Below are 55,171 nucleotides of genomic sequence, written 5' to 3'. Positions count from 1 at the left end.
CTCATGATGATGGTGCGCATGCTCATGCCCCACCTCGGCCCCCACCACGCATCCGTCGTCGTGATGCTCATGGTCGTGGTGATGTTCGTAAATCGCCAGTGCCGACGCCGCGCGTGCCCCGAAGAGCCGCAGATAGGCCGGATCCCGCTTGACCGTGCTGGGGGTTCCCCGGCAGCACACATGGCCATTGAGGCAGATCACAGTGTCGGTTTCCGCCATCACCACATGCAGATCATGGCTGATCATCAATATCCCCGCGCCCGTCGTGTCGCGGATTTCGCGGATCAGCTGATAGAGCGCCACTTCACCGGAAAAATCGACGCCCTGCACCGGCTCGTCCAGCACCAGCAAATCCGGCTTGCGGATCATCGCCCGGGCGAAGAGGACGCGCTGGAATTCTCCTCCCGAAAGCTCCTGCACCGCCGCCTTGCGCAGCCGCCTTGCCCCGACCGCCTCGAGCGCCGCCTCGATGGCGTCCTGGCCGAATGTCCCGGTCAGCGTCATCAGCCGCTCGACGGTCAGCGGAAGCGTCCAGTCGATGGCCAGCTTTTGCGGCACATATCCGATGGTGAGCCCGGCCTTGCGCTCGACCTTGCCCATGCTCGGCCGCAGCACACCCGTCACCATCTTGGCGGTCGTCGACTTCCCCGAGCCGTTGGGCCCGATCAGCGTCACGATCTCGCCACGCGCGATGGAAAGATCAACCCCTTCCACGAGCACGCGCCCGCCGCTGCGCACGCCGGCACCGCGGAGGGAGATCAGGGTTTCGCGCTGCGCAACTGCGTTCATCTTGCCTCGGTCGGTCTGCGTTGCCATCCGCGTCCGCGCTCCGGTGAGAGCGCAAGGGGCAGGGGGCAGCCGCCAGAATTGGTGAGGATCCAGGCAAATGCAGCACGCGCATTTTTTGCCGGAGCCTCTCTTGACGCTCGTAAATACGTTATAGCATAACACCGCGGCAAGCGTAATAACATAACATATCACATCATCCTTAAGAGGCCAGACGATGCACAAGACCGCCTTTCCCCTCGCCGCCGCCGCGATTCTGCTGCTGAGCAGCACGACATTGGCGGCTCCCAGCGTGGTCGCATCGACCAAGCCGGTCCATTCCCTCGTCGCCTCCGTCATGGGGGACGCGGGCACCCCCACCCTGCTGGTCAAAGGCTCGGCTTCTCCCCACGACTATGCCCTGCGCCCCTCCGATGCCGCCGCGCTGGAGAGTGCCGATCTTGTGTTCTGGACCGGGCCTGGCTTCGAGATGTTCCTGTCTGACGCGCTCAAGACCCTTTCCACCGGGGCCGAGATCGTGACGCTCTCTGAAACCGAGGGCCTGTCGCTCTTGCCCATGCGTGAAGGCGGAGCCTTCGAAGCGCACGCCCATGATCACGAGGCCCACGATCACAGCGATGATCATCGCCACGAGGGGGCCCACGACCATGAAGATCATGAAGATCATGATCACGCCCACGAGCACGAGCACGCCCACGAGCACCATGCTCCAGAGGGCCAAGCCGATATGCATTTCTGGCTTGATCCGGAAAATGCGGTCCTCATGGTCTCCCGCATCGAGCAAGTCCTGGTCGCAGCCGACCCCGAAAACGCTGCTGCCTACGCCGCCAATGCCGAGACGACGCGCGCCGACCTCTCAGCCCTCGAGGCCGAGATCGCTGCAATCCTCGATCCGGTAGGTACCAAACCCTTCATCGTCTTCCACGACGCCTACCAATATTTCGAGGCGCGCTTCGGCCTGAGCCTGGCCGGCACGGTCACCGTCTCACCTGAGGCCATGCCCGGCGCCAGCCGCATCGACGAATTGCGCGCCAAGGTTTCCGAACTCGGCGCCACCTGCGTCTTTGCCGAGCCAAATTTCCAGCCGGCCATCGTCAACACCATCGTCGAGGGGACTGACGCACGGGTCGGCACGCTCGACCCCGAGGCGAGCGCCCTCAGCGAAGGTCCCGGCCTCTACGCCGAGCTCCTCCGCGGCCTCGCCACCAGCATAGCCGAGTGCCTCAACTAATCAGGCCGGGGAACGGGGTCGCTACTTCAGCGGCCCCTTGAAAATGAAGAAGGCGCCAAGCGCGATCAGCCCGAACCCGATCCCGTGGTTCCACGTCAGTTTTTCGCCGAGATAGAACACCGCAAAGAGCACGAAGACCGAGAGGGAAATCACCTCCTGGATGGTCTTGAGCTCTGCCCCCGAATAGACGCCATAGCCGATCCGGTTGGCCGGCACCGCCAGCCAATATTCGAAAAACGCAATGCCCCAGCTGATCAGCACCACCACCCACAGCGTCGCGCCGGGGAATTTGAGGTGCCCATACCAGGCAAAGGTCATGAACAGATTGGACGCAATCAGCAGCCCGATCGGGGCCAGCGTGGCAATATTGAAGCCCAAGGCTTCCTCCTCAAGACGAGACAGCCTGCTTTAGCTGCGAAGTTCAATCGGCGGAAGTGGGTGCTTTCTGCTCAGCGCGCCTTGGTTGGCTGCTCGAGCGAAAAGATATCGTCGCTGACGTCGTCGATCTTCTTGCGCACCAGTGCCTGCGCGTCGTGCAGGCCGCGATTGTAGTAATAAGCGCCCATCTTGTCGGCGAAGAACTGCATCAGCATCTCGGCGGGAATGGCGCCGATCGACTGGTCGAGCTCGACACGAAAATAGTCCTGGATTTCGGCGACGATGGCCTTGGTTTCGTCGCGGTCGAATTTGATCGGCTTCATCGCAAAATCCTTCTTTTCAGCCAGCCTTTCATACGCTGAGTCGGAGATTGCGGGCCGTCTTTGCTTGCGACACAATGGCCGCATCCAGGGGGAGATTGATCATTATGCCTGTCCGCATCGGACTTTTGGCGCTGAGCGCCGTTCTCATTGCCGTCCTGCCCTCTGCCGCCAAGGACAAGGTAGAATCCGCTCCGGCCGAGCAATTCCTCTGCGAAGGCCTTTTTGGTGCCGACACCACCGAGGCGCGTCTCCGCGCGCATTTTGGCGCCGACAATGTGGTCACCGGCACCATCTATGGCCCGGAAGGCATTGAGATGCTCGGCACGACCATTTATCCCGACGACCCCGCGCGCAAGATGGAAATCCTATGGGCCGATGAGGAAAACCTCGCTTTTCCCAACAACATCGACCTTTCGCCCAGCCACATCGCTCCGGGCGGGGTTCAGGTGGGCATGAGCATAGACGACGTGGAAGCTCTCAATGGCCAGTCGTTCAAGCTGGGCGGCTTCTGGTGGGATTATGGCGGCTATGCCTGGATCGAAGCCGGCAATCTCCTTGAGCGGGATCCCCTTTGCCATGTCAGCTATCGCTTCTCGCCCGCCGATGACTATCCCGAAACCATCGACACCACTTCGGTTGCAGGTGACACCACCCTTGATTCCGACCTGCCGCTGCTCGACGAGATCGGCACGCGCGTCACCAATGTCAGCGTCGGTTATCCCTGGCCCGATCACATAGCCCTGCCTGAATATTGACCCCGCGCCCTCCAAGGGCGTACAGGTGATCCCGTGACGGTTCCCCGCGTGCAAGGGCACAAGGGGATCAAAAGGGAACACGGTGCGGCGTACCCATAAGGGACCAATTCCGTGGCTGCCCCCGCAACTGTAAGCGGTGCGCCCCCTCATTTCGCCACTGGTGCCCGCGGGCACCGGGAAGGCGAGGGGGCTTTATCCACCGCCAGCCAGGAGACCTGCCGACACACGCCGATCAATCCTGCGCACGGAGGGTGCCTGCATGACCACGACCACTGTTTCCTCTTCCCCGTCTTCTCTCTCGCTGTCCCAGCGCCTCATGGCCGGGCTTCTCGCCCTGTTCCTGGGTATGACGCTCCTGGTTGGCACCGGCTTTGCCGGCGATTATCGCCTGCACAATGGTGCTCACGACACGCGTCACGCCATGGGCTTCCCCTGCCACTAAGGCGGGCGCTACCAAGCTTCAGAGAGAAAAAATGTTCCGCAATCTGTTTTTCGCTGCGCTTGTCGCAGCGCTTTGTGCTGGCCTCGTCACGTCCGCATTCCAGGCCTGGCGCGTCACCCCGCTGATCTTTGCCGCCGAGGCGTTCGAGGGCGGCGAAGTAGATCATCATCACGAGGAAGAGGCCGGCGACGCGACCGCAGCAGCTGTTCCGGCCCATTCACACGACGAAGATGAGTGGATGCCCCAGGACGGCTTCGAGCGCACCGCCTATACTGTCCTCGCCAATTTCCTCATGGCCGCCGGCTATGCGCTGATCATCGGCGCGGTTTCGGTCGTCTTCAACCTGCCCATCACATTCGCCAATGGCGTCCTCTGGGGGCTGGGTGGCTTTGCCGCCTTTACCCTCGCGCCCGCTCTCGGCCTGCCGCCCGGCATGCCGGGCATGCCCGTTGCCGACACGCTTGCCCGTCAGCTCTGGTGGGCCGGCGCGGCCATCTCGACCGGCGCGGCGCTGGTGCTTGCGGCAAAAATCCGCGCGCCCTGGGCGCTGGCCGTCGCAGTCGCGCTGATCATCCTGCCCCATCTCATTCAGGCGCCGGTCGCGCCCGATGAGCCCACGAGCGTTCCCCCGCGCATGACGGCCGAATTCGTCTCCGCCGTCATCTTCAACGGCGCCCTGTTCTGGGTGGCCCTCGGCCTCGCCTTCGGCCGCATCAATGATTATCTCGCCGCTCGCGTCGGCGTTCGCACTGGAGCCCTCGCATGACCACCAAGATCCCCACCACTGTCATTACCGGCTTTCTCGGTGCCGGCAAGACCACGCTTGTGCGCCACATGCTGGCCCATGCCCCCAAGGGCAAGCGCATCGCGCTGATCATCAATGAGTTCGGCGATCTCGGTGTCGACAAGGATATCCTCGCCGGTTGCGGCGACGAGACCTGCCGCGAAGAGGATATGGTCGAGCTTTCCAACGGCTGCATCTGCTGCACCGTGGCCGATGAGTTCATTCCCACCATGCAGGCCCTCCTGGCCCGCCCCGACAAGTTCGATCACATCATCATCGAAACCTCGGGCCTCGCTCTGCCGCAGCCGCTGATCCGCGCCTTCAACTGGCCCGAGATCAAGGCCCAGGTCACCATTGATGGCGTCGTCACCGTCGCCGACGCGGCCGCGCTTGCCGAGGGCCGTTTCGCCTCCGACGAAGCCGCCGTCGATGCCCAGCGCCGCCAGGACGAAATGCTCGATCACGAAACCCCGCTGGGCGAACTCTTCGAAGATCAGCTCTCGGCCGCCGACATGATCATCATCAACAAGACTGATCTTGTTGATCCCGCAATGCTCGAAAAGGTGGAAGCCAATATCCGCGCCGAGCTGCGCCCCGGCGTCGGTATCGTCCGCGCCGCCAATGGCCATGTCGACATCACCGCGCTGCTCGGCATGGGCATGGGCTCGGAAGACGACATCGCCAACCGCCCCAGCCATCACGAGCTTGAGCACGGCGGGGAGACCCACGAGCACGACGATTTCGACAGCTTCTCGATCCACCTGCCCGCCATCGAGGGCAAGGACCAGCTGCTCGCCATCATCGCCGACACGATCAAGGCCCACGATGTGCTGCGCCTCAAAGGCTTTGCCGCTGTTCCCGGCGCCGCCGCGCGTCTGGCCATCCAGGCCGTCGGCCCCCGCGTTACGGCCTATTTCGACCGCCCGTGGAAGGCTGACGAAACCCGCCAGACCAGCCTCGTCGTCATCGGCGAAAGCCCGCTCGATCGCGCCGCGATCACCCAGAGCCTCCAGCGCGCCGCCGCTCTCGCGGCCTAGTCACGGACGCTCATGTTCATCGTCTCCCTCCCCCTAGTGGGGAGGGATCAAGGGTGGGGGTCTTTGGGACTTTCACCAAACCTGCAGTCTACGCGCTCGGTTGAAGGACCAAAAAATGACCGAAATCACCCGTGATTCCAACGGCAACGAGCTCAATGATGGCGATGCGGTCACCCTCATCAAGGATCTCAAAGTCAAGGGCACCTCTGTCGTTCTCAAGCGCGGCACATTGGTCAAGAACATCCGCCTCACCGGCGACACCGCCGAAATCGAGTGCAATGCCGAAAAGGTAAAGGGACTGGTCCTGCGCACCGAGTTCCTCAAGAAGGCCTGATGCACCTCCTCTCCGCCCAGGCCGGCGCCATCCAGCAGGAAGGCGAGGCCATCGACCTCGCCCAGCGCCCCGGCGCGCTGATCTTCGCCAGCGCTGCCGACAGCGAGTTGGCCATGCTCGCCGCCGCCGCCGACCGGGCAGGGGAAGACCAACTCCGCCTCGCCAACACGCTGCGCCTCGCCAATAATCTCTCCGTCGACATGTGGCTGGACAAGACAGTCGCCCATGCCCGCCTCGTCGTCCTCCGCCTCATCGGCGGCGTCGCCTATTTCCAATATGGCGTCGACGAAATCACCGCCCTCTGCGCCAACCGCAAAATCCCGCTCGTCCTCCTGCCGGGCGATGCCAATCCCGACCCCATTCTGCAGTCCCGCTCGACCATTCCCCCCGACGACTGGCTGGCCCTCCACCACCTCTTCGTCGCCGGCGGCCCCGACAATTCCGACGCAATCCTTGCGGCGCTTTCGTTTCTGTCGGAGCAGCCTCGATCTCACTCCCTCCCCCTCGAGGGGAGGGTTGGGGTGGGGGGCGGTGCTGACACAGGGCTGGCGGCGCCGCAACCCTTCCCCCGCTTCGGCCTCTGGCACCCCAAAACCGGCATGACCGACGAAGTGGGCCTGCGCTCCATCCACGTCCACCGGCCGCACTCCCTCCCCCCCGCGGGGAGGGCTGGGGTGGGGGGCGTTCTCGCGGAGCACATCGGCCCGAGTTACACCCCCATCCTTTTCTACCGCGCCGCCCTCGAAGGTGCCGGCACCGCCACGCTCGAAGCCCTGATCGCCGAGCTTGAAGCCCAGGGTCTCGCCCCCGTGCCGCTACTGGTCTCCTCACTCAAGGAAGCCGCCTGCGTCCGCTTCGTCCAGAATGCTCTGGCTGCCTTTCCGCCGTCCGTCATCCTCAACCTCACCGCCTTCGCGTTGGGCATCGCTGATCTCGACGACAAATCAAACCCCTTCGCCGGCACCGATGCCCCTGTCATCCAGCTCATCCAGTCCGGCCGCTCCGAGGCGCAATGGCAGGCCGATAATCTCGGCCTCTCGTCAAAGGACATGGCGATGTATCTCGTCATGCCCGAAGTCGATGGCCGCATCGGTGGCTTGCTCGTCGGCCATAAGGCCGACGCTGTCTGGCACGAGCGCACCCAGTGCCCGCTTACCGCCTACGCCCCTGATCATTCGGGCATCGCCCGCGCCGTCACCCTCGCGAAAAACTGGGCCATCCTCCGCGCCACCAGCCGCGAAAACCGCCGCATCGCCATCGTCCTCGCCAACTACCCCATCCGCGACGGGCGCCTCGCCAACGGCGTCGGCTACGACGCCCCCGAAAGCACCGTGCGTATGCTCGCCGAACTCGAGCGCGCCGGCTACGATCTCTCGGCTCCGTCCCCTTCTCCCCTCGAGGGAGAAGGTGCCCGAAGGGTCACCGAATTCGCATCCGAATTCGGTTGGGATGAGGGGGCCTTCCCCTCCACCTCAGCCGACCTCATAAATCTCCTCCAGTCCGGCCCCACCAACGCCAGTCCCCAGCGCGGCACTTCCGCCGCCATCCTCCCGCTCGCGCGCTATGCCGAACTCTTCGCCGCGCTCCCCGAAGAAACCCGCGAGGCCGTCACCACCCGTTGGGGCGATCCCGCGACCGATCCCTTCATTCGCGAAAATGCCTTCCATCTTCCGGCGCACCGTTTCGGCAATATCGTGCTCCTGCTCCAGCCTGCGCGCGGCTACCAGCTCGACGAGACCGAGAGCTATCACGATCCGGCGCTGGTCCCGCCCCACGCCTATATCGCCGCCTATCTTTGGCTCCGCCACGAATTCGGCGCCCATGCCCTGGTGCACAATGGCAAACATGGCACGCTCGAATGGCTGCCCGGCAAGGCCACGGCGCTCGACGCCGATTGCTATCCCGACGCGCTCTGGGGCCAGCTGCCCCATCTTTATCCCTTCATCGTCAACGATCCCGGCGAGGGCACCCAGGCCAAGCGCCGCACCGGTGCGGTCATCATCGACCACCTCGTACCCCCGCTCACCCGCGCCGAAACCTATGGTCCCTTAAAAGACCTCGAAGCGCTGCTCGATGAATATTACGCCGCCTCCGGCATGGATCGCCGCCGTCTGGCCGATCTCAAAAGCCGCATTCTCGACTTCACCCGCGACAGCCGCCTCGACACCGATATCGGACTGCCCGAGGACGAGACCGAGGCCCTGATCAAGATCGACAACTTCCTCTGCGACCTCAAGGAAGCCCAGATCCGCGATGGCCTGCACATCTTTGGCCAGTCGCCAGCGGGCGATCTCCAGCGCGATCTCGCCGTCGCCCTTGCCCGCATTCCCCGCGGCGAAAGCCCCTCCGAAAACTCCCTCATCCGCGCCCTCGCCGACGACCTCAAACTCGGCGTCGATCCACTGACGGCTGAACTCGGTGCGCCCTGGACGGGCCCCCAGCTGCCTCCACGAACACCGCTCGGCACCTCCCCCCTTGAGGAGGAGGCTGGGAGGGGGGTAAATCCCCGCACCATCGGTGACATCCTCGAGTACCTCGAAGCCCTCGCCGCCGAGCTCATTACCGGCACCCGAACCTGTCCCCCCGAGTGGACCGCCACCAACGCCGTCCTCGACACGGTGAAAACTCTCATCCTGCCGCGACTTGCCGCATCCGGCCCCTCTGAAATGGCCGCTTTCCTCGCCGGCCTCGACGGCAAATTCATCGCCCCCGGTCCCTCCGGCGCACCGTCCCGTGGCCGGCTCGATGTCCTGCCCACCGGGCGCAATTTCTATTCCGTCGATGCCCGCGCCGTCCCCACGCCGAGCGCCTGGGAACTCGGCCGGAAATCCGCCGAAAGCCTCGTGCTCCGCCACCTCCAGGATCACGGGCATTATCTCAAATCCGTTGCCCTCTCCGTCTGGGGCACGGCCAATATGCGCACCGGCGGCGACGATATCGCCCAGGCCCTCGCGCTCATCGGCGCCAAACCCACCTGGGACCCCGGTTCCCTCCGCGTCTCCGGCTATGAAATCGTGCCGCTGGCCAAGCTCGGCCGCCCGCGCGTCGATGTCACCCTGCGCATTTCCGGCTTCTTCCGCGACGCCTTCCCGGCCCAGATCGCCCTGTTCGATCGTGCCATCCGCGCCGTCGGGGCGCTTGATGAGCCCGAAGAAGATAACCCCATCGCCGCTCGCATGCGCGCCGAAGCCCTTGGCCTCATGGCGGCTGGCAAGACCGAAGCCGAGGCCTCCCTCGAAGCCGGCGCCCGCATTTTCGGTTCAAAGCCGGGCACCTATGGCGCCGGTCTCGGCCAACTCATCGACAATGGCAAATGGTCCGAGAAGGCCGATCTCGCCGACCAGTTCCTGCGCTGGGGCCAATACGCCTATGGCGCAAAGGCCGACGGCATTGCCCTCCACGACCGCTTCGCCGCCCGCCTCGGCCAGATCGACGCCGTCCTCCACAATCAGGACAATCGCGAGCACGATCTGCTCGACAGTGACAATTACTACCAGTTCGAGGGTGGCCTCTCCGCCGCCGCCGAAACCCTCTCCGGCCACAAACCGGCGGCTTATCACAACGACCATTCCCGCCCCGAAACCCCAAAGATCCGGACGCTGGAACAGGAAATCTCCCATGTCATGCGCTCGCGCGTCGTCAATCCCAAATGGATTGCCGGCATGCAGCGCCATGGCTATCGCGGCGCCTTCGAAATCATCGCCACAGTCGATTTCATGTTCGCCTACGCCGCCACCACCGGCGCGGTGAAAACCCACCATTTCGATCTGGCCTTCGAAGCCTTCGTCGAAAACGACGCCATCCGTGACTGGTTGAAATCGGTCAATCGCTATGGCTATGACGAGCTCATCGAAAAATTCCGGGACGCCCGCCAGCGCGGTCTCTGGTCGCCCCGTTCCAACTCCGTCTATGCTTTCCTCGAGGGGGAGGCATGAACAACACCATCATCTATCTCATCGGCCACTACGGGGTCGGCAAGCTGACGATCGCGAGGCAGATCTGCGCGCTTACCAATGCGCGCCTCTTCGACAATCACCTCGCCAACAACATCGTCTTCTCGCTGATCCGGGAGGATGGATCGACCCCGATCCCCGACAGCGCCTGGGATATCATCATGACCATCCGCCGCGAGGCGCTACGGGCCATGACCGAGATCGCCCGGCCCGAAGCCAGCTTCGTGCTCACCAATGCGCTGATGGAAGACGATCCGCTCGACCACGAGGCTTTTGCCGAGGTGGTTGAAGTGTCGCGAAAACGCGGCGCCACCTTCGCCCCCGTCATCCTCACTGCGTCTGACGCGGCTCACGACGAACGCATTCCCAGCCCCGAGCGTGAGGATCGTCTCAAGATGACCGATGCCGCCGGCGCGGCCCTCGTGCGCCAGCGTCGTCCCCTGTTGCGGATCGACCACCCGAACCGGTTCGATCTCGACACCACCATTCTGCCGCCCGAGCGCGCGGCCCAATTGATCATCGAACACGCGGAGCGCCTTCAGTGACCGAAAAGCCCCTCAAGAAAACCGATCTTATGTCCGAGGCCGAACGCGACGCCTATCACGCCGAAAAAATGAAGAAGAAGAAGGCGGCCCGCGACAAGATCCTCTCCACCAAGACCGAGGAAAAGGGTCTTCTTGTCGTCCACACCGGCAAGGGCAAGGGCAAGTCCACCGCCGCCTTCGGCATGGTCTTCCGGGCCCTGGGCAATGGCATGCGTGTGGGCGTGGTGCAATTCGTCAAGGGTGTCTGGAACACCGGCGAACGCACCGTGCTCGACAAATTCCCCGATCAGGTGACCATCAACGCCATGGGCGAAGGCTTTACCTGGGACGTCGCCGACCGCCAGCGCGACCTCGCCGCCGCCCGCAAGGCCTGGGACCAGGCCAAGGCGCTGATCATGGACCCGAGCTACGACATGGTCCTGCTCGACGAGCTCAACATCTGCCTGCGCTACGACTATCTCCCCATCGAGGAAGTCGTCGAAACCCTCGCCAACAAGCCTGCTGAAAAGCACGTCATCGTCACCGGCCGCAACGCCAAGGACGAACTGATCGAAATCGCCGACCTCGTCACCGAAATGACCGAGATCAAGCACCATTTCCGCGCCGGCGTAAAAGCCCAAAAGGGCATCGAGTTTTAAGGCTGGGAGGCAACCCCCACCCAACCTCCCCCTGAATAAGGGGGAGGGGCGCATCGTGGCTGACGGCCGACCGCGCCCCGAACGCGATCTGTCCCTCCCCCTTCTTTAGGGGGAGGTTAGGAGGGGGTATGCGAGAGCAGCTTCAACAATCGCCCCGCAGCGAGCCCACCAGCCGCTCCACCACCGGGTCCATGCTCGGCCGGTCAATCTGCCCATATTTCATCTCGAACGCCGCATAGGCGCTGCCATCGCAGAGCAGAACCATCCGCCGATAAAGGATGTTTCCGCCCTTCGTGCCGCTCCAACTGGCCCATTTCGGCGTCGTCGCCCGATAGGTGATATTCCAGCCCTCGTCGATATCGTGCCCGATACTGGCCTCGGCCTGCACCTCAAACCCGTTATTGACGACGCCCGTCAGCCCACCCCACACGGTGAGGCTGGTGACCCGCCCGGGCAGCACGAAAACCTGCCCGTCGCCATTGTCGCTCTCGCCTTGGCCGACAAAGCCGGGCGGTACGGCAATCGAATAGCCAAACCGCCCATTGTCATAGCGCCCCCATTCCTGCGCCGAAGCGGGCACGGAAAGAGCGAACAGGGCGAGAAAAATGAAAATGAGACGCATAGCGGCGATTCTGCCTGCGTCGCGCCGCGTGGGCAAGAGGGGGGCGCGCTAGCCCGTCGGCTCTACCGCCCCCTCGCCCCTCAGGGTGAAGACCATCGGGTGTGTCGAATTAAACCACCACAATGCCGGAGTGCTTGGCCTTGTTTTCCGGCTCCACATGGATGGTGATCTGCACATCTTTCACCGCTTCGCGCAGCTTCGCCTCGATGCAGTCGCAGATCGTGTGCGCCTCATCCACGCTCATCGTTCCCGGCACCACCAGGTGAAAATCGATAAAGGTCAGCTTGCCGGCCTGCCGCGTGCGAATATCGTGCGCCTCGATGGCACCATCGGCATTGGTGGCAATAACCTCGCGGATCAGCTTCCGCGTTTCGGGATCCACCGCCACATCCATCAGCCCGCCGACACTATCCTTGATCACGCCCCAGCCCGACCACAGGATGTTGAGCGCAACCAGCGCCGCCAGCAGGGGATCGAGCAGCGCAAAGCCTGTCAGGTAAACCAGCCCCAGTCCGATCACGACGCCAATCGTGGACACCACATCGGTCATCAGATGCTTGCCATCGGCCTCGAGCGCGGGTGAACGGGCCTTTTGTCCCTGGCGGATCAGCACACGCGCCCAGGCCAGATTGATCAACGTCGCCACGAGGCTGAGGGCAATACCCTCCATCGGCGCTTCGGGCAGGCTCGGCGCGAGAAACCCCAGATAGGCTTCGCGACCGACAAGTATGGCCGCAATGATGATCATCACCCCCACCACGACGGCCGAAAAATACTCGGCCTTGTGATAGCCATAGGGCAGGGCGGCATCCGCCGGCTTTTGTGCGAACCGCACCGCGACCAGCGCCACGAGGGCCGTCACCACATTGACGATGGATTCCAGCGCATCGGAATAAAGCGCGATCGAGCCGGTCAGCCGCCAGGCAAAAAACTTGATTCCCAAGACGATGAGGCCGACAGCCAGGCTGGCCGCGGCCACGGCCAGGGTCTTGTTCGTGATGGCCATTGCTGGCTCCGCTCGCTGTTGATCTCTGGCCATAGACCCTCGTCCGGGTTCCATCAACCCCTTGAATTTGCGAACGATTTTCAGAAGCATTCCCATCGGGGCGATCTGCCGCGCAAGCCATTGATTGACCACATGCTTTCCCCGTCCTAGAAAGAAAACTGTGCAGCGTTCCCGCGACGGAATGAAACAGACTCCGGTGCGGTCGACCCAAGAGCGGGACCAATCCCGGAAGCTGCTCCGGTTTTGAGCGAACCTGCCTCGTAGCAGCGAGGCGATGATGAGAATTTGGACTTCCGGGCTCGCGCCCACTCTAGAGCACCAGGATAGGCCCGTTATTGTTGTCGGGCTCGGTGCGCGCCGCGATACGGGAGCCGATGAAATCCTGGCGCTTATCGAGACGGCACTCGCGCGTCAGGGGCTTGCCGCCCGCTCCATAGCCTTCTGCGTCACGCATCCCGACAAGCTCGATCATCCCGGCCTCTTTGCCGCCGCTGTCAGGCTGGGCGTTGAGCTGCGCGCCGCCGACCCCGTCGAGTTTTCACGCCCCGTCCCCAATCCCTCGACCAGGGTCACGCGCCTCTTCGGCGTTCCCGCCATTGCCGAGGCCGCCGCCCAGTCATTCGGCCCGCTACTTCTCGAGAAAATCGCCTCCGCCGGCGCCACCTGCGCCCTTTCGCGTCTCGCCTACAGCCCCAGCGCCGCCACCACCGCGTCCACGCTCGCCACTTCCAGCGCAGGCCCGTAATGCGGTCTCCCGATCATGATCACCGTCACGCCCAGTCTGTGGGCGGCTTCGAGCTTGCCAGCCGTCTGCCGCCCGCCCGAATTCTTGCTGACCAGATGCGTCACCCCATGGCGCTGCATCAGTTGGATTTCGCTGTCGACGTCATAGGGCGGCCGGGAGAGCAGGATTTCCGCATGGCCGGGCACCTTGAATTCCGGCGGCTCGATCAGCCGCACGATAAAGTGGCAATCGTCGCGCTCAAGAAAGATCTCCAGCCCGCTATGGCCCGTCGTCAGCAGCACATCGGCGCCGGTGGGAATGCTGCGCGCGGCCTCCGCCATGGTGTCGACTATGGTCCAGCGCTGGCCGGGCAGGGGCTCCCAGGCCGGCCGCATCACCCGCACCAGCTTCACGCCACCGGCCCCCGCCGCCGCAACCGCATTGACCGAGATTTGCCCGGCATAAGGATGCGTAGCGTCCACAAGGGCCTCGATCCCCGCCGCGTTGAGATAGGCCGCAAGGCCTGGAATGCCGCCGAACCGGCCCATGCGAATGCCGCCCTGCGGCAGTTTGGGGTCGCGCGTCCTGCCGGCCAGGGATGTAGTAATGTCGTGCCCCTCCGCCACGAGGCGGTTGGCAAGTTCCCGGGCTTCGGTCGTTCCGCCCAGAATGAGGATTTTCATGGCTTCCGCATTCCCTGATTTGCGCCAATGTGCCTGCAGATCGGCTTTCTCTCAAGGCGTGCGCGCATGAGCCTGCCACTCTCCCATTTTTCGCGTCTCGACGGCGCCGATTTTCCTGTGTTTGAACCCGGCAGTGTGTGGCTCGTCGGTGCGGGCCCCGGCGGGCCGGGCCTCCTCACGCTTCTGGCCTATCATGCGCTGGGGCAAGCCGATGTCATCGTCCACGATGCCCTGGTGTCTCCGCAAACCCTCGCGCTCGCGCCAGCCCATATCGAGCGCATCCATGCCGGCAAGCGCGGTGGAAAACCTTCGCCGCTGCAGTCCGACATTTCCCTCCAGCTCATCGCCCTTGCCAGGGCCGGCAAGCGCGTCCTGCGCCTCAAAGGCGGCGATCCCTTCATGTTTGGCCGCGGCGGCGAAGAAGCCGGCGCGCTGGCCCGTGAGAACATTGCTTTCCGCATCGTGCCCGGCATTTCTTCGGGGCTTGGGGGCCTGGCCTATGCGGGCCTCCCCATCACCCATCGCGATACCAACCACGCCGTCATCTTCCTCACCGGCCACGACGAAAGCGGCGCCGTCCCCGGCGGCGTCGATTGGCCTGCCGTGGCCCAGGCCGCGCCGGTCATCGTCATGTTCATGGCGGTAAAACATCTCCCCGCCATCACCGAGCGCCTGCTCGCTGCCGGCCGCCGCGCCGACGAGCGCCTCACCATCGTCTCCCACGCCGCCAATCCCGACCAGTCGGTCCTCGAAACCACCCTCGGCGAAGCCGGCACCCTCACCGACATCCCCACCCCCGCCATCGTCGTCCTCGGCGCCGTAGCCAACTACCGACAAAGCCTCGACTGGTACGTCGAAGAAGTGCGCAGACATGTGTTTGGCTAGGCTTGCGCAATCACCCCCTCCCAACCTCCCCCTGTCAGGGGGAGGGGCCCTCCGGTGGCGCTCAAATGTCTCCACAAACTCGGACCAGTCCCCTCGCCCCTCAGGGGACTTTCGAGCGTCCCGAAGGGCGAACTGCTCCAGTGGAGCAGTTCGAGTAAGAAAGGCCGTGAGAGCTATGCTCGAACGGCTAGCTAGGGTGAGGGGTGAATGCTATCAATGGCGCTCAGACCTCTCCACAACCACGATGTGTCCCTCCCCCTACCAGGGGGAGGCTAGGTGGGGGTTTCCAAGCACGCCATGAACCCTAACCCCACCGGCCTCCTCATCACCGCCCCACGTTCGGGCTCGGGCAAAACCCTCATCACTCTCGGCCTCCTCGCCGCCCTTCGGCAGCAGGGCAAAATCGTCGCGCCCGCCAAAACCGGCCCGGACTATATCGATCCCATCTATCTCTCCCGCGCCGCCGGCCGCGAAGCCATAAACCTCGACCCCTGGGCCATGGACGCCACCCAGCTGCGCGCCCTTGCCGCTCAGCAGGCCACTGGCGCCGATCTCCTCCTCGTCGAGGGTGTCATGGGCCTTTTCGATGGCGCCGCCGATGGCAAGGGCTCCACCGGCGATCTCGCCGAAACCCTAAAACTCCCCGTCATTCTCGTCGCCGATGCCGATCGCCAGAGCCAGTCCATCGCCCCGCTTGTTGCCGGCTTTGCCCATTGGCGCCCCGGCGTGCGCGTCGCGGGGATCATCATCAATCGCGTTGCCTCTGCGCGCCACGAGCGCATGCTGACCACGGCGCTCAATGCCCTCGATATCCCGGTCCTCGGCGCCATTCCCCGCCGCACCGATCTCACCGTCCCCGAGCGCCATCTCGGCCTCGTTCTTCCCGGCGAAATCGACGGCTTTGATGGCTTTCTAACCGCCGCCGCGACCGCCATGGCCGACTATATTGATCTCGCCACACTGGCCCATCTCGCCGCGCCTCTCCCCCCGGCGAACGCCGCGCCGCGTGCCCTGGCTCCCCTCGGCCAACGCATCGCCATCGCCCGCGATGCTGCTTTCGCCTTCCTTTATCCCCATCTCCTCGATGGCTGGCGCGCCGCCGGGGCCGAGCTCTCCTTCTTCTCCCCGCTTGCCGATGAAGCGCCCTCAACGGATTCCGACGCCATATTCCTCCCCGGCGGCTATCCCGAACTCCACGGCCCAGCTCTCGCCGCCGCGCAAAATTTTAGATCCGGCCTCATCGCCGCCCGCGACCGCAATGCGCTCATTTACGGCGAGTGCGGTGGCTTTATGGTCTTGGGCGAGGCCCTGGTCGACAAATCCGGCACCAGCCACGCCATGACCGGCCTTCTGCCCACCACCACCCGCATCGACCGCCCCAAGCGCGTCCTCGGCTATCGCCGTCTCCTCCACGACAGCCCCTTGCCTTGGCCCGCTGGACTCAATGGCCACGAATTCCACTATTCCTCCGCCAAGGGAGCGAGCCTGCCCCCCCTGTTCGAAGCCCTCGACGCCGAAGCCATCCGCCAGCCCCCCATGGGTGCCCAACTCAACCGCGTCATGGGCTCTTACGCTCACGTCATCTCTGCGCCATAAGACCGCCTATGACACGCGCACTCATGTTCATGGGAACCGGCTCCGACGTCGGCAAATCGCTGATCGTGGCGGGGCTTTGCCGCGCCCTGGCCAATCGCGGTCTGCGCGTTGCCCCGTTCAAGCCGCAGAACATGAGCAACAATGCCGCCGTCACCGCCGATGGTGGCGAGATCGGTCGCGCCCAGGCGCTGCAGGCCCGCGCGTCCCGTCGCGACCCCATCACCGCCATGAACCCGGTGCTCCTAAAACCCGAAGGCGAAACCGGCTCGCAGGTTGTGGTGCGCGGAAAACGTCGCGCCAGCCTCTCCGCCCGCCAATATTGGGCCGACCGCGGCCAGCTTCTGCCAGAAGTCCTCGCCGCTTTCACCGAGCTTGCCGCCGACAGCGATTACATCCTCGTCGAAGGCGCCGGCAGCGCCTCCGAGGTCAATCTCCGCGCCAATGACATTGCCAATTTCGGCTTTGCCCGCGCCGCCAATATTCCCGTCGTGCTGATCGGCGATATCCATCGCGGTGGCGTCATCGCCTCTCTTGTCGGCACGCTCGCCGTCATCGACCCGGAAGATGCCGCGCTCGTCCGCGCCAGCCTCGTCAACCGCTTCTTCGGCGATCCGGCCCTCTTCGACAGCGGCAAAGCCTTCCTCGCCGACAAGATGGGCGTGCCCAGCCTCGGCCCCGTCCCGAATTTTGCTGATGCGGCAAAACTCCCCGCCGAAGACGCGCTCGCGCTCGATGATATCGCGCGCACAGGGCAGGGCGGTTCCTTCCACATCGCCGTGCCCCGCCTGCCGCGCATTGCCAATTTCGACGATCTCGATCCGCTTCGCGCCGAGCCCGGCGTCACCGTCACGCTCGTTCAACCGGGCGATCCGATCCCGCGCAAAGCCGATCTCATCCTCCTGCCGGGCTCCAAATCCACCCGCGCCGATCTCGATGCCCTCCGTCAAAATGGCTGGGACATCGACATCCTCGCCCACCACCGCGCCGGGGGCTCTGTCCTCGGCATTTGCGGCGGCTATCAGATGCTCGGCCACACCATTGCCGATCCAGATGGCCTAGAAGGGCCCCCCGGCACCAGCCCGGGCCTCGGTCTTCTCGCCGTCGACACCATCCTCACGCCCACCAAAATGCTGCGCACCGAAAATGCCGTCCACGCGGCCACCGGCGCCAGCATTTCCGGCTACCACATGCATATGGGCGTAACCTCCGGCCCCGACTGCGGTCGCCCCTTCGCCAATGTCGACACCGCCCCCGAAGGCGCCGTCTCCGCCGATGGCCGCGTGATGGGCACCTATCTCCACGGCCTTTTTGCCGCCGATCCCTTCCGCCGCGCCTTTCTCGGCAATGCCGCCAGCCCCGATCTTTCCTACGAGGCCGGCATCGAACAAGCGCTCGATGCCTTGGCCGCACACCTCGAAACCCACCTCGACATAGACGGCCTGCTCAGGCTCGCCGGCCCCGTGGAGCTCCCCTGATGGACCCCTTCATCGCCTCGCTCGCGCTCTTCATCGAGCGCCGCATCGGCTATCCCGCCTCGCTCCTTGCCCGCATCGGCCACCCGGTCATGTGGTTTGGCGCGCTCATTACCTTCTTTGAAACCCGCCTCAACACGCCCGAGCGCACGCCGCAACAGCGCAAGCTGGCCGGCATTGTCGCGCTGGCCTTGCTACTCCTTGCCGTGCTGATCGTGACGGTGGGCATCCGCACCATGCTCTCCTGGTTGCCCTTCGGCTGGGTGCTCGAAATGCTCATCGCCACGGCCTTCCTTGCCCAGAAGGAACTCGGCCGCGCCGTCGCCGCCGTTTCCGATGCCCTGCGCGTCTCTCTCTCAGAAGGCCGCGAAGCCGTCAGTCAGATCGTCGGCCGCGATCCCCAGGCGCTCGACGAAGCCGGCGTCGCGCGCGCCGCGGTGGAAACCCTGGCCGAGAGCACCTCGGACGGCGTCATCGCGCCCTGGTTCTTCCTTGTGCTTTTCGGCCTCCCCGGCATTGCCGCTTACAAGGCCATCAACACCGCCGACAGCATGATCGGCCACCTCAACGACCGCTACCGCGATTATGGCTGGGCCGCCGCCAAGCTCGATGATGTCGTCAACTGGATCCCGGCGCGCCTCTCGGCCGTGCTCGTCACTGCCGGCTGCTTCTTCGTCCCCGGCGCCAGCCCCAGTGCCGCCTGGGCCACGGCCCGGCTCGACGCGAAAAAGCACGAATCCCCCAATGCCGGCTGGCCCGAAGCCGCCTTTGCCGGCGCGCTCGGTTTCCAGCTCGGCGGCCCGCGCTCCTATGATGGTGAACTGGTCGATCTCCCCGCTTTCGGCACAGGCAAATCCGCGCTCGGCGCCCGCGACATCCTCCGCGCCGTCTCGCTCTACGGCGCCACCCTCAGCGTCCTCTTCTGGCTCAGCGCCTGCATCGCCATCATGGTCTGGGCCGCCTGACGGCGAGAGCCCCGATCTCCTCCTCCCCCTCACCAGGGGGAGGCCGGGTGGGGGCCTTTTATTGCGCTGACGGCTCTTCACTGGCCTCTCGGCTCTTGCGCCCCCTCGCCCCTCAGGGGAGAGGGCTGGGGTGAGGGGTGCAGACCTATCGGGTCCATTGCAAATCTGAACCCCTCATCCGTCGCTGCGCGACACCTTCTCCCCTCAGGGGGGAAGGGAAGTATACCCCTAAATAACCCTAAATCCCCGGCGCCTCACCCTTCATCGTCATCGGCAGCCCGGCGGCGACGAAATAAACGTCGTCGCAGATTTCGGCCAGCCGCTGGTGCGCCGAGCCGGCCAGATCGCGGAATGTCCGCGCCATGGCATTGTCGGGCACGATCCCCAATCCGACCTCATTGGACACCAGCACCACCTTTGCGCTGCGAAATTCCACCAGCGTTGCGCACAATTCGCTCACGGCGCTGGCCACATCCTCATTGGCGATCAGCAGATTGGTCAGCCATAGGGTCAGGCAGTCGACCAATATCGCGTCATGGCTCTGCCCGGCCTTGACGATGGCGCGCGGCAGGGCGATCGGCTCCTCGATCGTGGCGAAACGTCCCGCCCGGCTGGCCTGGTGGCTGGAGACGCGGTCCCGCATTTCCTTGTCCAGCGCCTGCGCCGTGGCGAGATAGACCGGCTTTGCGCCCGAGCGCAGCACCAGTCGCTCTGCAAAAGCGGTCTTGCCCGACCGTGCACCACCCAGAACCAATGTGTGTCGCATATTTCCCTCCTTCCGCACGGCAAGGGCCATCGGCGCCGATCTGTCCCAGTCCAGCTAGCTCTAACCCGCCCGTGCCGCAACATGTTCCTGCGCGCGCGGCCCGGCCCGCCTCTCGCCTTAAAATCCCGCGCCGAACTGGTCGAAATTGTGGTTCCTGCTACTTTCGTCTTAGCAGCTTTCGCATTATGGTCCGCGCCGAAACGACAGCTTAGGGTAGAAGGCGTCGGGCAGGGTTTGGCCCATCGCCTCCGCTTTCGGCATTCCCCCAGCGCATGGAGAACGACGCGTGACCCGATATTATCTTGGCGTTGACGGTGGTGGCACCAATTGCCGCATTCGTCTGGCCGACGAAAATCTGGTGACGCTGGCCGAGGTCAAGAACGGTCGCTCCAATCTGCAGATCGATGGCGGCGAACCCGCCTACAAGGCGATTCTCGATGGCACGCGCGACGTTTTTGCGGCTGCCGGCCTCGATTATGCCGAGACCGCCAATACCCATGCCTGCTTCGGCATGGCCGGTGGACGCATGGACACCGCCCGCGCCGATTTCGCCGCCCGCCCCTGGCCCTTTGCCGGCGTTAGAGTATATGACGATATCGACATTGCCCATGCCGGCGCCCTGGGTGGCGCAGAGGGCGGCGTCGTCATCATCGGCACCGGCTCGGCTGCCATGTCCATTGTCGGCGGCGAGCGCTATCAGGCCGGCGGCTGGGGCTTTCACATTGGCGACCAGATGTCGGGCGCCATTCTGGGCCGCGCACTCGTTCGCTATGCCGTCGAGGCCAATGATGGCCTGGTCGAAGGCTCGCCCCTCACCAAAGCCGTCAGCGCAGCGCTGGGCGGCGACAACCAGGCCATCATGACCTGGTCCTTCGCCACCGAAATGGATCTCAAACTCCTCAGCCGCGATGGCTCGGAGGGGTGCGACGATGCCCTTATCGGCCGGGCCCCCGGCGAGTTCGGCAAGCTCATGCCGCTCTGGTTCGACTATCTCGAACAGAACGACCCGGTGGCGCTGAAACTGCTCGATATCCAGCTTGGCTACATCGACACCTATGTGCGCTGGTTCAAATCCCATGGCGCCGAGATCATGGCCATTGTCGGCGGGCTGGGCCAGCGCCTTTTCCCGCGCCTGCAGGAGCGCCACGGCGATTTCGTCGCCCTGCCAAAATTCGAACCGCTGCATGGTGCAATCATCCTCGCCAAGCAGAATTTTTCCGCCTGATCCCGCCTGAAAAGGACTGTTCCATTGTCCAGCCGCATTATTCCCGTCCAGCCTTTTGACTATGTGGTGTTCGGCGCCACGGGCGATCTGACAAAGCGCAAACTCATTCCGGCCCTTTATCATCGCTTCAAGGATGGCCAGTTCGACGAGCAGAGCCGCATCATCGGCGCCTCGCGCTCCAAGCTCTCCGAAGCCGATTTCCAGAAGGCCGCCCGCGAGGCCATCGAGGCCTTCGTGGAGAAGGAATACCAGGACGCCGCGGTCATCGAGCGCTTCGTCGGGATCTGCACCTATGTGCCGGTCGACGCCAGCAAGCCCGAGGAATCGGGCGATCTCAGCAAGGCCCTTCGCGACGATCCCAAGATCATCCGCGCCTTCTATCTCGCCGTGGCGCCGGACCTGTTCGAGCCCATCGCCGAATATCTTCACTCCAACAAGCTCTATCGGCGCGATGCCCGCGTGGTCATCGAAAAGCCGCTCGGCCATGATCTTGCTTCGTCCCAGGAGATCAATGACGGCGTCGCCAAGATCTTCAAGGAAGATCAGGTGTACCGCATCGACCATTATCTCGGTAAGGAAACGGTCCAGAACCTCTTGGCCCTGCGCTTTGCCAATACGCTGTTCGAGCCGGTGTGGAATTCTGCCCATATCGACCACGTCCAACTCACCGTGGCGGAATCGGTCGGTGCCGGCACGCGCGGCTATTACGACGAGAGCGGCGCGCTCCGCGACATGATCCAGAACCACATGCTGCAGCTGCTCTGCCTTGTGGCCATGGAGCCGCCCGCCAGCGACGACGCCAATGCCCTGCGCGACGAAAAGCTCAAGGTGCTGCGCGCCCTGCGTCCGATCACCAATGGCGAAGTCGCCAAGATGACCGTGCGCGGCCAGTATCGCGGCGTGAAGTCCGAAACGGCCGAAGTCGCCTCCTATCAGGACGAGCTGCCCGAGGCCAACAAGGGCAGCCGCACCGAGACCTTCGTGGCGCTCAAGGCCAATATCGACAATTGGCGCTGGGCCGGCGTGCCCTTCTATCTGCGCACCGGCAAGCGCATGGCCGAGCGCGTCTCGGAAATCTGCATCCAGTTCAAGCCCATCCCGCACTCGATCTTCGATCACGCCGAGGGCGCATCCAAGCCGAACAAGCTCATTATCCGCCTCCAGCCCGATGAGGGCGTCAAGCTGATGATGATGATCAAGGACCCGGGTCCCGGCGGCATGCGCCTGCGCGAAGTGCCGCTCAATCTGTCGTTCGCCGAGACCTTCTCCGAGCGCACGCCCGAGGCCTATGAGCGCCTGCTTATGGACGTCATTCGTGGCTCCCAGACCCTTTTCATGCGCCGCGACGAGCTCGAGGCCGCCTGGTCCTGGGTCGATCCGATCCGCGAAGCCTGGGATCGCGCCAGCGAACCGCCCCAGAACTACAGTGCCGGCACCTGGGGCCCCAGCGGCGCCATCGCCCTCATCGAACGCGACGGCCGGACGTGGTATGAGGGTACCAATTCGTGATGGAAAGAGGACACGGCCCAATTGCGGTGGCACCCCCACCCAGCCTCCCCCTGAGAGGGGGAGGGGCGGGCATGTGGCTCACAGACATCTCGACCCACTCGATCTGTTCCTCCCCCTCCCAGGGGGAGGTTAGGTGGGGGTACTGACCCATCCACCGCACGCGCTCTGAAAGTTAAGACCATGACCATCGACCGCCGCACCTTTGCCGACAAGGTCACCCTCGCCAAGGAACTGGCCGAGGCCGTTGCCGACCGCATCCGCACCGCCATTGCCGAGCGGGGCGTCGCCGCCATCGCCGTCAGCGGTGGCTCAACCCCGGCGAAATTCTTCTCGTCCCTGGGCAAGACTAAGGACATCGAGTGGGACAAGGTCATCGTCACCCTCGTCGACGAGCGCTGGGTCGATGAAACCAGCAAGCGGTCCAATGCGCTGCTCGTCAACGAGAAGATGCTGCAGGGTCCCGCGGCCGTGGCCCGGTTCTTCCCCCTCTATTCGGGCGGCGAAGCCCCGACCGATGAGGCCATTGCCAAGACCAATGCGCTCATGGCCGAGCTGCCAAAGCCCTTTGCCGCCGTTATTCTCGGCATGGGCAATGACGGGCATACGGCAAGCTTTTTCCCCGGTGGCGACACCCTGGACGCAGCGTTGACGGAGGAGGGGCCGACCCTCTCCATCCGCGCGCCCGACGCCGGCGAGCCGCGAGTCACCTTCACCCTGCCGCGCCTGCTTCAAACCGAGGGCCTCTATCTCCATATCGAGGGAGAGGAGAAGGCTGCGGTTCTCGAAGCGGCGCTGGGCGACGGGCCGGTTGCAGATTTGCCGATCCGTGCCGTGCTGCGCTCCGGAGCGCCACTCTCAGTTTACTGGTGCCCATGATGCCCCTGGGGCGGTCCCCAATCGACCGCCCTGGCCGCTGACGGAAGCCAGTCGTCAATGCAAGGAATGCCCGTGCCAGCGGCCCCCCTTTGGCGCGACCTTGCGAATTATGGAGACCAATCATGACCGTCCGCCAGGCCATCAAGGACGTGACCGACCGCATTGCCGCGCGCAGCCGCGACACCCGCCGCGACTATCTCGACCGCCTCGAGGCCGCCCGCGAGGCCGGTGTTTATCGCTCGACGCTCTCCTGCGGCAATCTCGCCCACGGCTTTGCCGCCTGCACCCCCTCCGAAAAGGCGGCGCTGGCCGGCGACAAGACGCTCAATCTGGGCATCGTCACCTCCTATAACGACATGCTGAGCGCTCATCAGCCCTATCAATTCTACCCCGAAATCATCAAGGAAGCGGCCCGCGAGATCGGGGCGACGGCCCAGGTTGCCGGTGGCGTGCCCGCCATGTGCGATGGCGTCACCCAGGGCCAGCCGGGCATGGATTTGTCGCTGTTCTCGCGTGACGTCATCGCCATGTCGACGGCCATCGCGCTCAGCCACAACATGTTCGACGCCGCGGTCTATCTCGGCATTTGCGACAAGATCGTCCCCGGCCTCGTTATCGGCGCGTTGGCCTTCGGCCATCTGCCTGCCGTGTTCGTGCCCGCCGGCCCCATGCCCTCGGGCCTGCCCAACGACGAAAAGTCAAAGATCCGCCAGCTCTATATGGAGGGCAAGGTCGGCCGCGCCGAACTGCTCGAGGCCGAGAGCAAGTCCTATCATTCGGCCGGCACCTGCACCTTCTACGGCACCGCCAATTCCAACCAGATGCTCATGGAAATCATGGGCCTGCACCTTCCCGGCGCCAGCTTCGTCAATCCCGGCACCCCGCTGCGCGATGCGCTGACCCGCGAGGCCACGCGCCGTGCGCTCTCGCTGACCGCCCAGGGCAATGATTATACGCCCATCGGCCACATCCTCGACGAAAAGGCCATCGTCAACGGTCTCGTGGGCCTCCACGCCACCGGTGGCTCGACCAACCACACCATGCACCTCATCGCCATGGCGGCTGCCGCCGGTCTCCAGGTCACCTGGGACGATATGAGCGACCTTTCGGACGCAACGCCTCTGCTCGCCCGCGTCTATCCCAATGGCGTGGCCGACGTGAACCATTTCCACGCCGCCGGCGGCATGGGCTTCCTCATCCGCGAATTGCTGGACGAAGGCTATCTGCACGAAGACGTGAAAACCGTCTGGGGTGCGGGCCTTTCCAATTACGCGGTCGAGGCCAAGCTGATCGAAGAAAAACTCGCCTTCGAGCCATCCCCGGCCGAAAGCGCACTGCCAAAGGTTCTCGCCAGCGCCAAGACCCCGTTTCAGCCCACGGGTGGCCTGAAACTGCTCAAGGGCAATCTCGGTCGCTCCGTCATCAAGGTCTCGGCAGTCAAGCCCGAGCACCGCGTCGTCGAGGCGCCCGCCCGCGTCTTCCATAGCCAGGATGGCCTCCAGGCCGCCTTCAAGTCCGGCGAGATCAATGGCGACGTCATCGCCGTCGTGCGCTTCTCCGGCCCACAGGCCATGGGCATGCCCGAGCTGCACAAGCTGACGCCGTCGCTCGCCAATCTGCAGGATCGCGGCTTCAAGGTCGCCCTTCTCACTGATGGCCGCATGTCCGGCGCCTCGGGCAAGGTCCCGGCGGCCATTCACATGACCCCGGAAGCCAAGGATGGCGGCCCGATCAGCAAGATCCGCGATGGCGACATGATCCGGCTCGACGCCAATGAGGGGATACTGATGTTCCTCGGCGACGAGAAGGAATTCTTCTCCCGCACCCCCGCCACCGAAGATCTCCGCCCCTCCCAGTTCGGCATGGGCCGCGAACTCTTCGCCGGCTTCCGCAACCTCGTCGGCCCCGCCGACCGCGGTGCCAGCGTTTTCAGCTGAGCCGCCCCGCCCCCCACCTGACCTCCCCCTGGAAGGGGGAGGAAATCTTGTGTGAGGCCCCGCCCGGCGAGAGCCCCAGTCTTCTCCTCCCCCTATCAGGGGCGAGAGCCCCAATCTTCTCCTCCCCCTATCAGGGGGAGGCCGGGTGGGGGTTCCCCACATACCGCGCCCGTGGCCGGATCAGCGTCCCGGTCTCGACTTGCTCCAGCGCATGGGCGATCCACCCAACGCTCCGCCCCAGCGCAAAAATCTGCAGCGGCGCATCCCTGGGCAGATCGAACGCCGCGCTCATCGCCATCAGCGCGAAATCGACATTGGGTCTTTCCCCGCTCAGCCCTTCGCCCGCCTCCGCCAGCTGCGCAAACACCGCCGGCACCTCAAACGCTGCCATCAGCGTCCTGGCCCTGATGTCGCCGTCCGGATAGAGCCGGTGCCCGAAGCAGGGCAGGGCCTGTCCTTGCCGCAGATGGGCGGCGAGCGCCGCCTCCACCCCCAGCCGCCCTGCCTGTTCGAGAAGCCCGGCCATGCTCTGGCTGGCATTGCCATGGAGCGGCCCGGACAGCGCCGCCAGCCCCGCCAGCACGGCCGCCGAGAGCGGCGCGCCCGTCGAGGCCGTCACCCGTGCGGCAAAGGTCGAGGCATTGAGTTCGTGCTCGGCCAGCAGCACCAGCGCCCTGCGGATCACATCGGCCGCCTCGGGCCGCGCCCATCGCTGCGCCAATCGTTCATGCAACGCCTGCTCACCCGGCCCCGCCAGGGCGTTGGCCACTGTGCCGACGACGCGCTCGGCGTCCCTGAGCAAGACCGCGCGCGTCCGTCCCGCCGTCGGCATGTCCGTGGCCGCGAGCATGGCCATATCGACATAGACTTGGGATAGCCCCTCATGCCCACCAAAGCGCACCGGCCCAACTCCTCCCCCTTCCAGGGGGAGGCCGGGAGGGGGTGAGGAAGCCCCGAAGCCTCCACCAGAACCCGAAGCCCAAAGCAGCGCTGCCACCGCTTCCAGCCCGGCATGCTCCGCCAGCGCGGCCGCATCCTGCCCACGATAGAAAAGCCGCCCCCCGGCCACGGTCGATATCGCCGTTTCCAGCACCGGCTCGCCCCATGCAATGGTTTCCGCTGCCACAGCCTGCGCCGGCCGCCGCCCGCGCTGCCGCCCGGCCAGCCGCTCGACATCGTCCTGCTTGTAAAGACTGCGCCGTGAATCCTCGGGATCAGGCCGCGCCGCGATCCGCCCGCGGCTGACATTGGCATAGAGCGTCTGCGGCTTGGTCCCTAGCAGCGCCAGCGCTGCCTCTGCGGATAGCCATCCCATCCCAGCCTCACATTGATCAATTACATCAAGATTGACGTCAATCTTGATAATGCCAATCTAGCGTCAAGACCAATGGAGACGCAACATGTCCGGCCTCGATGATTTCATTGCCGCTGAAACCAGTCTGTCCGAAGTCGATGGCGCGCGCGGCCGCCTCGTCATCCGCGGGCACACCCTCGACGATTTGGCCGGCCGCACCAGTTTCGAAGCCCTTCTGAGCCTGCTTCTGGCCGATCTCGCGCCGCTGCCGGCTGGCGAGCTCAAATCGCGCCTTGGCCTAGCCCGCTCCCGCGCCTTCGCCGAAATCGCGCATCTCGATCCCGATCTCCTGCGCCTCTCCATCACCGAGGCGCTCCGCGCCCTCATGGCTCGCCTGCCCGATGGCGAGGAAGTCGACATTGCGATCCTCCTCGCCGCCGCCCCCGCCGTCTTCGTGCCGGCCATCATCCGCCGCCAGGCTGGCAGGGAGGCTATCGCTCCCGATCCCGCAAAGGGTCACGCCGAAGACATGCTCTTCATGCTCAGCGGAGAGACGCCGAGCCCCGCCCAAATCGCGGCCCTCGACACCTATCTTGTCACCGTCTCCGATCACGGCCTCAATGCCTCGACCTTTGCGGCCCGCGTTGTCGCCTCCACGCGCGCCGGCTACACATCCGCCGTTCTCGCCGCGCTTGGCGCCCTCAAGGGCCCGCTCCATGGCGGCGCCCCCGGCCCGGTGCTCGACATGCTCGATGCCATCGGCAGCCCCGACCATGCCGAGGCATGGCTCTCAGCTGCCCTCGCTCGCGGCGAGCGTCTCATGGGCTTTGGCCACCGCATCTATCGCGTCCGCGATCCGCGCGCCGATGCTCTCAAATCCGCCCTCGCGCGCCTCGGCGCCGCCGGCGGCATGAATGCCGCGCGCCTTGCCTTGGCCGAAACGGTCGAGCGCGACGCCCTGGCGCTGCTGCGCTTGGCCAAGCCCGATCGCCCGCTCGAAACCAATGTGGAATTCTTCACCGCCTTGCTGCTCGAAGCCCTCGGCTTCCCGCGCGATGCCTTCACCGGCGTTTTCGCCACCGGCCGCGTCGCCGGCTGGCTCGCTCATTCCCATGAGCAGATCACCAATGGCCGCCTCATCCGCCCGCAATCCCTCTATGTCGGCCCCAAAGCGGCGTGATTTTTTTCGGGGTTCGGTAAGAGCCACTACCCCCACCCTTGATCCCTCCCCACAAGGGGGAGGGAGACGATGGAGCCGGGACGATTGTGCTTGCGCATCCCTCCCCTGGATGGGGAGGGAATGAGGGTGGGGTGGAGCAACCCTCACAGAATAGAGGTTCAGGGCCCTAAGACCCCAGCCACCCCCCAATCACGCCAGCATCAGCCGCCTCCAGCCCATGACCGCCGGCCACCACCGCCACGCGCACATCCGCCCCCGCCGCCTCCAGCGCCGCCGCCAATTTCTCCCCTTCGCCCCGATAGGCGTCCTTCTCGCCCAGCACCACCAGCACCGACACCCCCGACAAATCCGCGTCCGTCACCCCATCCAGCACCATCACCGGCCGGATCAGCACCGCTCGCTTCACCATTCCCGGATGCAGCAACATCGCCGCGCCGAGCAAATTCGCTCCATTGGAATAGCCCAGCGCGATCACCCGCTCCGGATCGAGCCGATAAGCTCCCCGCGCTTCCTCGAAAAACGCCTCCAGCGCTCCCGATTCAAACCGCACATCCTTCTGGTCGAAAATCGCCGGCCCAAAGCTGCGGAACCAGCGCTGCACCCCGCTTTCCGTGCTCCGCCCGCGCATCCCCAGCAGCGTCGCGCGCGGCGCTGCCCTGTGCGCCAGCGGCATCAGATCGGTCTCATTGCCGCCCGTCCCATGCAACAGCACGATGGTCGTCCCATCCGGCTCCGCGGGCGTGAAAAACCGGTGCTTGTAGATGAGGTCGCGATAGACCACCCGCTCTTCGCCCGGCAGTCCGAATTGCGGCAACATCACCTTCACCGCCTCCGGGTCCGGCGTGTCCGGCGGCACGAACAGCGTGCGCCCGAGCTTTTCCAGCGTCTCGTCGAGCGTGAAACCCGGCCCGTCGCTGGCCATCTCGATCAGCGTCCCGCCCGGCTCGCGTACATAAAGGGAGGTGAAATAATTCCGATCATGCAGATTGGTCATGCTCGAATTGCGTTTCCGCAACTCCGCCTCCACCCTCTGGACCTCCTCGGCATCCCGCGCCCGCACCGCCACATGGTCCGCCGTGCCCGTCCCCGGCGCCCCGGGCCAGAACCCGGCCGCGTCCCGCACATCGATCACATCACCAATGTCCGACACCATCCGCTGGATCGGCCCTTCCTTGGCTTCCGCGCGAAAGCCGAAATAGCGGGAGAGGAAATCGACGCTTTCCTCCTGCACTTCGGACAGCATCGTCACCCCGCGAATGCGGCGGATCCGGTGTTCGGCCGGAATATCGCCATCCGGCATCTCGAGCGCGGGCAGGGCGGCACTCACGAGCTTCACCACCACCCCATCGGGGTCGCGCAGCCGCAGCACGGTCTCGCCGAACTCCTGGCCGGTGCCCTCCACCTTGACGCCGTGGGTCAGCGCCCGCTCCAGCCAGAACCCGATCGAACCCGGCGAAATCGCCAGCGCCAGCTCGCTCACCTGTCCCGCCCCCGCCTGTCCGCGCGACCCGCCCTGCCACATGAGGAAGGTAATCAGCGACCCCGGCATTGCCGCATAATCCCCGTAAAACAGATGCAGCTGCGTCGCGTCCTCATAGCCGCCGGTTCTCTTCACCAGCCGCAGCCCCAGGAGCCCGACATAAAAATCCACATTGGCCTGCACATCCCCGGCGATCAGCGTGACGTGGTGAATGCCCGAAGTCATGGTCTTGCTTTGCCTTTGGTCTTGTGTGGCGGCGCCAACGCACTCGATCTGATCCCCTCGCCCCTCCGGGGAGAGGGTTAGGGTGAGGGGTGAATTCTCTCGACCTGTCCCCACCCACCGAACTTGTCCCTCCCCCTACCAGGGGGAGGCTAGGAGGGGGCCTTCATGCTCTTGCACCACACTCTCCCACCCGCCGATCTTGTCCCCTCGCCCCTCCGGGGAGAGGGCTAGGGTGAGAGGTGCAACCCTATCCGCATATTGCGAACCCTACCGGCTCCGCCCGAACAGCCGCTCGATATCGCCCTTTTTCAGCTCCACATAAGTCGGCCGCCCATGGATGCACTGGCCCGAATGCGGCGTCGCTTCCATGTCCCGCAAAAGTGCATTCATCTCGTCCACCCGCAGCCGCCGCCCCGAGCGCACCGAACCATGGCAGGCCATGCGCGCGATGATCGCTTCCATCCGGTCGGTCAGCGCCGCGGTGCTGTCCCATTCCGCCAGCCCATCGGCGAGGTCGCGCACCAGCCCCGCCACATCGCTATTGCCCAGCAGCGCCGGCGTCTCCCGCACGGCAATCGCCCGCGGTCCGAATCGGTCGAGATAAAGCCCGAATTTTTCGAGCTCCGGCGCGCACTCCTCAAGTCGCGTGCAGTCTTCCTCCGGCAATTCCACGATCACGGGAATAAGATGCGCCTGGCTTGCCACCGGCCCCGAAGCCAGCTGCGCCTTGAACCGCTCATAGACCAGCCGTTCATGGGCGGCATGCTGGTCCACCAGCAAGAGGCCGCTCTCGTTCTGGGCAATGATGTAATTGTCGAACATCTGCGCCCGCGCCGTGCCCAGCGGATAGTCCACACTGACGGGCTCGGGCGAAAAGGCCTCCACCCGGGCGCTGGGTTCGGTAAACCCCGAAAGCCGCCCCGGCTCCCTGTCATAATTGAGCGGCGCGCGGGCTCCGGCTCCATAGCTTGAATAGCCGCCGGAAAAACGCTCTTGCGATGGCGGACGCGCCAGCGCCGGGATCTCCTGCACCGGCCGGGCCGCATCTGGCACGGAAAACGCCTGCAGGATATCCTCCGCTACGCTCTTCGACGCTTTGTACCCCGCCGCGATCAGCGCCGAACCGATGGCCTGGATCACGGCGCTGCGCACCGCGCCCTGGTCCTGGAACCGCAGTTCGGCCTTGGCCGGATGCACATTGACGTCCACCTGCCCCGGGTCGATGGCCACATAGATCGCCACCACCGGAAAACGGTCGCGAAACACATAATCGGCAAACGCCGCCCGCACCGCGCCCACCAGCACCTTGTCGCGCACCGAGCGGCCATTGACGAAATAGAACTGCGAAAGCGAATTGGCCCGCGTATAGGTCGGCAATCCCGCCATGCCGGCCACCACCACGCCATGCCGCGCCATTGCCAGCGGCACGGCGTTTTCGATGAAATCGCCGCCCATCACCTGCGCCAGCCGCGCCTCCAGCGCGCCATGTCCGGTCACAGCCGGCCAGTTGGAAATGCTGCGGTCAGTGCCTTCGAGGATGAAGTGGATTTCCGGATTGGCCATGGCGAGGCGCTTGACCACATCGGTGATTGCGCCCGTTTCGGCCCGCGCGCTCTTGAGGAACTTCCGCCGCGCCGGCACTTGCCCGAAGATATCCTTGACCTCGATCACCGTGCCCCGGTTCATCGCCTGCGGCACCGGTCCGCTACGCTTGCCATTGTCGACGCGGATCACGAGTCCGCTTTCCGCCGCCGCCGGTCGCGAGGCAACGCTCAGCCGCGACACCGAGCCGATCGAAGCCAGCGCCTCGCCGCGAAACCCCAGCGTGCGGATATCGTCGAGATCGTCGACACTGAGCTTGGAGGTCGCGTGCCGCTCCACGGACAGCATCAGATCGTTACGATCCATGCCATGGCCGTCATCGGTAATGCGAATGAGCTCGATCCCGCCCCCGGCGGTCGTCACCACGATGCGCTTGGCGCCCGCATCGATGGAGTTTTCCACCAGCTCCTTGACCACGCTCGCCGGCCGCTCCACCACCTCACCGGCGGCAATGCGATTGATCAGGTCTTCGGGCAGCTGGCGAATAGGCAAGGGCGATTCTCCGTAAGGCTCCCATTATAGGGGAGGGCCGAGACCAATGCGACCCGAGGCGGGTTACCCCCACCGCCTCGCTCCGAGGCAGGCTGCCCATTGCCAAACCACCGGGTCATTCCCGCGCAAGCGGGAACCTCTGTTCATGGTGAGCCGTCCGCAACAGAGGTCCCCGCTTTCGCGGGGATGACACGAAGGGCAATTATGGTCCCCACTTCCCCCCAATCCCCTGCCACGCTAAACCCAAGCCCATGATCGACCCCCGCCCACCCATGGAAATCGCCCTAGCCCTCGCCGAGGAAGCCGCTGCCCATGGCGAGGCCCCGGTCGGCGCCGTCATCGTCGAGGGCACGACCATCCTCGCCGCCGAGCGCAATCGCATGCAGGCCCTGCGCGATCCCACCGCCCATGCCGAATTCCTCGCCATGCGCACGGCGCTCGCCATCCGCGGCACCGGCCGGCTCGATGGCTGCGATCTCTATGTGACGCTCGAGCCCTGCGCCATGTGCGCCGGCGCCATCGCCCACACCCGGCTTCGGCGCGTCTATTTCGCCGCCGAGGACACCAAGGCCGGCGCGGTGGAAAACGGCATCCGCCTCTTCGACCAACCCACCTGCCACCACCGCCCCGAAATCATCTCCGGCCTCTCCGCCGCCCGCGCCGAAGCCATGCTCACCGATTTTTTCCGGAAACTGCGCGACTAGCTTGTCGTCGCTGGTCTCCCCACACCCCCCATCGGCACCCTCCCCCTTGAGGGGAGGGCTGGGAAGGGGGAAGATGCCGCCAACATCACGGTTCTCAGGCTTCCCCCTGAGAGGGGGAGGGGCGTGCCGGTAGCTCACCAGCATCGCCCTAAACTCGATAAATCCCTCCCCCTATCAGGGGGAGGCCAGGAGGGGGTATCCCTCACTCGCCCTTGCTGCCCACCACCGGCACCTTGCCCTGGATATAGGCTTCCACCTTGTGCTCCAGCATGCGCTTGAAGCGGTCTTTTTCCGCCTCGGCATGGGTGATGATTTCGCGCACCCGCCAGAATTCCATTGCCCCGAATGCGGCCACGCGCGGCCTTATATAGATATCGGGCGGATAGGCGGCGATCATATGCGCGGTCAGCGAGTGCATCATGATCTGGGCCGAGCCGAACCAGATATCGAGCGCCTTGTGGTCGGTCTTGGTCAGCCCCGCCGATGGGTCCCCCGCCACGTCGATGGCGATCAGGAAATCGGTGTCGATATCGGCCTGGTCGAGGGGGAGCGGATTGACCACCCCGCCATCGACAAGCAGGTGGTTATTATAGACCACTGGCTTGAAAAAGCTCGGAATGGCCAGCGATCCCGCGATGGCCGGCCGCAACAGCCCGGAATTGAACACCACCTGGTGCCAGGACTGGAAATCGGTCGCCACCACATAGAGCGGCACCTTGAGTTGCTTGAATTCGTTGGGAAAATTCGGCGGCGTGAACGCATCCACCACGCTCATCGCGTCGAGCTGCATCGAAATGCCGTTCTTGAGCAGCCCTCCGAGCCCGCGAATCTGGGTTGCCCAGAGCTTTGATGCGATGGTCCTCAGCGTGCCCAGCACCTCAAAGGAATGCTCGCGCAATTCCTTGCCGCTCATCCCGGCGGCCCAGCCGGCCCCGATCAGCGCCCCGATGGAGGTGCCCGAGATCGAGGCTGGTTTCAGCCCCAGCTCGTCCATTGCCTCGATATAGGGAATATGGGTCAGCCCCCGCGCCGAGCCGCCCCCCAAAGCCACGCCGATCCGTGGACCCGCGCTATTGCCCATGCTCCTCCGCTCCACTCCCTTGGAGCGCAGCCGCTCCGCGAGAGCCAGGCCCCGCAATTGCAGCGGGGTCAGGGGGCGTTGCGGCGGCGTTCCGTCAAAGACGGTCCGCAACGAGCCTAGGCGCAGAGCATTGAGAAAGGGTTCAGCCCCGTTCGCGGGAAATCTCTCGCCAGCCGATATCTCCGCGAGCGAAGCCTTCCGGCCAGTCAATCGCGTCAACGCCTCGATAAGCACGATGCTGGGCCTCTTTCACGCTGGGACCGAGCGCCGTCACATTGAGCACGCGCCCCCCATTGGCCAATAAACGTTGCCCATCGCGCTTCGTTCCTGCGTGGAACACGGTCAGCTCCTCGCTATCGAGCCCTTCGACGCCCCGAATTTCGCTGCCCCTGCCATAGCTGCCGGGGTAGCCTTGGGTGGCCATGATCACGGTCAATGCGAACTGGTCCTTCCAGACCACATCATGCCCCTTGAGAGTGCCGGTTGCGGTGGCATGCAGCAGCGGCAGCACATCGCTTTCCATGCGCATCATCATCACCTGGCATTCCGGATCGCCGAAGCGGGCATTGTACTCGACGAGCTTCGGGCCCCCCTCGGTCAGCATCAGCCCGGCATAGAACACACCCTGATAGGGCGTCCCGCGCTGGGCGAGGCCGCGCGCCGTTGGCGCCACGATCTTGTCCATCGCGAATTCGTACTCTTCCCGGCGCATCACCGGCGCAGGCGAATATGCGCCCATACCCCCGGTATTCGGCCCGGTGTCGCCGTCAAAGGCGCGCTTGTGGTCCTGCGCCGTGGTCAGCGGCAACAGATTTTCGCCATCACACAGCACGAAAAGGCTGACTTCCTCGCCCTCCATGAATTCCTCGATGACGACGGAGGCTCCGGCTTCCCCGAAGGCGCCGGAGAAGCAGTCGATGACAGCCTCTTCGGCCTCCTCGACGCTCATCGCCACGGTGACGCCCTTGCCGGCGGCGAGGCCATCGGCCTTGATCACGATCGGCGCGCCCTGGGTATAGATATAGGCCAGCGCCGAGGCCTCGTCCTCAAAGCGGGCATACCCAGCGGTGGGGATATCAAATTCGTCGCACAGCGCCTTGGTAAAGCTTTTTGAGCCTTCCAGCTGCCCCGCCGCCTTGGACGGGCAGAAGCAGTCAATGCCAGCCGCGCGCACATCATCGCCCAACCCGGCCACCACCTGCGCATCGGGGCCAACCACCACGAAATCGACGTTCTGCGCCTTGGCAAATTCAATCACCGCCGCATGGTCATTGATATCGAGCGGGACATTCTCTGCCACGGCTTCTGTGCCGCCATTGCCGGGCGCCACAAAGAGTTTGGTCAGCAGTGGCGACTGCGCGATCTTCCAGGCCAGCGCATGCTCGCGTCCACCCGACCCAATCACCAAAACCCGCATTTCTGCCTCCGTGCTGAACGTGGTGGCGTGATGCACGAGACCGGCAAGGGAGGCAAGCAGAAGATGCTTCGCAGCGTCCGGCGGCAAATCGCTCCAGAAGCGCGATTTGAGCGAGAAGGCTATGAGAACTGCGCTCGAATGGCTGCCTGGAGTGAGGGGCGTTGAGATCAAGAAGGCAGGCAGTTGCCTGAGGACGGGCTCCCCCACCCACCGGCCAAACTCCCTCCCCCTCGCGGGGAGGGTTGGGGTGGGGGGATGAGAGCCACGATAGCTCTCGCCCCCACCGCGTCATCCACGCGATCGCGGGGACCTCAGTCAAAAATCGCTGAGCAAGAAAACAAAGCTTCCCGCGTGCGCGGAAATGACACCGACCAGGAGAGGGATCATCCGCGCACCTCCCCACCCACCGGCCGAACTCCCTCCCCCTCGCGGGGAGGGTTGGGGTGGGGGGATGAGAGCCACGACAGCTCTCGCCTTCACCGCGTCATCCCCGCAAAAGCGGCGACCCCAGTTGAAAATCTGAGTGCAAGGAAACAAAGCTTCCCGCGTGCGCGGAAATGACACCGACCAGGAGAGGGATCATCCGCGCACCTCCCCACCCACCGGCCGAACTCCCTCCCCCTCGCGGGGAGGGTTGGGGTGGGGGGATGTGAGCCGCGATAGCTCTCGCCTCCACCGCGTCATCCCCGCAAAAGCGGGGACCTCAGTAAGAAATCGCTGTGCAGGAAAACAAAGGCTCCCGCTTGCGCGGGAAATGACACCGAGCATGAGGAGGAGGCCAGAAGGTGCCCCCCTCGAAAAAACTACATCTCGGCTTCAACAAAAATCCGGCTGAGATCCCCATTCCACTCGCCGCGGAACTTTTCCAGCCACCGTTCCGCCGGCGATTTGCCCGAACGGATCGTTTCTTCCAGTGCCGCCAGATGGATCGTTTCGTCGCGCCCCTGCGCATCGAGCCGCGCCCGGCGCACGAGGCCAGCCTCGGCAATGCCCACCGCCTGCGCCGCCACATCGAACAGGCTCGACCGGTCGAACGGCGTCGTCAGCCCCAGCCGCGGCACTTCGCGGCGGAGATAGGCGCGATCCTCATCGGTCCAGTTGCTCACCAGATCCCAGGCCGCATCGAGCGAAATCTGGTCGTAGAGCAGCCCAACCCAGAAGGCCGACAGCGCCACCACATGCTTTTCGTCGCCCATATCGGCGCCGCGCATTTCGAGGAACTGCTTCAGCCGCACTTCCGGGAACAGTGTCGAGAGGTGGTCTTCCCAATCCTTTATCGTCGGCTTTTCGCCCGGCAGCTGTGGCAGCTCGCCGCGCAGAAACGCGCGAAAACTCTCGCCCGCCACGTTCACATATTGCCCGTCGCGGATGACGAAATACATCGGCACGTCGAGTGCATGGTCGGCATATTGCTCGAACCCGAAACCCTCATCGAAGGCGAAGGGCAGCATGCCGGTGCGGTCGTCATCGGTATTGAGCCAGATATGGCTGCGGAAGCTGAGATAACCGCTGTCGCGTCCGTCGACGAAAGGCGAATTGGCAAACAGCGCCGTCGCCACCGGCTGCAGCGCCAGCGAGACGCGCAGCTTCTTGACCATGTCGGCTTCGCTGGAAAAATCGAGGTTCGCCTGCACCGTGGCCGAGCGGAACATCATCGACGTGCCCAGCGTGCCGACCTTGTCCATATAGGGCGACATGATGCCATAGCGCGATTTCGGCATGGCCGGGATGTCGCTGACGGCCCAGAGCGGGGTGACGCCCAGCCCGAGGAAATGGATATCGAGCGGTGCCGCTACTTTCTTGGCCACGCGCATATGCTCGGCCATTTCGGCGGCCGTTTCGTGCAAATTTTCCATGGGCGAGCCGGACAGCTCGAACTGCCCGCCGGGCTCGAGCGAGATGCCGCCCGCCACCGCGTCATTGCGCAGGCCGATCGGGTTTTCGCCGTCGTAGAAGGGGTGCCAGCCAGTGTCGACCTCGATGCCATCGAGCAGCGCCTTGACCCCGTTGGGGCCCTCATAGGTCACCGGGCGCAGGGGATTGGTGTGGAACACGTGCTTTTCGTGCTCCGTGCCAACCCGCCATTCCGCGGCAGGCTTGCAGCCACGCTCCATCGCCTCGATGAGGTCGGCCCGCGATTCGATGAGTGGCGATGCAATGTCGGGGCCGGCCATAAGGTCCTCTTTATGTGCTGAGGGCTAGATTGGTGCGGCAACATAGCGAGGGCAAGACGGAAAGCAATCGCCTTTTATCGCCAATCGCCGATGGTCGCTTGAATTACCGCCATTGCGGCGACCGCCGCCGTGTCCGCCCGCAGGATGCGCGGCCCCAGGCTGATGGGCACCACGAAGTCGAGCCCGTGCAGCTTTTCCCGCTCCTGCGGTGAAAATCCACCTTCCGGCCCCACCAGCAATCCGATCTTTTCGCCCCGCAAGTCCTTCAAGGTGTCGAGCGGCGAAGCTGAAGCCGCGCTCTCATCGGCAAACACCAGTTTTCGCGTGCCATGCACGTCTGTCCACTCGGCCAGAAGCCGGTCCAGACTGATTTCGGCCGCGATCTCGGGCACGCTGAGCACTTCGCATTGCTCTGCCGCCTCGATGGCATTGGCGGCCAATCGTTCGGTCTTGAGGCGATTGATTTGGGTATATTGGGTCATCACCGGCTGAATGATGCCGGCCCCCATCTCCACCGCCTTCTGGATCACGTAGTCGAGCCGCTCCGATTTCAGCGGTGCAAAACCATACCAGAGCTCCGATACCGGCGTCTGGGCGCCGATCTGCTCGACCCCTTCTAGCACCACCGCCTTCTTCGAATCGATCGTCAGCCGGCAGAGCCAGGCGCCCTCCCGCCCGTTGAACAGCACCACCTCGTCCCCCACCGCCTTGCGCAGCACCGCCGCGAGGTAGAGCGACTGCTCCTTGTCGAGCGCGATCGCCGCCCCTTGCGACAGATCATGGCTCACATAGAGGCGCGGCAGGCTGGAATGGGATCTCGGCATCTGTCTTGGCACTCTCACGCAGCATTTGCCCATTCTCTACTGCGTCTTGGCGCCAAGGTGTAGCCTCCAACCGGCCAACCCAATCCTCAATCCTATCCGTCCGATTTCATCGCATAGCTATGGTGCTCATGCACGATGAGCCACTGGCCCGCCTCCTTGCGCAGCCCGACCGTCAGGCGCAGCGGATTGTCGAAAATGTGGATGAAGGCGGTGGCGAAGGCCACGGATCCGTCTGCGGTGACAGCAATATCCCGGAGGTCGAAGGATCGCGGACCACCGGGCGAATACTGAAAAAACAGGTCCCACGTCGCCCGGTATTCGTCCATCCCCCGGCTGAACAGCGGCTCCGGCACGTCAAACATCAGCATGTCGGCGTCGTGATGGGCCAGGATCCGCTCCATATTCCGCGCCCGCACGGCCTCGGCCCAATTCTCGAGCAAGGTCACAATTTCGGTTTCGTCGCTCATATCTCATCCCCCCATTACCCTACGCGACGTCCGGCGCCCCCCGGTTTCGACACCAAGACTTCCACACCCACCGAACCGCACCCTCCCCCTTGAGGGGAGGGCCGGGGAGGGGGGCTCTCCCCGCGGCCATGCCGAAGTCCACCTTCCATGCTTGACACTCCCAGACACGTCCTTCCCATCACGCCCGTGCCGGACTTGACGACCAATCCTCCCCCATCGTATTAAACCATAAAGTTACATAACCAAATGGTTCCGTGCGCAATGACAACCGATCCCCTCAGTCTGACCCTGTCGGCGCTTGCCGATCCGACGCGGCGCGCAATTCTTGCCCGTCTCTCGCGGGGGGAAGCCACGGTGTCGCAACTGGCCGAGCCGTTTGACATGAGTTTCCCCGCTGTCTCCAAGCACCTGAAGGTGTTGGAGCGTGCCGGACTGGTGGAAAAGGGACGCGAGGCGCAGTTCCGCCCGCGCAGGCTGAAGCCCGAGCCGCTACGCGATCTCTCAACCTGGCTGGAGAGCTACCGCCAGTTCTGGGACGCAAATCTCGACAGTCTCGACGCCTACCTCACCGAAATCCAGAACAAGGACACCCAGCGATGAACGCACCGAACAAGGCGGAGACCCGGCCGGAACTGACGATCAAGCGCGTCTTCGATGCGCCGAAGGAACTCGTCTTCGACTGCTGGACCCAGGAGAAGCATATGGCAAACTGGTTCTTTCCCAAGGATTTCACCGTGCCCTATTCCCAGAGCGACGTCCGGACCGGCGGCTCCTACCGGTCCTGCCTGCGCGCGCCGGACGGCACGGATCATTGGGTGGCTGGCACCTATAGGGAGGTGACGCCGCATGATCGCATCGTCTTCACCCATGCCTGGCAGGATGAGGCGGGCAACGGACAACACGAGACGGTCGTCACCATCGCCCTCAAGGATCTTGGCGATGGCCGGACGCAACTGACCTTCCACCAGGCCTTCTTTCTCTCCGAAGCCTCGCGTGATGGCCATGCCGAGGGCTGGGGTGAAACGCTGGACAGTCTCGAAAGGTATCTTTCGGCATGAAGCTCTATCTCACGCCAGGGGCATGCAGTCTCGCCGACCACATTGCACTGACCGAAGCCGGCTTCGACGTCGAGACGATCCGGGTCGATCTGCCAACGTGGCGCACCGAGCACGGGGACGATTTCACCGCCATCAATCCGAAAGGCTACGTGCCGGCTCTGGTGTTCGACGACGGCGAAATGCTGACCGAGAATGTGGCGATCATGGATTGGATCGCGGGAGAGGCGCCGCACCTTGCACCAAAAGGCCGGCTCGGGCGGTCTCGCAACGTCGAGATGCTGGCCTTCCTTGCCACGGAAATCCACCGGCCCTTCATGCGCTCGATGTTCTCGCCGGCAGACGCCGAGAAACAGGCGGCGCGACAGGCGATCGCGGACCGGCTGGCGCTGATCGCCGAACGGCTGGACGGCGACTATTTGTTCGGCGACGCCTTCGCCACCGCCGACGCGCTCTGTTTCGTCATGGTTCGCTGGGCGCGCGATTCTGGCTTCGATCTTCCACACAGGCTGACCGCCTATGCCGAGCGGATCGCGGCGCGGCCAGCCGTAAAAAAGACGCTGAGGGCAGAGGGTCTGGCCTAGGCAGAACGCTGTCCTGGCACGCCCGAAACCGGCGAGAGATATGATCCCAATGACATCTGCAAACTCCCCTCAGGCGGTTTCGGGGCGGCAAGCGGTCACTTTCAGCAAACAACAGACGGCAAAGACGCTGTGAGTGATTTAGGATGGCCCATCAAAATCTGTCATCGTTAGCGCCAAAACGTGAGGCCTGATGGGTATCACCGAAGACATCGTCGAAAGATCAAGAAAGACGGAGCACGGCTTCAGTGATTTGAAGCTTGCGGCGACTGAAGTGATTTCGTCCGTGGGCAATGCGCAATCGAAGCAGATTGCGCTGGAGCTTCTCTGCTCGGAAGTTCATCAAGCCAGATGTGTGGCCACTTTCATATTGGGACACTTGGCAGCAGCGGATCCGGACGCGCTGCTCATTTTGAAACAGCGCGTAAGTCAGGACGACGACTGGCGTGTTCAGGAGATACTCGCCAAAGCGTTTGACCAGTTTTGCAGCGATACCGGATATGAGGCGGCGCTGCCGATAATCAAGGACTGGCTGTCTTCCGCCCTGCCCAACACACGCCGCGCCGTGACCGAAGGACTAAGAATATGGACGGCCCGACCTTACTTTCGGGACAACCCTGGTGTCGCTATCGAGCTTCTCTCTGCGCTTCGGGCGGAAGAAAGTGATTACCTGCGCAAGTCGGTGGGCAACGCGTTGCGGGATATCAGCAAGAAGCACGCTCATCTTGTTCGCCTGGAGGTAGAGAGCTGGGATTTGACTCAGCATGGCGTCCAACAGGTATATAAGCTCGCGACGCGCCTGATTGCTGACCACTAACGACGCACAGCCGCACACGAAAGTCGGCGTCATAGGGGTAGCCTGGCTCAATCGCGCGTCGGGCGTGCGATCCGGGCTGCACCATGGGATTTAGGCAAGACGGAGTAGCTGCAATCCGCCGTTTGGATCATCCAGGTTTCAAGCCCGCCTACCTGGCAAATTGCTTCTGGCTCATGCTGCCACCCATGGCGATAAGCGGTTTGCTGGGCGGAGACCTGCCGCCAGTGTTTCAGGCCGAAACGTTTTGGCAGGACATCCCCATGTGGATTTCGTGGACCGAAAACCTGTCGCGTATTCTGTTAATCGGGCTCACTGTGATCATGCCTTTTTCGGCAGTCACCTCCCGGCAGCGGTGGGGGTTCGCGGCCTATAGTCTCGGCCTGGTCCTGTATGGACTGGCATGGTGGACACTCATCGTCTTGCCGGACACCAGTTGGAGCACCTCTTTCATCGGCTTTGCCGCTCCGGCTTATGTGCCGCTCATCTGGCTGCTCGGCATCGGCCTTGTCGGATCAAGAGGTGAGGGAGCGGGACGCCGAACGGCCTCTTGGCTCTATTTTGCGTCCGCGATTGTTTTTCTGGTTTCTCATAACGTCCACACCCTGCTGATCTATGCTCGGCATGCCAAACCACCAATCGCTTGAACTGCGCAGCGTTCAGTGAAACCCTCGATCAAATGACCGAGATGGGGTCGAGCGCCGACGGTCTGCTCTCGTTGCCAAACCCGGCCGTTCCACTTTGGGGTGGCTTGCGGACTGGCAGCTTTTGGTTTGCGGGTAGGAAAAGCAGGCAGCGGTCTGCAATCAGGCTGCGTTCAAACAGAACGACGAAACAACTGCCCAAACCTACTGCCAATATCCGGACCGCAACGTCGACTTGAAGTATCTATGCACGATTGAATGGTCGAAGCACCAGCTAGACCGTGGAAAACCACCGCCTCTGACTTGCGACGCATTAGAACAAAATGAGATTTAGGGGAGTGACAGCATGTCGCAGTCACTCCCCGGCGATTCGGTACGCGTCTCGTCGAACGAAAAGCGCCACACCCTCTCCTGAACAGCTTGGGTGTAGCGCGGGCCGGGGCCAATCGACAAGACGCTTTGGAGCTACGCTAACAGATGCGTATTAGCCGAACGCAGATCCGAAACCTGGACCGTTATCTAAACGTCCTGCCTCCCGGCAGCACCTTCAAGGTCATCAGCGAGGTCGATGACCATCTGCTGGAAAGAACGGGCTTTGAACTACCGGTGCCCCCCGGCGCCACCGCATTGCCTGCCGCTGTTGGCCGCACCACCCGCTACAACGCTGAGGGAAAATGGCTTGTCCGCCGCGACTTGCCCAAAGAACTTCGCTTCGTCGGGAGCCGGTCATGGGTGCGTAAAGAATGGCGCGGCCGCGATGAGACGGAAGAGGTCGAAGACACGATCTACATTCATCGATGGGCTTATCCTCGCGATCTGATCGAGCCGCCGTCTGTCGAATTGACGTATGTGGAGCACGAAGGTCAACGGTTGGTCGTTTCGCAAGAGCTGACATTCCTACCGGCGGATGCAGAGATAAATAAGCACGTCATCAACATGATGCTCGAGCTTTTTCAGGGTTGCGAGATTGTCCTGCATGATCTCGCTCGGTTGACTCCGCCAGCTGAGTTGCGGGCAAACTGGGTGATGCTGCCGCCCGGCGAACATCCTTGGGATCGCATTGAAGCGCACATCAAAAAGGTGTTCGCTGGAAAAGCACCCTCGGTTGCGAAAGCAGTGCTACAGCGCCAAGACGTTATCCTTGCACACAAGCCATCGGTGACCTGGCGTGGCCTTGGTGGCTTTAGCGACTACGTGGCATATATCTTTGAGGATTGCGGTATCGTGGTCTTAGAAAGCGTACACTACGGAAATGCACTTTATGTGCTCGGTAAAGACTGGGAAGAGCTGTCAAAACTGACAAAGGCTCAGATCATCCGGCATCAGCTGGCCGAGCACCGGATCGTCCACACCAAGGATTGGATCCAGCACCTCAACGAGGTTTTGCTGCCCAAAGCGGCAGAATAGAAAACTTTATTTCAGCCGTGGAGTAACGCCCGCGGCTGGAACTGAGGACAGCTTTTAGACACTTGTTGCCAAAATCTGAACGGCCACAATGGGGTCGAGCTCCGACGGTCTGCTCTCGTGGCCAATCCGCGCCCTTCCACTTTGGGTGGGTAACGGACAGTCCGCTTTTCGTTGGAAACGACCCATACCTGCCGTCTTGACCCCAGAGTGATGCCGCCCCAAGGTGAGGCATGGCAACAGACATCTGATCAGCCGCGATATGCGGCATTGAGCGAAGTGCCGTCACGCAGAAATGCGGGGACGGATCATTCTGCCATACCCTGATCAGAGATTTCCGATGCCCACACTTTACCTGACCTGCGGTCTGCCCGGCTCCGGCAAGACCTCCCTCGCCAAAACGATCGAGCACCAGCTATCCGCCCTCCGTCTGACCGGCGACGACTGGATGCATAGGCTCTACCCAGGACTTTCCACACCAGAAGCTGAACTTGGGCCCTGCCGGGGCCGAGTGGAGCAGTTGCAATGGCAGATCGCGCTGCAGGTCCTTCGCCTTGACTGTAGCGTCGTCGTCGATTGGGGAGTGTGGTCACGGGCAGAACGAGATGTCTGCCGAGAAGAAGCCCGCGCCGCCGGTGCACGGGTCGTCCTCTGTTTCCTTGATGTCCCGTTCGAGCAGCTTTGGGCCAGGGTCGCCCACCGGAACGCCGCGCGTCCAGCCGATACCTTCGAAATCTCACGGAATGACCTGCTTAGATGGTCAGAGTTATTCGAGCCTCCCACGGACGAGGAGTTGGCGCTTTACGACCCGCCCGGCCTCCTGCGTCCGTACCCAATATGACCTCACCGTGATTTCGCGCTGGAGCTTGACTGTGCGTGGCAGGTTTTGGGTAAGGTGCATCGCAGATCTGCCTCTGAACCTCACTATCCGACCAGCCTTGCGCCTTACTTCCTAAGCTAAATAGGGGCCGATAAGTTCATGCCCAGGTTCATGGAGGGGCGATTGACTGAGGTCAGCATTCACGCCGTTACAGCGGAAGATTACGACGCTGCCATTGGGCTCGTCCCTGGGCCGGAACAGCAGCGCTTTATCGCCACGAACGCAGATTCGCTTGCGGAGGCTGCGCAAAATCCCTCCTGCCGTCCGATGATCATCGCTGCCGGTGGAGTGCCAGTTGGCTTTGCCATGGCAGCACTGGACAGTGATGACGGCAATGAGTGGATCTATCGCTTCATGATCGACCAGCGCTACCAGGGGCGCGGATACGGCGCACAGGCGCTGGACCTCTTGGCGCGCCAGATCTTTGTAGATACGGGCTGTCCGCGCATTATGCTGGGCGTTAAACCCGACAACGCGGCCGCCATTCGCCTTTATGAACGTGCTGGATTTCGTCCCGCCGGATTCGAATTTGATGGCGAAATTGCTTTCTGCATGGAGCGTTCCGCCTTTGACCTTCGCTCAACCAGCTAGGTGTTCGACAGCCCTTTCCCCAAAACCTCTCCTCTGCGCGGGGCAATTGCAGTAGACCTCACCTGACCCTGCAAGAACCGTGAGAGTCGTGGCCCAATGACCGACATTCCTCCCCAGCCCGGAACCGTCGCCGATGCCCAGAAGGGCAATTGGCTCGATAGCTTTGCGCCCGACTGGCTCAAGCCCTATGGGCGCATGGCCAGGTGGGATCGCCCCATCGGCTTCTGGCTGTTGTTCTGGCCCTGCGCCTGGGGCATCGCTCTGGCCGCAATGGCCTTTCCCGAACAGGGGTTTGGCTGGTGGCACGCCGTACTCATGCTGGCCGGTGCCATCCTCATGCGCGGCGCCGGCTGCACTTTTAACGACATCGTCGATCGCGATATCGACATGCAGGTCGCCCGAACCCGGTCGCGCCCGATTCCCTCCGGTCAGGTCACGGCCGCGCAGGCGCTGGTCTTTCTTATCATCCAGGCGCTTTTGGGCGCTGTCATTCTCTTCCAGTTCAATCGGTTCACCGTTTGGGCCGGCGTCTTCTCGCTCGTGCTGGTTGCCATCTACCCGTTCATGAAGCGCATCACCTGGTGGCCGCAGCTTTTCCTCGGGCTCGCCTTCTCCTATGGCGCGCTGGTCGGCTGGACCGCCGAAACCGGCACGCTGGGCTGGCCGCCGGTGCTTTTGTATATCGGCACCATTTTGTGGGTCATCGGCTACGACACCATCTATGCCCTCCAGGACATCGAGGATGACGCCCTGGTCGGCGTGAAATCCACGGCCCGCCTCTTCGGTGACAATGTGAAGCCGGCAGTGGCGACGCTCTATGTCGGCGCCTTCGTGCTCTGGCTCGCTGCTGCGATTCTGGCGGGTGCCGGTGTCATCTTCGCCATCCTCTCCCTCGTCGGGGCAGGGGTGATGGCCTGGCAGGTGTGGACGCTCGATCCCACCGATCCGCTCAATCCAAAACCGCGCTTTGACAGCAACCATTATGTGGGCATTGCCCTCACCCTCGCGCTTATGGCCGAGTGGGTCTGGTAGCGGTGGCGCGTTGGCGCCGCTATCAGCATTGAGGGCGAGGAAATGCTAGCAGTCTGCTAACGAATGCCCCCAAAATGCTAAAGGGCCAACCGCACCACCGGTTGACCCTTTCAAAGCATGCTTTGGAGGCAGGTATTAGTTCGTTTCGGCCTGGCCCGGCTTGCGCCGGTTGAGGAAACGTGGGCGCCGCGCCGCTTCTGCGGCCAGCTTGCGCCGGTGTGCGACTTCGCCGAGCATGATGCCATCGACCTGCTGGCTATAGGGCATATAGGCCCCATCGCCGGCCTTGATGAACAGCGGCAGGCGGAGCTTTTTGCCCCAGTTCTGCCATTCGGCGACGACGCTGTGATTGCCCTCTTCCTCGAACACCTTGTAATTCAACTCGGAATCGGGATGGACGAGTTCGATGAGGCTGGTGAGGACGCCGTCCTCGGAAATTTTGGTGGCCACCGCCACGCCGATGAATTCTGTCACCGGAACCTTGATTTTGACGGCCACGCCACTCTGATCGAGCTGCTTGCGCACCGTAACGGTCTTGACCGGATCGCGCGGACCGTTGTCGTTCGCCGCTACAAACCGGCGCTCAGCCAGGGACGGCTTACGGAACGCCAGAACGACAGACGCTCCTTCCATCGCAACGCCATGAACCATTTTTGATGCCTTCCTGTAACTTCGAGAGCTGTTATGTCGCTCCGTTTATGTGGCTCAATTTAGCGCGTCCCCTTACCAGCCGTCTTAATGGGATGGGTTAAGTTTATGTTGTTTTTTGAGGTGGTTAGCAGGGTGTTGCACCCGGTAGGGAGCAATTAACACAACCCGGTTGCACCCTGTTTACCCTGATCCGCGGCGGGGGCCGGGGCCATGCCCGCACAAGATGGGGGGATCGGGAGGAAACCCTTGTCCAATCGGCCGCCGAGGCCTAAAAGCCCCGCCATGCCGGCCGCCATGCCCCCCATAGAAGACGATCTCGAATTGCTCCGCGCCAGCGCTGTCGCGGCGGGCATCATCGCGAGCGGTTATTTCCGCAAGGATGTCAAAAGCTGGACCAAGGACAATGCGTCCCCGGTCAGCGAGGCCGATATCGTGGTCGATCGCTATCTCGCGGCGAGCCTGCTCGGCGCACGCCCGACCTATGGCTGGCTTAGCGAAGAGACCGCGGACAATCCCAGCCGTCTCGATTGCGAGCGTGTCTTTGTCGTCGATCCCATTGATGGGACACGTGCTTTTCTGCGTGGCGAAGATTGCTGGACGGTCTGTATCGCCGTGGTCGAACACGGCGAACCCGTGGCCGGCGTCGTCTACGCCCCCGCCCGCGACGAGCTTTATTGCGCTGCCAAGGATGGCGGCGCCTGGCTCAATGGCGAGCCGCTCCTGCGCCATCGCCGTGCCGGTGCCGCACCCCTGATTCCCGCGCCGGGTGCCGTTCACCAGGAAATGCAGGCCGCCGGGCTCCTTTATACGCGCGGCCCCGCCTATCCTTCGCTCGCCTATCGGCTGGTGCAGGTTGCCACCGGCAAGCTCGACGCCGCCGTCGCGCGGCGCGGCAGCCAGGATTGGGATATTGCCGCCGCGGCCCTCATTCTTCGGGAATCCGGTCTCGATTTCGCCGACGTCTGCGTCGGGTTCCCACAATTTAACAGACGAGATGTGCGTCATGGGGCGCTTGCGGCGCTGGCCGACATGAGCCTAAAACCCCTAGTTCATGCGGCGCTTATCAAAGTCTACGGCTGCCCGGCCGTGATCGATGAAAGCAGCGAACCCTCTACCCCCTAATAGACCGGACATGACCGATGGCTGAAAACGAAAAACAACTTCTGCACCTTGTGATCGGTGGCGAGCTTTCGAGCCTGGATGGTGTGACGTTCACCGATCTCGACAAGGTCGATATCGTCGGAATCTATCCCAATTACGCTTCCGCCTATGTCGCCTGGAAGCAAAAGGCCCAGATGACCGTGGATAGCGCCCAGACGCGTTATTTCATCGTCCACCTGCATCGCCTTCTCGACCCGGCAGTAGCGGGCGCCTGAGTCTGGGGCGCAAAAGCCGCGGCGCCTTAGTTCCGCTCCCGCAGCGCGGCCAGGATTGCCTCCATCGCTCCTGGCCCGCCAATGCGTTCCCGGCCAATCTGCGCCCGCCGGGAGCGCTCCGGGGCGTCTTCAAGCAGTTTCTGCAACGTCGAGGCGACTTCTGACACGCTTGCCTCCACGACCGTCCTTGCCTCGCCAAAGAGATTTTGCTCGTCGGCAAAGCGCGAGCGGCGATCGCGGGAATTGACGAAGGTAATGACCGGCCGTCCCATCCCCAGGGATTGCACCGTGGCGGTGCCGGCCTGACTGAGAACGAGGTCCGAGGCCTCGATCAGATTGCCCATCGCAACGCCACGGGCCATGTGGACCGTCAGGTCGCCATCGCTCAATTGACCAAGATCTGCCGATTCACCGCTGAGCATGCTGGTGCGGCGCAGCCCGGAAATGCGTGCCAGTTCATCGACATTGACGCTCCCCGCAACGGCAACGAAAACATCCGGGCGTTGGAGCGGTGGCAGCGTGCGGAGCGCACCGATCTGGAGGGCGAAGCTCTCCCCGGTCAGGGCGCGGCTGCCGGGCAGAAGCGTGACCCCGAGCGGCATCTGACGTCGTGCCCCGGCGTCGTATTCACCACGCGGAACCGCGTCCATCATGAGATTGCCGGCACATCGCGCATCGACGCCGCGGTCGACAAGCAATTGGGCGAGCGACTGGGCGCGACAGAACACGGTTGAGCAACTCCTGGAAATCGCCCAGGCCTCGAGGGCCGAATAGAGTCGCGCGGCCCCAGTCTTATAGACATCGATGTAGAAGAGATCGCGATTGCCTGTCGCGAGGCACGCCAGCACGCCGACCATGTCACCGACGACGATGATCCGGTCATATCGGCTCCGGATCGAGCGGAGAAATTTGAGGGCAGGTGGCACGGTCATGATGCCGCCATTGACGATGTCCCGCCGCAGCGAGCCCTTGACGTTGCGCCAGCCTTCCGAGGCGAGCGTCGCGCGGGGGCCGACAATGGCGCAAACCCCGTCATAGGCCTTGCCGCCGCCGATCATGGGGTAGGCCTCGACGCTCGCTTCGTCGGCCAGGCGCCTCACCAGCGCTGCGGCGATTGCATCCTCACCGTGACCATTGGAAATGACGAGGTAGCGTCGACGCGCCGCCGTCCCCGACACTCTTATTTGCCCCGGCCGAAGCGCTCGAACGCGGTGTGCGCGGTTGCGGCATCGGCATAGGCTTCCTGCCGGTCGACGCTCCAATAGGTCAGCTCATCGAGAGGTATTGGCCTTCCGGATATGGCGCAGCGCACGAAGCTGCCGGGCTTGAGCACCACATAGTCGCCATCGAGATAGCGCAGCGTTGCCTCGGCCGGCGCAAAACCCTTGTCGAAGATGTTCATCGCCTGGCTCCTTGTCTTCAGGGACCGATATAAGGCGCAATGGCCCCGATCAAAAGAGGCTTTCCTGCGACCCGTCGTCCGATGGTGAACGGGATGCCTTGCGCTTGGCGGGAGGGGCGCCGGCAACTGACGCCCCGATATCGCCATCGGCAAAAGTCAGCTGCAGTAGATCGCCAGGCTGCAGCGCCGATTTTTCCGTGATCAGTCCGCCCTTTTCGTCATGAACCAGCACATAGCCACGCGCGAGCACGTTCCGATAGCCCAGGCTAGCGAGCAGCTTTCCCGTCTGTTCGAGACCATGGCGGCGCTCGGGAATAATTGAGATGGCCCCCTTCGCAAGGCGCGCGGCCACGGGTGCAAGCTGCCCCTGGGCATGGCGTAGTTCCGCCTTGAGGGGCTGGGTGGAAAGCCGCGGCGATAGCCGTCCGAGCGCCGTTCGTTTGCCTTCGAGCGAGTGTGCCATGCTGCGCTCAAGCCGTAATGTTGTGGGGTCACAGGTCAGTCGAGCGCGCTCTATGGTCTTGGCCAGGCCCGCATCCGAGCGGTGCTGGAAATTGCGCAGCTTGTCGCCGAGTTCGGTGTGGCGCTGCCGGACGAGCCGTGGCTGCACCGCACTGGCAAGCTGGGAATACGCCAGCCGTCGCGACTGGACGAAATGGCGCAATGCCCCTGAAAGCTCGCTCGCCGCCAGGTCCAGGCTTTGCCGCTGCGTGGCGACGAGTTCGGCAGGGCGAGGCAGACCCGCACCTGCGGCGCGAAGTCGGTCTCGGAGGGTCGCAAGGCTCCGGCGGGCGGCCTGCCGCTGACGGTTTCCCTGGTCGTCCACATAGGCAATGAGCTCGGCGCGCACCGGCACGGCAGCCTCGGCGGCCGCGGTCGGTGTCGGCGCCCGCATGTCGGAAGCATAGTCGACCAGCGTTGTGTCGGTCTCGTGCCCAACGGCCGAAATGACCGGAATCTGCGATGCGGCGACGGCCCGAACGACGGCTTCCTCGTTGAACCCCCAAAGATCCTCTATCGAGCCGCCACCGCGGGCGACAATCAGGAGGTCCGGGCGGGGGATAGCGCCGTCGGGCAGTAGCGCGTTGAACCCCTCGATCGCGTTGACCACTTCCGGCGCACAGCCTTCACCCTGCACGCGTACCGGCCAGACCAGCACATGACTCGGGAAACGATCGGCGAGGCGATGGAGAATATCGCGGATCACCGCGCCGGTCGGCGAGGTGATCACCCCGATCACGCGAGGCAGATAGGGCAGGGGGCGCTTGCGTTCACGCGCGAACAGTCCCTCGGCGAGCAGCTTTTTGCGCCGCTCTTCGAGGAGAGCCATGAGCGCACCGGCGCCGGCAGGCTCGATATTGTCGATGACGATCTGGTATTTGGACGATCGCGGGAAGGTGGTCAGTCGCCCGGTGGCGATGACTTCAAGCCCTTCTTCGGGTTTGAAGGTCAGCCGCCCGAAGCTTCCCTTCCAGATCACCGCGTCGATGGAGGCGGCGTCGTCCTTAAGGGTGAAGTAGGCATGGCCCGACGAATGCTGTCCGCGATAACCCGAGATTTCACCGCGCACCCGCACATGGCCGAACTCGTCCTCGACGGTGCGCTTTACCGCCTGGGCAATCTCGGAAACTGTGAACTCGGCAGCATTGGAAAGGATATCGGCCATGGCTCGTTGGTGGTCGAATTGCCGCCTTCGGTCAAGTGCGGACAGAGAACGGAATGATCACTCTGCCGCCACGGCGGTGTCCATCTGCTCGAGATTGCCCATCGACTGCACGATGTGATTGGCCAGGGCGTCGTAGATACCTCCATAGGCGTGGCTGGAGCGCATCAGGGCGATCTGTGCGTCCCCGAGCGTGGGCAAACCATGTTCCTCCGAAACAACCCGCATGCCGGGTTGGAGAGCGCTTTCCGGCAGGAACCCGACGGCCAGATCGGACAGCACGGCCGAGGAGATGGCCGTGGCGTTCGAAGACGTGTAGGCGACGCGGTAGTCCTTGCCGGTCCGCTCCAGGGCCTCGAGGGCGTCCTTGCGCCAGATGCAGCAATTGGGCCCGCAGGCAATGGCCAGCGGTTCGCTGGCGAGCGCACGACCGCCATGGCTCGACACCCAGAACATCTTTTCGGTGCGGAACAGTTCGCCGAAATTGTGCCCCGTGCCCTGGGTGAAGACGATCAGGTCGTAGCGTCCGGCCCGCATGCCCTCCAGCAGCAGTTCCGAGGCCATGCAGGAGACATCCACGGCAATCTTTGGGTGTGTGCGCTGGAAGCTCGACAGGATCACCGGTAGCAAACGCACGGCATAATCGTCGGGCACGCCAAACCGGATCGACCCGGCAAGGTCCCCCTCGGAGAAATGATCGAGGATCTCGGCATTGGTGCGCAGCATTTTGCGGGCGCGCTCGTAGAGCACTTCTCCATGATGAGTCAGGGAAACGCTGCGTCCGTCGCGCAGAAGCAGGATTTGGCCAAGCCGCTCTTCCAGCCGCTTGATCTGCATGGAGACAGCGGACTGCGTCTTGTTCACGCGGCGCGCAGCCTCGGTAAAGCTTCCACAGTCGGCAATTGCGCAAAAGCTCTGCAATTGGTCGAGATCGAGCGGGGCAGTCATTTCGGCCTCATCACGCGGATTGATTGGCGAGATGAAATCTATTTGTTGGACGAATGGATGTCCAGCGCGATATCCATTTTCCATCAACGCAGGCACGCGCTATGGCCCAGGTGCGCCGGTCGTCCCTGCCGCTCTTTTGGAGATCTGAAATGGCTCTCTCGCTTCCCGGCGAGCGGTCACTTGCGGCCGCAACGCCCGCAAACCCTGTTCGCACGCTGGTCGCCTTTTTGGCGAGGCAGATCGCTCGCCGTCGTCAGCGCAAAGCCCTCTCAAGCCTGCTCGAACTCGATAGTGCGCGGCTGCGCGATCTCGGTGTCACCCGGTCTGACATTCTTGAGGCGATGAGGGCTGAAAAGGGGCGCAGCGCGGGCATGGTGCTCAACGCGGCCCGGGCGCGATCGGCGCGGAGCTGAAATTACCCTTTGCGGTGGACAATTCCGGTCACCGCCATTCTGTTGGTTCGGACACGTAGTGCTCGTTCCATCTCCCAGGCCGAATTTGCCTTCGGTCTGTTTCCTGACGACTTGCCGGGCAGTGCAGTGCACTTGCCCGGTTTTTTTATGAGGGCAGGCTCAGGAACTTGACGCCGATTTCCACCTCGGTGCGCCAGATGACTGCGCAGCTGAACCGCCGCCCGTCATCCATCGCCAGGTCGAAATGGTCGGGAATGCCGATGATGCCGGCGACGATGAGTTTAGCGCCCTCGTCGGACAGGTTCCGAACCGAACAGTCAAAGGTGGAATAGCCGCTGTTGATGACGATTTTGCCGCCCTTGAGGGTGCGGCGTCTCAAGGTTTTGCGGCGTTCCTCGGTCAAGGTCGATACTCCCTCAGGGCAGGGCGGCAAAGCCCTCGGAAAAACCGTCCAGGGAAACCGGAATGCCGACGCCTTCTTCTGGGGTCTTGAACACCACGAAAATAGCGTCAGTGCCGTCGGAGAGGACCTTGATGAGGTCATCGTCGAGCTCGACCTCGGCAATGCAGCCATTGGGCAGGCAGCGCACGAAGGCGACGCGGCCCATATCCGTGCCATCCACATTGAGGCCCAGCCCATTGGGCAACAGGACGCCGAGCGGCGCCAGCACGCGCAGGAGGCGCGCCTCGCGGTCTGCCGTGCGCAGGACGATCACCGAAAGACCCACATTGGGCTGATCCTCGGCCAGGACATTCTGGATGATCGCACACTGCTCGAAGCTCGCACCGGGCGGGGTGTCGCAACTCATCTGCCAGTCGCCATATTCCGCTCGAACCGTGCCCTGAGCCAGGGCGGGAGATGCGGTCATCAAAACTGTGAGAATCGCGCCAACACCAGCCAGCCGCTTAGCAATGTCCATCACTCTGTCATTTCTCCTGCCGAATCGGGCACGCTTCAGGCGCATTGTTTTGTTTCAGTCAGAGCTTTAGGCCTGTCAACCAAGCCCAGCCTACTCTATTTTGTCCCGATGAGTACGGCGTGCATGAGGCAATCCCCCCCGAAGGCAGCAATTTGCCGCAGCGCCGCGCTTTTACGCCGCAATAGACTCCCGCACTTCAATGTGGTTTAGCTCCGAATGAGTTTTGCGCTCCGAGGTTGAGTCGGGGCGGCGTTAGCTATGCCGCTATTGTTCCCCTCTCCTTCTCGGTGCATGCCGCCAGAACAAGTCGATAGGGGATTTATGGTGACCGGTCAGATCATGAGGAAGTTGGGAGCCGTATTTGCGGCGTCACTGGCGCTGGCGCCAGCGATGGCTGCAGCCCAGGAAGTGGGCAAGGGGCATCCAGCGCCGGGCCAGATTCACTTGCAGGAATCGGTTACGCCGATAATGGACTCCATTGTGGCGTTCCATGACGGTCCGCTGATGTGGGCCATTTCGGCCATCGTCCTGCTGGTCCTGGTTCTTCTTGTGATCGTTGTGGTTCGCTTCAACGCCAAGGCCAACCCGGTTCCTGCGCGCTTTACGCACAACACCCTCATCGAAGTGGTGTGGACCGTACTGCCGATCATTGTCCTGATCATCATTGCCGTGCCGTCCTTCGGCGTGCTGTCCGACCAGATGACCGTGCCCGATGGCGAGCGTAAATATCTCGGCGCCAACATCTTCTCGTTTGGTGATGTCGAGGTTCCGGCCGCTGCCCTGACCGTCAAGGTCTCCGGTGAGCAGTGGTATTGGACGTATGAATATGTCGATGAAGGTGTCTATTTCGACAGCAACATCCTCAGCGACGAGGAAATTGCGGCGCTCAAGCCCAATCAGCCGCGCCTTCTCGCCGTGAACAACGAACTCGTCGTTCCCGTGAACACCACCGTTCGCCTCCAGATCACTGCCAGCCCATCGGGTGTGATCCATGCGTTCGCGGTGCCGTCGTTCGGCATCAAGGTTGACGCCGTTCCGGGCCGTCTCAATGAGACTTGGTTCAATTCGCGCGAGACCGGCATGTTCTATGGCCAGTGCTCCGAACTGTGCGGAAAGGACCATGCTTACATGCCCATCGCCGTTCGCGTTGTGACCGCCGAAGAATACGAAACTTTCATGACGGCCTTCCAGGAAAGCCGTGACTACGCCAGCGCAGTCACGACACTGGCGGCGGTCCAGTAAGTCATAGGGTCAGGGGAAAAACTAATGGCCAATACAGCTCACCTCGAGGCCCATGCCACTGGGCATGATCACGCCGCACACGACCACCACACGCCCACCGGCTGGCGTCGCTGGCTGTTTTCGACCAACCACAAAGACATCGGTATCATGTACCTGGTGTTCGCGATCGTGGCGGGTATCGTTGGCGGCCTTCTGTCGGGCGTGATGCGCCTGGAGCTCCAGGAGCCCGGTATCCAGATTTTCCACGGCCTGGCGGCCATGGTGTATGGTGTCAGCGGCGGCGAAGCCATCGATGCCGGCAAGCAGATGTTCAACGTGTTCACCACGGCACACGCGCTGATCATGGTGTTCTTCATGGTCATGCCGGCCACGATGGGCGGCTTTGCCAACTATTTTGCCCCGCTCATGGTTGGCGCGCCTGATACTGCGTTCCCGCGTATCAACAATATCGCGTTCTGGCTGCTGCCGGCGGCGTTCATCCTGCTGCTGCTCAGCCTGTTCTTCGAAGGCGCTCCGGGCACCACCGGCTTCGGTGGCGGCTGGACCGTCTATCCGCCGCTCTCGACCTCCGGTCACCCCGGCCCGGCGTTGGATTTCGCGATCCTGGCTCTGCATGTTGCAGGCGTCAGCTCCATTCTCGGCGCGATCAATTTGATCACCACCATCCTCAACATGCGCGCGCCTGGCATGACCATCCACAAGATGCCGCTGTTCGCATGGTCCGTCCTCGTCACCGGTTTCCTGCTGCTGCTCGCCTTGCCAGTTCTGGCTGGCGCGATCACCATGCTGCTGACCGACCGTAACTTCGGCACGAGCTTCTTCTCCCCAGAAGGTGGCGGCGACCCGATCCTCTACCAGCACCTGTTCTGGTTCTTCGGTCACCCCGAAGTGTACATCATGATCCTGCCGGGCTTCGGCATCGTCAGCCACATCGTGGCAACGTTCAGCCGCAAGCCGGTCTTCGGTTACATGGCCATGGCCTACGCCATGGTTGCCATCGGCTTCGTCGGGTTCGTCGTGTGGGCCCACCACATGTACACCACGGGCCTCAGCCTCGACGTTCAGCGCTACTTCGCTGCAGCGACCATGGTTATCGCCGTGCCGACAGGCGTGAAGATCTTCTCGTGGATTGCCACGATGTGG

At 63.4% G+C, this 55,171-nt stretch carries 56 protein-coding genes and 1 riboswitch (2 of these 57 cut by a window edge); of the genes, 34 read left to right on the top strand and 22 right to left on the bottom strand.

The window, feature by feature from the left end:
- Positions 1 to 789, bottom strand: the 5' portion of a protein-coding gene (locus tag N0P34_RS16550; RefSeq protein ID WP_275607008.1) for a metal ABC transporter ATP-binding protein. Its footprint begins 27 nt before the window's first position; only the first 789 of its 816 coding nucleotides appear in the window; the start codon lies at positions 787 to 789; its stop codon lies off the left edge, out of view.
- A gap of 214 nt (positions 790 to 1,003) precedes the next feature.
- Here N0P34_RS16550 and N0P34_RS16545 point away from each other — a divergent pair, with 214 nt between their 5' ends.
- The gene (locus tag N0P34_RS16545) at positions 1,004 to 2,017 is read left to right on the top strand and encodes a zinc ABC transporter substrate-binding protein (RefSeq protein ID WP_275604323.1); all 1,014 of its coding nucleotides are present in this window, start codon (positions 1,004 to 1,006) and stop codon (positions 2,015 to 2,017) included.
- 21 nt (positions 2,018 to 2,038) lie between these two features.
- On the opposite strand, the gene N0P34_RS16540 is transcribed toward N0P34_RS16545, so the two are convergent.
- Both N0P34_RS16540 and N0P34_RS16535 read right to left on the bottom strand, forming a co-directional pair.
- Positions 2,039 to 2,395 (bottom strand): DMT family protein, encoded by a 357-nt coding sequence (locus N0P34_RS16540; protein ID WP_275604322.1) that lies wholly within the window; start codon positions 2,393 to 2,395, stop codon positions 2,039 to 2,041.
- A 71-nt stretch (positions 2,396 to 2,466) separates the two neighbouring features.
- On the bottom strand, positions 2,467 to 2,718 hold the full coding sequence (locus N0P34_RS16535; protein WP_275604321.1) for a DUF2164 domain-containing protein: 252 nt from the start codon (positions 2,716 to 2,718) through the stop codon (positions 2,467 to 2,469).
- A gap of 104 nt (positions 2,719 to 2,822) precedes the next feature.
- On the opposite strand from N0P34_RS16535, the gene N0P34_RS16530 reads away from it, so the two are divergent.
- From N0P34_RS16530 to cobO, 8 genes are all read left to right on the top strand, one after another.
- Positions 2,823 to 3,473, top strand: coding sequence for a hypothetical protein (locus tag N0P34_RS16530; RefSeq protein WP_275604320.1), 651 nt, complete (start codon positions 2,823 to 2,825; stop codon positions 3,471 to 3,473).
- 20 nt (positions 3,474 to 3,493) lie between these two features.
- Positions 3,494 to 3,711: riboswitch (cobalamin riboswitch) on the top strand.
- A 21-nt stretch (positions 3,712 to 3,732) separates the two neighbouring features.
- Positions 3,733 to 3,915, top strand: coding sequence for a CbtB-domain containing protein (locus tag N0P34_RS16525; protein WP_275604319.1), 183 nt, complete (start codon positions 3,733 to 3,735; stop codon positions 3,913 to 3,915).
- A 31-nt stretch (positions 3,916 to 3,946) separates the two neighbouring features.
- On the top strand, positions 3,947 to 4,681 hold the full coding sequence (locus N0P34_RS16520; protein WP_275604318.1) for a CbtA family protein: 735 nt from the start codon (positions 3,947 to 3,949) through the stop codon (positions 4,679 to 4,681).
- Entirely contained in the window at positions 4,678 to 5,736 is a 1,059-nt protein-coding gene (gene cobW / locus N0P34_RS16515) for a cobalamin biosynthesis protein CobW (RefSeq protein WP_275604317.1), read from the top strand. The genes N0P34_RS16520 and cobW overlap by 4 nt, the downstream gene beginning before the upstream one ends.
- 115 nt (positions 5,737 to 5,851) lie before the next feature.
- On the top strand, positions 5,852 to 6,070 hold the full coding sequence (locus tag N0P34_RS16510; RefSeq protein WP_275604316.1) for an alkylphosphonate utilization protein: 219 nt from the start codon (positions 5,852 to 5,854) through the stop codon (positions 6,068 to 6,070).
- Positions 6,070 to 10,005 carry a cobaltochelatase subunit CobN gene (cobN, locus tag N0P34_RS16505; protein WP_275604315.1) on the top strand — a complete coding sequence of 1,312 codons (3,936 nt, stop codon included), beginning with the start codon at positions 6,070 to 6,072 and terminating at the stop codon, positions 10,003 to 10,005. The genes N0P34_RS16510 and cobN overlap by 1 nt, the downstream gene beginning before the upstream one ends.
- Positions 10,002 to 10,568 (top strand): hypothetical protein, encoded by a 567-nt coding sequence (locus N0P34_RS16500; protein WP_275604314.1) that lies wholly within the window; start codon positions 10,002 to 10,004, stop codon positions 10,566 to 10,568. The genes cobN and N0P34_RS16500 overlap by 4 nt, the downstream gene beginning before the upstream one ends.
- Positions 10,569 to 10,597: 29 nt before the next feature.
- Positions 10,598 to 11,206, top strand: coding sequence for a cob(I)yrinic acid a,c-diamide adenosyltransferase (gene cobO / locus N0P34_RS16495; protein WP_275607007.1), 609 nt, complete (start codon positions 10,598 to 10,600; stop codon positions 11,204 to 11,206).
- Positions 11,207 to 11,348: 142 nt separating this feature from the next.
- Here the strand turns inward: cobO and N0P34_RS16490 are convergent, their stop codons facing one another.
- Both N0P34_RS16490 and N0P34_RS16485 read right to left on the bottom strand, forming a co-directional pair.
- Complete coding sequence (locus N0P34_RS16490) at positions 11,349 to 11,828, bottom strand: hypothetical protein (protein WP_275604313.1); 480 nt, start codon at positions 11,826 to 11,828, stop codon at positions 11,349 to 11,351.
- 109 nt (positions 11,829 to 11,937) lie between these two features.
- Entirely contained in the window at positions 11,938 to 12,834 is an 897-nt protein-coding gene (locus N0P34_RS16485; protein ID WP_275604312.1) for a cation diffusion facilitator family transporter, read from the bottom strand.
- A 274-nt stretch (positions 12,835 to 13,108) separates the two neighbouring features.
- On the opposite strand from N0P34_RS16485, the gene N0P34_RS16480 reads away from it, so the two are divergent.
- A complete protein-coding gene (locus N0P34_RS16480; protein ID WP_275604311.1) occupies positions 13,109 to 13,579 on the top strand; it encodes a cobalamin biosynthesis protein in 471 nt (156 codons plus the stop codon).
- On the opposite strand, the gene N0P34_RS16475 is transcribed toward N0P34_RS16480, so the two are convergent.
- On the bottom strand, positions 13,519 to 14,241 hold the full coding sequence (locus N0P34_RS16475) for a cobalt-precorrin-6A reductase (protein ID WP_275604310.1): 723 nt from the start codon (positions 14,239 to 14,241) through the stop codon (positions 13,519 to 13,521). The two genes, N0P34_RS16480 and N0P34_RS16475, sit on opposite strands and share 61 nt — an antisense overlap.
- Positions 14,242 to 14,307: 66 nt before the next feature.
- Between N0P34_RS16475 and cobA the strand changes: the two genes are divergently transcribed.
- The 4 genes from cobA to cbiB all read left to right on the top strand — a co-directional run bounded on the left by cobA (position 14,308) and on the right by cbiB (position 19,159).
- A complete protein-coding gene (gene cobA, locus N0P34_RS16470; RefSeq protein WP_275604309.1) occupies positions 14,308 to 15,126 on the top strand; it encodes a uroporphyrinogen-III C-methyltransferase in 819 nt (272 codons plus the stop codon).
- A gap of 276 nt (positions 15,127 to 15,402) precedes the next feature.
- Positions 15,403 to 16,722, top strand: coding sequence for a cobyrinate a,c-diamide synthase (locus tag N0P34_RS16465; RefSeq protein WP_275604308.1), 1,320 nt, complete (start codon positions 15,403 to 15,405; stop codon positions 16,720 to 16,722).
- 8 nt (positions 16,723 to 16,730) lie between these two features.
- On the top strand, positions 16,731 to 18,197 hold the full coding sequence (locus N0P34_RS16460) for a cobyric acid synthase (RefSeq protein ID WP_275604307.1): 1,467 nt from the start codon (positions 16,731 to 16,733) through the stop codon (positions 18,195 to 18,197).
- Positions 18,197 to 19,159 carry an adenosylcobinamide-phosphate synthase CbiB gene (gene cbiB, locus N0P34_RS16455; protein WP_275604306.1) on the top strand — a complete coding sequence of 321 codons (963 nt, stop codon included), beginning with the start codon at positions 18,197 to 18,199 and terminating at the stop codon, positions 19,157 to 19,159. Before N0P34_RS16460 ends, cbiB begins: the two co-directional genes overlap by 1 nt.
- Before the next feature lie 238 nt (positions 19,160 to 19,397).
- Here cbiB and cobU read toward each other — a convergent pair whose 3' ends face one another.
- Positions 19,398 to 19,925 (bottom strand): bifunctional adenosylcobinamide kinase/adenosylcobinamide-phosphate guanylyltransferase, encoded by a 528-nt coding sequence (cobU, locus tag N0P34_RS16450; protein WP_275604305.1) that lies wholly within the window; start codon positions 19,923 to 19,925, stop codon positions 19,398 to 19,400.
- 286 nt (positions 19,926 to 20,211) lie between these two features.
- On the opposite strand from cobU, the gene N0P34_RS16445 reads away from it, so the two are divergent.
- From N0P34_RS16445 to edd, 4 genes are all read left to right on the top strand, one after another.
- A complete protein-coding gene (locus tag N0P34_RS16445; protein ID WP_275604304.1) occupies positions 20,212 to 21,150 on the top strand; it encodes a BadF/BadG/BcrA/BcrD ATPase family protein in 939 nt (312 codons plus the stop codon).
- Between the two features lie 24 nt (positions 21,151 to 21,174).
- Positions 21,175 to 22,659 carry a glucose-6-phosphate dehydrogenase gene (gene zwf / locus N0P34_RS16440; RefSeq protein WP_275604303.1) on the top strand — a complete coding sequence of 495 codons (1,485 nt, stop codon included), beginning with the start codon at positions 21,175 to 21,177 and terminating at the stop codon, positions 22,657 to 22,659.
- Positions 22,660 to 22,839: 180 nt separating this feature from the next.
- Positions 22,840 to 23,535 carry a 6-phosphogluconolactonase gene (gene pgl, locus N0P34_RS16435; RefSeq protein WP_275604302.1) on the top strand — a complete coding sequence of 232 codons (696 nt, stop codon included), beginning with the start codon at positions 22,840 to 22,842 and terminating at the stop codon, positions 23,533 to 23,535.
- Positions 23,536 to 23,657: 122 nt separating this feature from the next.
- Complete coding sequence (gene edd, locus N0P34_RS16430; RefSeq protein ID WP_275604301.1) at positions 23,658 to 25,472, top strand: phosphogluconate dehydratase; 1,815 nt, start codon at positions 23,658 to 23,660, stop codon at positions 25,470 to 25,472.
- A 130-nt stretch (positions 25,473 to 25,602) separates the two neighbouring features.
- On the opposite strand, the gene N0P34_RS16425 is transcribed toward edd, so the two are convergent.
- Positions 25,603 to 26,787, bottom strand: coding sequence for a citrate synthase (locus tag N0P34_RS16425; protein WP_275604300.1), 1,185 nt, complete (start codon positions 26,785 to 26,787; stop codon positions 25,603 to 25,605).
- A gap of 85 nt (positions 26,788 to 26,872) precedes the next feature.
- Between N0P34_RS16425 and N0P34_RS16420 the strand changes: the two genes are divergently transcribed.
- Complete coding sequence (locus tag N0P34_RS16420; RefSeq protein ID WP_275604299.1) at positions 26,873 to 27,946, top strand: citrate synthase/methylcitrate synthase; 1,074 nt, start codon at positions 26,873 to 26,875, stop codon at positions 27,944 to 27,946.
- Positions 27,947 to 28,112: 166 nt separating this feature from the next.
- Here N0P34_RS16420 and N0P34_RS16415 read toward each other — a convergent pair whose 3' ends face one another.
- Both N0P34_RS16415 and mutL read right to left on the bottom strand, forming a co-directional pair.
- Positions 28,113 to 29,651 carry a VOC family protein gene (locus N0P34_RS16415; RefSeq protein ID WP_275604298.1) on the bottom strand — a complete coding sequence of 513 codons (1,539 nt, stop codon included), beginning with the start codon at positions 29,649 to 29,651 and terminating at the stop codon, positions 28,113 to 28,115.
- 267 nt (positions 29,652 to 29,918) lie between these two features.
- Positions 29,919 to 31,745, bottom strand: a complete 1,827-nt coding sequence (gene mutL / locus N0P34_RS16410) for a DNA mismatch repair endonuclease MutL (protein ID WP_275604297.1) — start codon at positions 31,743 to 31,745, stop codon at positions 29,919 to 29,921.
- A gap of 251 nt (positions 31,746 to 31,996) precedes the next feature.
- Here mutL and N0P34_RS16405 point away from each other — a divergent pair, with 251 nt between their 5' ends.
- Entirely contained in the window at positions 31,997 to 32,449 is a 453-nt protein-coding gene (locus N0P34_RS16405) for a nucleoside deaminase (RefSeq protein ID WP_275604296.1), read from the top strand.
- A 202-nt stretch (positions 32,450 to 32,651) separates the two neighbouring features.
- On the opposite strand, the gene N0P34_RS16400 is transcribed toward N0P34_RS16405, so the two are convergent.
- From N0P34_RS16400 to N0P34_RS16380, 5 genes are all read right to left on the bottom strand, one after another.
- Entirely contained in the window at positions 32,652 to 33,530 is an 879-nt protein-coding gene (locus N0P34_RS16400; protein ID WP_275604295.1) for a patatin-like phospholipase family protein, read from the bottom strand.
- Positions 33,531 to 33,672: 142 nt separating this feature from the next.
- Positions 33,673 to 34,947, bottom strand: coding sequence for a phosphoribosylamine--glycine ligase (gene purD, locus N0P34_RS16395; RefSeq protein ID WP_275604294.1), 1,275 nt, complete (start codon positions 34,945 to 34,947; stop codon positions 33,673 to 33,675).
- Between the two features lie 803 nt (positions 34,948 to 35,750).
- Positions 35,751 to 37,121 (bottom strand): glutamate--cysteine ligase, encoded by a 1,371-nt coding sequence (locus tag N0P34_RS16390; RefSeq protein WP_275604293.1) that lies wholly within the window; start codon positions 37,119 to 37,121, stop codon positions 35,751 to 35,753.
- 74 nt (positions 37,122 to 37,195) lie between these two features.
- On the bottom strand, positions 37,196 to 37,945 hold the full coding sequence (locus N0P34_RS16385) for a 16S rRNA (uracil(1498)-N(3))-methyltransferase (RefSeq protein WP_275604292.1): 750 nt from the start codon (positions 37,943 to 37,945) through the stop codon (positions 37,196 to 37,198).
- Between the two features lie 92 nt (positions 37,946 to 38,037).
- Entirely contained in the window at positions 38,038 to 38,412 is a 375-nt protein-coding gene (locus N0P34_RS16380; protein ID WP_275604291.1) for a nuclear transport factor 2 family protein, read from the bottom strand.
- A 261-nt stretch (positions 38,413 to 38,673) separates the two neighbouring features.
- On the opposite strand from N0P34_RS16380, the gene N0P34_RS16375 reads away from it, so the two are divergent.
- The 9 genes from N0P34_RS16375 to ubiA all read left to right on the top strand — a co-directional run bounded on the left by N0P34_RS16375 (position 38,674) and on the right by ubiA (position 45,413).
- The gene (locus N0P34_RS16375) at positions 38,674 to 39,012 is read left to right on the top strand and encodes a metalloregulator ArsR/SmtB family transcription factor (protein ID WP_275604290.1); all 339 of its coding nucleotides are present in this window, start codon (positions 38,674 to 38,676) and stop codon (positions 39,010 to 39,012) included.
- Positions 39,009 to 39,470: an SRPBCC domain-containing protein gene (locus tag N0P34_RS16370; protein ID WP_275604289.1), complete on the top strand. Its 462-nt coding sequence runs from the start codon at positions 39,009 to 39,011 to the stop codon at positions 39,468 to 39,470. Before N0P34_RS16375 ends, N0P34_RS16370 begins: the two co-directional genes overlap by 4 nt.
- On the top strand, positions 39,467 to 40,051 hold the full coding sequence (locus N0P34_RS16365; RefSeq protein ID WP_275604288.1) for a glutathione S-transferase N-terminal domain-containing protein: 585 nt from the start codon (positions 39,467 to 39,469) through the stop codon (positions 40,049 to 40,051). The genes N0P34_RS16370 and N0P34_RS16365 overlap by 4 nt, the downstream gene beginning before the upstream one ends.
- A 190-nt stretch (positions 40,052 to 40,241) precedes the next feature.
- Positions 40,242 to 40,865 carry a DNA alkylation repair protein gene (locus tag N0P34_RS16360; protein ID WP_275604287.1) on the top strand — a complete coding sequence of 208 codons (624 nt, stop codon included), beginning with the start codon at positions 40,242 to 40,244 and terminating at the stop codon, positions 40,863 to 40,865.
- Between the two features lie 122 nt (positions 40,866 to 40,987).
- Positions 40,988 to 41,509 carry a hypothetical protein gene (locus N0P34_RS16355; RefSeq protein WP_275604286.1) on the top strand — a complete coding sequence of 174 codons (522 nt, stop codon included), beginning with the start codon at positions 40,988 to 40,990 and terminating at the stop codon, positions 41,507 to 41,509.
- Between the two features lie 474 nt (positions 41,510 to 41,983).
- Positions 41,984 to 42,913, top strand: coding sequence for a hypothetical protein (locus tag N0P34_RS16350; protein ID WP_275604285.1), 930 nt, complete (start codon positions 41,984 to 41,986; stop codon positions 42,911 to 42,913).
- 337 nt (positions 42,914 to 43,250) lie between these two features.
- The gene (locus tag N0P34_RS16345) at positions 43,251 to 43,751 is read left to right on the top strand and encodes an AAA family ATPase (protein WP_275604284.1); all 501 of its coding nucleotides are present in this window, start codon (positions 43,251 to 43,253) and stop codon (positions 43,749 to 43,751) included.
- A gap of 162 nt (positions 43,752 to 43,913) precedes the next feature.
- Positions 43,914 to 44,381, top strand: a complete 468-nt coding sequence (locus tag N0P34_RS16340) for a GNAT family N-acetyltransferase (protein ID WP_275604283.1) — start codon at positions 43,914 to 43,916, stop codon at positions 44,379 to 44,381.
- A 96-nt stretch (positions 44,382 to 44,477) separates the two neighbouring features.
- Complete coding sequence (gene ubiA, locus N0P34_RS16335; protein WP_275604282.1) at positions 44,478 to 45,413, top strand: 4-hydroxybenzoate octaprenyltransferase; 936 nt, start codon at positions 44,478 to 44,480, stop codon at positions 45,411 to 45,413.
- 135 nt (positions 45,414 to 45,548) lie between these two features.
- Here ubiA and N0P34_RS16330 read toward each other — a convergent pair whose 3' ends face one another.
- The gene (locus tag N0P34_RS16330) at positions 45,549 to 46,064 is read right to left on the bottom strand and encodes a DUF6101 family protein (protein ID WP_275604281.1); all 516 of its coding nucleotides are present in this window, start codon (positions 46,062 to 46,064) and stop codon (positions 45,549 to 45,551) included.
- Between the two features lie 294 nt (positions 46,065 to 46,358).
- Here N0P34_RS16330 and N0P34_RS16325 point away from each other — a divergent pair, with 294 nt between their 5' ends.
- Positions 46,359 to 47,186, top strand: coding sequence for a 3'(2'),5'-bisphosphate nucleotidase CysQ (locus N0P34_RS16325; RefSeq protein ID WP_275604280.1), 828 nt, complete (start codon positions 46,359 to 46,361; stop codon positions 47,184 to 47,186).
- A 17-nt stretch (positions 47,187 to 47,203) separates the two neighbouring features.
- Positions 47,204 to 47,440: a DUF4170 domain-containing protein gene (locus N0P34_RS16320; RefSeq protein ID WP_275604279.1), complete on the top strand. Its 237-nt coding sequence runs from the start codon at positions 47,204 to 47,206 to the stop codon at positions 47,438 to 47,440.
- A 26-nt stretch (positions 47,441 to 47,466) separates the two neighbouring features.
- On the opposite strand, the gene N0P34_RS16315 is transcribed toward N0P34_RS16320, so the two are convergent.
- Genes N0P34_RS16315 through N0P34_RS16300 form a run of 4 tightly spaced genes read right to left on the bottom strand, consistent with a single transcriptional unit; the run spans position 47,467 to position 51,453 of the window.
- The gene (locus N0P34_RS16315) at positions 47,467 to 48,618 is read right to left on the bottom strand and encodes a hypothetical protein (RefSeq protein WP_275604278.1); all 1,152 of its coding nucleotides are present in this window, start codon (positions 48,616 to 48,618) and stop codon (positions 47,467 to 47,469) included.
- A gap of 2 nt (positions 48,619 to 48,620) precedes the next feature.
- Positions 48,621 to 48,842, bottom strand: coding sequence for a DUF2093 domain-containing protein (locus tag N0P34_RS16310; protein WP_275604277.1), 222 nt, complete (start codon positions 48,840 to 48,842; stop codon positions 48,621 to 48,623).
- A 49-nt stretch (positions 48,843 to 48,891) separates the two neighbouring features.
- Entirely contained in the window at positions 48,892 to 50,508 is a 1,617-nt protein-coding gene (xseA, locus tag N0P34_RS16305) for an exodeoxyribonuclease VII large subunit (RefSeq protein ID WP_275604276.1), read from the bottom strand.
- A 57-nt stretch (positions 50,509 to 50,565) separates the two neighbouring features.
- Positions 50,566 to 51,453, bottom strand: a complete 888-nt coding sequence (locus tag N0P34_RS16300) for a LysR family transcriptional regulator (RefSeq protein WP_275604275.1) — start codon at positions 51,451 to 51,453, stop codon at positions 50,566 to 50,568.
- 149 nt (positions 51,454 to 51,602) lie between these two features.
- Here N0P34_RS16300 and N0P34_RS16295 point away from each other — a divergent pair, with 149 nt between their 5' ends.
- Complete coding sequence (locus N0P34_RS16295; protein WP_275604274.1) at positions 51,603 to 51,866, top strand: hypothetical protein; 264 nt, start codon at positions 51,603 to 51,605, stop codon at positions 51,864 to 51,866.
- Between the two features lie 145 nt (positions 51,867 to 52,011).
- Here N0P34_RS16295 and N0P34_RS16290 read toward each other — a convergent pair whose 3' ends face one another.
- Both N0P34_RS16290 and N0P34_RS16285 read right to left on the bottom strand, forming a co-directional pair.
- The gene (locus N0P34_RS16290; RefSeq protein WP_275604273.1) at positions 52,012 to 52,269 is read right to left on the bottom strand and encodes a PilZ domain-containing protein; all 258 of its coding nucleotides are present in this window, start codon (positions 52,267 to 52,269) and stop codon (positions 52,012 to 52,014) included.
- 13 nt (positions 52,270 to 52,282) lie between these two features.
- The gene (locus tag N0P34_RS16285) at positions 52,283 to 52,735 is read right to left on the bottom strand and encodes an invasion associated locus B family protein (protein WP_275607006.1); all 453 of its coding nucleotides are present in this window, start codon (positions 52,733 to 52,735) and stop codon (positions 52,283 to 52,285) included.
- A 372-nt stretch (positions 52,736 to 53,107) separates the two neighbouring features.
- On the opposite strand from N0P34_RS16285, the gene coxB reads away from it, so the two are divergent.
- The gene (gene coxB / locus N0P34_RS16280; RefSeq protein WP_275604272.1) at positions 53,108 to 54,028 is read left to right on the top strand and encodes a cytochrome c oxidase subunit II; all 921 of its coding nucleotides are present in this window, start codon (positions 53,108 to 53,110) and stop codon (positions 54,026 to 54,028) included.
- A gap of 24 nt (positions 54,029 to 54,052) precedes the next feature.
- Positions 54,053 to 55,171, top strand: the 5' portion of a protein-coding gene (gene ctaD / locus N0P34_RS16275; protein WP_275604271.1) for a cytochrome c oxidase subunit I. It continues 576 nt past the right edge of the window; only the first 1,119 of its 1,695 coding nucleotides appear in the window; its start codon is at positions 54,053 to 54,055; the stop codon falls past the right edge of the window.

The sequence above is a fragment of the Devosia sp. FJ2-5-3 genome (assembly GCF_029201545.1).
Lineage (GTDB): Bacteria > Pseudomonadota > Alphaproteobacteria > Rhizobiales > Devosiaceae > Devosia.
Note: the sequence above shows the minus strand (reverse complement) of the source record. Positions and strands in the feature narration are given on the sequence as shown.

Excerpts from the sequence above, each read along its gene's own strand:
- N0P34_RS16545 (WP_275604323.1), top strand. The coding sequence starts at position 1,004 with ATGCACAAGACCGCCTTTCCCCTCGCCGCCGCCGCGATTCTGCTGCTG.
- N0P34_RS16535 (WP_275604321.1), bottom strand. The coding sequence starts at position 2,718 with ATGAAGCCGATCAAATTCGACCGCGACGAAACCAAGGCCATCGTCGCC.
- N0P34_RS16530 (WP_275604320.1), top strand. The coding sequence starts at position 2,823 with ATGCCTGTCCGCATCGGACTTTTGGCGCTGAGCGCCGTTCTCATTGCC.
- N0P34_RS16525 (WP_275604319.1), top strand. The coding sequence starts at position 3,733 with ATGACCACGACCACTGTTTCCTCTTCCCCGTCTTCTCTCTCGCTGTCC.
- N0P34_RS16520 (WP_275604318.1), top strand. The coding sequence starts at position 3,947 with ATGTTCCGCAATCTGTTTTTCGCTGCGCTTGTCGCAGCGCTTTGTGCT.
- cobW (WP_275604317.1), top strand. The coding sequence starts at position 4,678 with ATGACCACCAAGATCCCCACCACTGTCATTACCGGCTTTCTCGGTGCC.
- N0P34_RS16510 (WP_275604316.1), top strand. The coding sequence starts at position 5,852 with ATGACCGAAATCACCCGTGATTCCAACGGCAACGAGCTCAATGATGGC.
- cobN (WP_275604315.1), top strand. The coding sequence starts at position 6,070 with ATGCACCTCCTCTCCGCCCAGGCCGGCGCCATCCAGCAGGAAGGCGAG.
- N0P34_RS16500 (WP_275604314.1), top strand. The coding sequence starts at position 10,002 with ATGAACAACACCATCATCTATCTCATCGGCCACTACGGGGTCGGCAAG.
- cobO (WP_275607007.1), top strand. The coding sequence starts at position 10,598 with ATGTCCGAGGCCGAACGCGACGCCTATCACGCCGAAAAAATGAAGAAG.
- N0P34_RS16490 (WP_275604313.1), bottom strand. The coding sequence starts at position 11,828 with ATGCGTCTCATTTTCATTTTTCTCGCCCTGTTCGCTCTTTCCGTGCCC.
- N0P34_RS16485 (WP_275604312.1), bottom strand. The coding sequence starts at position 12,834 with ATGGCCATCACGAACAAGACCCTGGCCGTGGCCGCGGCCAGCCTGGCT.
- N0P34_RS16480 (WP_275604311.1), top strand. The coding sequence starts at position 13,109 with ATGATGAGAATTTGGACTTCCGGGCTCGCGCCCACTCTAGAGCACCAG.
- N0P34_RS16475 (WP_275604310.1), bottom strand. The coding sequence starts at position 14,241 with ATGAAAATCCTCATTCTGGGCGGAACGACCGAAGCCCGGGAACTTGCC.
- cobA (WP_275604309.1), top strand. The coding sequence starts at position 14,308 with ATGAGCCTGCCACTCTCCCATTTTTCGCGTCTCGACGGCGCCGATTTT.
- N0P34_RS16460 (WP_275604307.1), top strand. The coding sequence starts at position 16,731 with ATGACACGCGCACTCATGTTCATGGGAACCGGCTCCGACGTCGGCAAA.
- cbiB (WP_275604306.1), top strand. The coding sequence starts at position 18,197 with ATGGACCCCTTCATCGCCTCGCTCGCGCTCTTCATCGAGCGCCGCATC.
- cobU (WP_275604305.1), bottom strand. The coding sequence starts at position 19,925 with ATGCGACACACATTGGTTCTGGGTGGTGCACGGTCGGGCAAGACCGCT.
- pgl (WP_275604302.1), top strand. The coding sequence starts at position 22,840 with ATGACCATCGACCGCCGCACCTTTGCCGACAAGGTCACCCTCGCCAAG.
- edd (WP_275604301.1), top strand. The coding sequence starts at position 23,658 with ATGACCGTCCGCCAGGCCATCAAGGACGTGACCGACCGCATTGCCGCG.
- N0P34_RS16425 (WP_275604300.1), bottom strand. The coding sequence starts at position 26,787 with ATGGGATGGCTATCCGCAGAGGCAGCGCTGGCGCTGCTAGGGACCAAG.
- N0P34_RS16420 (WP_275604299.1), top strand. The coding sequence starts at position 26,873 with ATGTCCGGCCTCGATGATTTCATTGCCGCTGAAACCAGTCTGTCCGAA.
- N0P34_RS16415 (WP_275604298.1), bottom strand. The coding sequence starts at position 29,651 with ATGACTTCGGGCATTCACCACGTCACGCTGATCGCCGGGGATGTGCAG.
- N0P34_RS16405 (WP_275604296.1), top strand. The coding sequence starts at position 31,997 with ATGATCGACCCCCGCCCACCCATGGAAATCGCCCTAGCCCTCGCCGAG.
- N0P34_RS16400 (WP_275604295.1), bottom strand. The coding sequence starts at position 33,530 with ATGGGCAATAGCGCGGGTCCACGGATCGGCGTGGCTTTGGGGGGCGGC.
- purD (WP_275604294.1), bottom strand. The coding sequence starts at position 34,947 with ATGCGGGTTTTGGTGATTGGGTCGGGTGGACGCGAGCATGCGCTGGCC.
- N0P34_RS16390 (WP_275604293.1), bottom strand. The coding sequence starts at position 37,121 with ATGGCCGGCCCCGACATTGCATCGCCACTCATCGAATCGCGGGCCGAC.
- N0P34_RS16385 (WP_275604292.1), bottom strand. The coding sequence starts at position 37,945 with ATGCCGAGATCCCATTCCAGCCTGCCGCGCCTCTATGTGAGCCATGAT.
- N0P34_RS16380 (WP_275604291.1), bottom strand. The coding sequence starts at position 38,412 with ATGAGCGACGAAACCGAAATTGTGACCTTGCTCGAGAATTGGGCCGAG.
- N0P34_RS16375 (WP_275604290.1), top strand. The coding sequence starts at position 38,674 with ATGACAACCGATCCCCTCAGTCTGACCCTGTCGGCGCTTGCCGATCCG.
- N0P34_RS16370 (WP_275604289.1), top strand. The coding sequence starts at position 39,009 with ATGAACGCACCGAACAAGGCGGAGACCCGGCCGGAACTGACGATCAAG.
- N0P34_RS16365 (WP_275604288.1), top strand. The coding sequence starts at position 39,467 with ATGAAGCTCTATCTCACGCCAGGGGCATGCAGTCTCGCCGACCACATT.
- N0P34_RS16360 (WP_275604287.1), top strand. The coding sequence starts at position 40,242 with ATGGGTATCACCGAAGACATCGTCGAAAGATCAAGAAAGACGGAGCAC.
- N0P34_RS16350 (WP_275604285.1), top strand. The coding sequence starts at position 41,984 with ATGCGTATTAGCCGAACGCAGATCCGAAACCTGGACCGTTATCTAAAC.
- N0P34_RS16345 (WP_275604284.1), top strand. The coding sequence starts at position 43,251 with ATGCCCACACTTTACCTGACCTGCGGTCTGCCCGGCTCCGGCAAGACC.
- ubiA (WP_275604282.1), top strand. The coding sequence starts at position 44,478 with ATGACCGACATTCCTCCCCAGCCCGGAACCGTCGCCGATGCCCAGAAG.
- N0P34_RS16330 (WP_275604281.1), bottom strand. The coding sequence starts at position 46,064 with ATGGTTCATGGCGTTGCGATGGAAGGAGCGTCTGTCGTTCTGGCGTTC.
- N0P34_RS16325 (WP_275604280.1), top strand. The coding sequence starts at position 46,359 with ATGCCCCCCATAGAAGACGATCTCGAATTGCTCCGCGCCAGCGCTGTC.
- N0P34_RS16320 (WP_275604279.1), top strand. The coding sequence starts at position 47,204 with ATGGCTGAAAACGAAAAACAACTTCTGCACCTTGTGATCGGTGGCGAG.
- N0P34_RS16310 (WP_275604277.1), bottom strand. The coding sequence starts at position 48,842 with ATGAACATCTTCGACAAGGGTTTTGCGCCGGCCGAGGCAACGCTGCGC.
- xseA (WP_275604276.1), bottom strand. The coding sequence starts at position 50,508 with ATGGCCGATATCCTTTCCAATGCTGCCGAGTTCACAGTTTCCGAGATT.
- N0P34_RS16300 (WP_275604275.1), bottom strand. The coding sequence starts at position 51,453 with ATGACTGCCCCGCTCGATCTCGACCAATTGCAGAGCTTTTGCGCAATT.
- N0P34_RS16295 (WP_275604274.1), top strand. The coding sequence starts at position 51,603 with ATGGCTCTCTCGCTTCCCGGCGAGCGGTCACTTGCGGCCGCAACGCCC.
- N0P34_RS16285 (WP_275607006.1), bottom strand. The coding sequence starts at position 52,735 with ATGACCGCATCTCCCGCCCTGGCTCAGGGCACGGTTCGAGCGGAATAT.
- coxB (WP_275604272.1), top strand. The coding sequence starts at position 53,108 with ATGGTGACCGGTCAGATCATGAGGAAGTTGGGAGCCGTATTTGCGGCG.